The 54,873-nt window shown below is 72.1% G+C and carries 54 protein-coding genes and 1 pseudogene (1 of these 55 only partly in view); 23 read left to right on the plus strand and 32 right to left on the minus strand.

Annotation, left to right across the window (positions count from 1 at the left end; genetic code table 11):
* Positions 1-373: 373 nt before the first annotated feature.
* On the minus strand, positions 374-1,522 hold the full coding sequence (locus tag A5481_RS00865) for an epoxide hydrolase family protein (protein ID WP_048435783.1): 1,149 nt from the start codon (positions 1,520-1,522) through the stop codon (positions 374-376).
* Between the two features lie 116 nt (positions 1,523-1,638).
* Between A5481_RS00865 and A5481_RS00870 the strand changes: the two genes are divergently transcribed.
* The 3 genes from A5481_RS00870 (at position 1,639) to A5481_RS00880 (ending at position 4,407) form a co-directional block, all read left to right on the plus strand.
* Positions 1,639-2,724, plus strand: a complete 1,086-nt coding sequence (locus A5481_RS00870) for an isocitrate/isopropylmalate dehydrogenase family protein (RefSeq protein ID WP_048435784.1) — start codon at positions 1,639-1,641, stop codon at positions 2,722-2,724.
* 27 nt (positions 2,725-2,751) lie between these two features.
* A complete protein-coding gene (locus A5481_RS00875) occupies positions 2,752-3,636 on the plus strand; it encodes an NAD(P)-dependent oxidoreductase (RefSeq protein ID WP_048435785.1) in 885 nt (294 codons plus the stop codon).
* 66 nt (positions 3,637-3,702) lie between these two features.
* A complete protein-coding gene (locus tag A5481_RS00880; protein ID WP_048435786.1) occupies positions 3,703-4,407 on the plus strand; it encodes a glutathione S-transferase N-terminal domain-containing protein in 705 nt (234 codons plus the stop codon).
* 34 nt (positions 4,408-4,441) lie between these two features.
* Here the strand turns inward: A5481_RS00880 and A5481_RS00885 are convergent, their stop codons facing one another.
* Both A5481_RS00885 and argC read right to left on the minus strand, forming a co-directional pair.
* Positions 4,442-4,912, minus strand: coding sequence for a nuclear transport factor 2 family protein (locus A5481_RS00885; protein ID WP_048435787.1), 471 nt, complete (start codon positions 4,910-4,912; stop codon positions 4,442-4,444).
* A 51-nt stretch (positions 4,913-4,963) separates the two neighbouring features.
* A complete protein-coding gene (argC, locus tag A5481_RS00890) occupies positions 4,964-5,905 on the minus strand; it encodes an N-acetyl-gamma-glutamyl-phosphate reductase (RefSeq protein WP_048435788.1) in 942 nt (313 codons plus the stop codon).
* A 245-nt stretch (positions 5,906-6,150) separates the two neighbouring features.
* On the opposite strand from argC, the gene A5481_RS00895 reads away from it, so the two are divergent.
* Entirely contained in the window at positions 6,151-6,675 is a 525-nt protein-coding gene (locus A5481_RS00895; protein ID WP_048435789.1) for a DUF5872 domain-containing protein, read from the plus strand.
* A gap of 76 nt (positions 6,676-6,751) precedes the next feature.
* On the opposite strand, the gene rpsI is transcribed toward A5481_RS00895, so the two are convergent.
* The 3 genes from rpsI to A5481_RS00910 form a co-directional block, all read right to left on the minus strand.
* Complete coding sequence (gene rpsI / locus A5481_RS00900) at positions 6,752-7,240, minus strand: 30S ribosomal protein S9 (RefSeq protein WP_048435790.1); 489 nt, start codon at positions 7,238-7,240, stop codon at positions 6,752-6,754.
* Position 7,241: 1 nt separating this feature from the next.
* Positions 7,242-7,703 carry a 50S ribosomal protein L13 gene (gene rplM, locus A5481_RS00905; RefSeq protein WP_048435791.1) on the minus strand — a complete coding sequence of 154 codons (462 nt, stop codon included), beginning with the start codon at positions 7,701-7,703 and terminating at the stop codon, positions 7,242-7,244.
* A gap of 185 nt (positions 7,704-7,888) precedes the next feature.
* A complete protein-coding gene (locus tag A5481_RS00910) occupies positions 7,889-8,320 on the minus strand; it encodes a PaaI family thioesterase (protein ID WP_048435792.1) in 432 nt (143 codons plus the stop codon).
* A gap of 110 nt (positions 8,321-8,430) precedes the next feature.
* Here A5481_RS00910 and A5481_RS00915 point away from each other — a divergent pair, with 110 nt between their 5' ends.
* Positions 8,431-9,213 carry an enoyl-CoA hydratase gene (locus A5481_RS00915; protein WP_048435793.1) on the plus strand — a complete coding sequence of 261 codons (783 nt, stop codon included), beginning with the start codon at positions 8,431-8,433 and terminating at the stop codon, positions 9,211-9,213.
* A complete protein-coding gene (locus tag A5481_RS00920) occupies positions 9,210-9,737 on the plus strand; it encodes a CoA-binding protein (protein ID WP_048435794.1) in 528 nt (175 codons plus the stop codon). The genes A5481_RS00915 and A5481_RS00920 overlap by 4 nt, the downstream gene beginning before the upstream one ends.
* 127 nt (positions 9,738-9,864) lie before the next feature.
* On the opposite strand, the gene mgtE is transcribed toward A5481_RS00920, so the two are convergent.
* Entirely contained in the window at positions 9,865-11,232 is a 1,368-nt protein-coding gene (gene mgtE, locus A5481_RS00925) for a magnesium transporter (RefSeq protein ID WP_048435795.1), read from the minus strand.
* A 329-nt stretch (positions 11,233-11,561) separates the two neighbouring features.
* Here mgtE and A5481_RS00930 point away from each other — a divergent pair, with 329 nt between their 5' ends.
* Positions 11,562-12,008, plus strand: a complete 447-nt coding sequence (locus A5481_RS00930) for a low affinity iron permease family protein (protein WP_048435796.1) — start codon at positions 11,562-11,564, stop codon at positions 12,006-12,008.
* A gap of 4 nt (positions 12,009-12,012) precedes the next feature.
* Here A5481_RS00930 and A5481_RS00935 read toward each other — a convergent pair whose 3' ends face one another.
* A complete protein-coding gene (locus A5481_RS00935; protein ID WP_425350148.1) occupies positions 12,013-12,471 on the minus strand; it encodes a response regulator in 459 nt (152 codons plus the stop codon).
* A 376-nt stretch (positions 12,472-12,847) separates the two neighbouring features.
* Between A5481_RS00935 and pal the strand changes: the two genes are divergently transcribed.
* The 10 genes from pal to A5481_RS00985 all read left to right on the plus strand — a co-directional run bounded on the left by pal (position 12,848) and on the right by A5481_RS00985 (position 25,279).
* Complete coding sequence (gene pal / locus A5481_RS00940; RefSeq protein WP_064503716.1) at positions 12,848-13,390, plus strand: peptidoglycan-associated lipoprotein Pal; 543 nt, start codon at positions 12,848-12,850, stop codon at positions 13,388-13,390.
* Positions 13,391-13,573: 183 nt separating this feature from the next.
* Positions 13,574-14,575: a tol-pal system protein YbgF gene (gene ybgF, locus A5481_RS00945; protein WP_048433740.1), complete on the plus strand. Its 1,002-nt coding sequence runs from the start codon at positions 13,574-13,576 to the stop codon at positions 14,573-14,575.
* A gap of 37 nt (positions 14,576-14,612) precedes the next feature.
* Positions 14,613-15,689, plus strand: coding sequence for a tRNA lysidine(34) synthetase TilS (gene tilS / locus A5481_RS00950; RefSeq protein WP_064503717.1), 1,077 nt, complete (start codon positions 14,613-14,615; stop codon positions 15,687-15,689).
* Between the two features lie 148 nt (positions 15,690-15,837).
* Complete coding sequence (ftsH, locus tag A5481_RS00955) at positions 15,838-17,760, plus strand: ATP-dependent zinc metalloprotease FtsH (protein ID WP_048437402.1); 1,923 nt, start codon at positions 15,838-15,840, stop codon at positions 17,758-17,760.
* 222 nt (positions 17,761-17,982) lie between these two features.
* The gene (gene glmM / locus A5481_RS00960) at positions 17,983-19,326 is read left to right on the plus strand and encodes a phosphoglucosamine mutase (protein WP_048437404.1); all 1,344 of its coding nucleotides are present in this window, start codon (positions 17,983-17,985) and stop codon (positions 19,324-19,326) included.
* Positions 19,327-19,600: 274 nt separating this feature from the next.
* Positions 19,601-20,533, plus strand: coding sequence for an outer membrane protein (locus A5481_RS00965; RefSeq protein WP_048437403.1), 933 nt, complete (start codon positions 19,601-19,603; stop codon positions 20,531-20,533).
* A 170-nt stretch (positions 20,534-20,703) separates the two neighbouring features.
* On the plus strand, positions 20,704-21,543 hold the full coding sequence (locus A5481_RS00970) for an outer membrane protein (RefSeq protein ID WP_064503718.1): 840 nt from the start codon (positions 20,704-20,706) through the stop codon (positions 21,541-21,543).
* Between the two features lie 173 nt (positions 21,544-21,716).
* Positions 21,717-22,634, plus strand: a complete 918-nt coding sequence (locus A5481_RS00975) for an outer membrane protein (protein WP_048437264.1) — start codon at positions 21,717-21,719, stop codon at positions 22,632-22,634.
* An 88-nt stretch (positions 22,635-22,722) separates the two neighbouring features.
* Positions 22,723-23,493: a glucose 1-dehydrogenase gene (locus tag A5481_RS00980; RefSeq protein WP_048437263.1), complete on the plus strand. Its 771-nt coding sequence runs from the start codon at positions 22,723-22,725 to the stop codon at positions 23,491-23,493.
* Positions 23,494-23,602: 109 nt separating this feature from the next.
* Positions 23,603-25,279 (plus strand): acyl-CoA dehydrogenase family protein, encoded by a 1,677-nt coding sequence (locus tag A5481_RS00985; protein ID WP_064503719.1) that lies wholly within the window; start codon positions 23,603-23,605, stop codon positions 25,277-25,279.
* Positions 25,280-25,352: 73 nt separating this feature from the next.
* Here A5481_RS00985 and A5481_RS00990 read toward each other — a convergent pair whose 3' ends face one another.
* Positions 25,353-25,544: a hypothetical protein gene (locus A5481_RS00990; RefSeq protein ID WP_064503720.1), complete on the minus strand. Its 192-nt coding sequence runs from the start codon at positions 25,542-25,544 to the stop codon at positions 25,353-25,355.
* Between the two features lie 148 nt (positions 25,545-25,692).
* Here A5481_RS00990 and A5481_RS00995 point away from each other — a divergent pair, with 148 nt between their 5' ends.
* Together A5481_RS00995 and A5481_RS01000 are read left to right on the plus strand one after the other, a co-directional pair.
* Entirely contained in the window at positions 25,693-26,949 is a 1,257-nt protein-coding gene (locus A5481_RS00995) for a glycosyltransferase family 4 protein (protein WP_064503721.1), read from the plus strand.
* A gap of 44 nt (positions 26,950-26,993) precedes the next feature.
* Positions 26,994-28,463 (plus strand): DegQ family serine endoprotease, encoded by a 1,470-nt coding sequence (locus tag A5481_RS01000; RefSeq protein WP_064503730.1) that lies wholly within the window; start codon positions 26,994-26,996, stop codon positions 28,461-28,463.
* A 232-nt stretch (positions 28,464-28,695) separates the two neighbouring features.
* On the opposite strand, the gene A5481_RS01005 is transcribed toward A5481_RS01000, so the two are convergent.
* The 17 genes and pseudogenes from A5481_RS01005 to A5481_RS01085 all read right to left on the minus strand — a co-directional run bounded on the left by A5481_RS01005 (position 28,696) and on the right by A5481_RS01085 (position 43,442).
* A complete protein-coding gene (locus A5481_RS01005; RefSeq protein ID WP_064503722.1) occupies positions 28,696-29,145 on the minus strand; it encodes a hypothetical protein in 450 nt (149 codons plus the stop codon).
* Positions 29,146-29,157: 12 nt separating this feature from the next.
* Positions 29,158-29,490 carry a hypothetical protein gene (locus A5481_RS01010; protein WP_064503723.1) on the minus strand — a complete coding sequence of 111 codons (333 nt, stop codon included), beginning with the start codon at positions 29,488-29,490 and terminating at the stop codon, positions 29,158-29,160.
* A gap of 5 nt (positions 29,491-29,495) precedes the next feature.
* The gene (locus tag A5481_RS01015; RefSeq protein ID WP_064503724.1) at positions 29,496-29,978 is read right to left on the minus strand and encodes a rod-binding protein; all 483 of its coding nucleotides are present in this window, start codon (positions 29,976-29,978) and stop codon (positions 29,496-29,498) included.
* Positions 29,979-30,026: 48 nt separating this feature from the next.
* Positions 30,027-30,443: a hypothetical protein gene (locus A5481_RS01020; RefSeq protein ID WP_048437055.1), complete on the minus strand. Its 417-nt coding sequence runs from the start codon at positions 30,441-30,443 to the stop codon at positions 30,027-30,029.
* Positions 30,443-31,198 carry a flagellar biosynthesis protein FliR gene (gene fliR, locus A5481_RS01025; protein WP_048437056.1) on the minus strand — a complete coding sequence of 252 codons (756 nt, stop codon included), beginning with the start codon at positions 31,196-31,198 and terminating at the stop codon, positions 30,443-30,445. Before fliR ends, A5481_RS01020 begins: the two co-directional genes overlap by 1 nt.
* Positions 31,195-33,282 (minus strand): flagellar biosynthesis protein FlhA, encoded by a 2,088-nt coding sequence (gene flhA, locus A5481_RS01030; protein WP_048437057.1) that lies wholly within the window; start codon positions 33,280-33,282, stop codon positions 31,195-31,197. Before flhA ends, fliR begins: the two co-directional genes overlap by 4 nt.
* A 268-nt stretch (positions 33,283-33,550) precedes the next feature.
* Positions 33,551-33,817, minus strand: a complete 267-nt coding sequence (locus tag A5481_RS01035) for a flagellar biosynthetic protein FliQ (protein ID WP_048437058.1) — start codon at positions 33,815-33,817, stop codon at positions 33,551-33,553.
* 23 nt (positions 33,818-33,840) lie between these two features.
* On the minus strand, positions 33,841-34,269 hold the full coding sequence (gene flgD / locus A5481_RS01040; protein WP_048437059.1) for a flagellar hook assembly protein FlgD: 429 nt from the start codon (positions 34,267-34,269) through the stop codon (positions 33,841-33,843).
* A gap of 159 nt (positions 34,270-34,428) precedes the next feature.
* Positions 34,429-34,824 (minus strand): annotated as a pseudogene (flbT, locus tag A5481_RS01045) (flagellar biosynthesis repressor FlbT); the annotation flags it as partial.
* Between the two features lie 8 nt (positions 34,825-34,832).
* Positions 34,833-35,180 carry a flagellar biosynthesis regulator FlaF gene (gene flaF, locus A5481_RS01050; RefSeq protein WP_048437060.1) on the minus strand — a complete coding sequence of 116 codons (348 nt, stop codon included), beginning with the start codon at positions 35,178-35,180 and terminating at the stop codon, positions 34,833-34,835.
* Between the two features lie 137 nt (positions 35,181-35,317).
* Positions 35,318-36,358 carry a flagellar hook-associated family protein gene (locus tag A5481_RS01055; protein ID WP_197514118.1) on the minus strand — a complete coding sequence of 347 codons (1,041 nt, stop codon included), beginning with the start codon at positions 36,356-36,358 and terminating at the stop codon, positions 35,318-35,320.
* A gap of 40 nt (positions 36,359-36,398) precedes the next feature.
* Positions 36,399-37,862, minus strand: coding sequence for a flagellar hook-associated protein FlgK (flgK, locus tag A5481_RS01060; RefSeq protein WP_048437061.1), 1,464 nt, complete (start codon positions 37,860-37,862; stop codon positions 36,399-36,401).
* 93 nt (positions 37,863-37,955) lie between these two features.
* Positions 37,956-39,233: a flagellar hook protein FlgE gene (locus tag A5481_RS01065; protein WP_064503725.1), complete on the minus strand. Its 1,278-nt coding sequence runs from the start codon at positions 39,231-39,233 to the stop codon at positions 37,956-37,958.
* 163 nt (positions 39,234-39,396) lie between these two features.
* Entirely contained in the window at positions 39,397-40,725 is a 1,329-nt protein-coding gene (gene fliI / locus A5481_RS01070) for a flagellar protein export ATPase FliI (RefSeq protein WP_064503726.1), read from the minus strand.
* A 3-nt stretch (positions 40,726-40,728) separates the two neighbouring features.
* Positions 40,729-41,457, minus strand: a complete 729-nt coding sequence (gene flgF / locus A5481_RS01075; RefSeq protein ID WP_048437636.1) for a flagellar basal-body rod protein FlgF — start codon at positions 41,455-41,457, stop codon at positions 40,729-40,731.
* Positions 41,458-41,464: 7 nt separating this feature from the next.
* On the minus strand, positions 41,465-42,688 hold the full coding sequence (locus A5481_RS01080; protein ID WP_048437637.1) for a DUF1217 domain-containing protein: 1,224 nt from the start codon (positions 42,686-42,688) through the stop codon (positions 41,465-41,467).
* 154 nt (positions 42,689-42,842) lie between these two features.
* A complete protein-coding gene (locus tag A5481_RS01085) occupies positions 42,843-43,442 on the minus strand; it encodes a hypothetical protein (RefSeq protein WP_245298611.1) in 600 nt (199 codons plus the stop codon).
* A 208-nt stretch (positions 43,443-43,650) separates the two neighbouring features.
* On the opposite strand from A5481_RS01085, the gene A5481_RS01090 reads away from it, so the two are divergent.
* Positions 43,651-43,986, plus strand: coding sequence for a PilZ domain-containing protein (locus tag A5481_RS01090; protein ID WP_156655604.1), 336 nt, complete (start codon positions 43,651-43,653; stop codon positions 43,984-43,986).
* Between the two features lie 82 nt (positions 43,987-44,068).
* On the opposite strand, the gene A5481_RS01095 is transcribed toward A5481_RS01090, so the two are convergent.
* From A5481_RS01095 to A5481_RS01105, 3 genes are all read right to left on the minus strand, one after another.
* Positions 44,069-45,238, minus strand: a complete 1,170-nt coding sequence (locus A5481_RS01095) for a M20 aminoacylase family protein (protein WP_064503727.1) — start codon at positions 45,236-45,238, stop codon at positions 44,069-44,071.
* 169 nt (positions 45,239-45,407) lie between these two features.
* Positions 45,408-46,769, minus strand: coding sequence for a serine hydrolase domain-containing protein (locus A5481_RS01100; protein WP_053082414.1), 1,362 nt, complete (start codon positions 46,767-46,769; stop codon positions 45,408-45,410).
* A gap of 84 nt (positions 46,770-46,853) precedes the next feature.
* Positions 46,854-48,074, minus strand: a complete 1,221-nt coding sequence (locus A5481_RS01105; RefSeq protein WP_048434860.1) for a GNAT family N-acetyltransferase — start codon at positions 48,072-48,074, stop codon at positions 46,854-46,856.
* Positions 48,075-48,318: 244 nt separating this feature from the next.
* Here A5481_RS01105 and A5481_RS01110 point away from each other — a divergent pair, with 244 nt between their 5' ends.
* A complete protein-coding gene (locus A5481_RS01110) occupies positions 48,319-48,654 on the plus strand; it encodes a hypothetical protein (RefSeq protein WP_048434869.1) in 336 nt (111 codons plus the stop codon).
* Positions 48,655-48,660: 6 nt separating this feature from the next.
* On the opposite strand, the gene A5481_RS01115 is transcribed toward A5481_RS01110, so the two are convergent.
* Positions 48,661-50,067, minus strand: coding sequence for a polysaccharide biosynthesis/export family protein (locus A5481_RS01115; RefSeq protein ID WP_053082415.1), 1,407 nt, complete (start codon positions 50,065-50,067; stop codon positions 48,661-48,663).
* 305 nt (positions 50,068-50,372) lie between these two features.
* On the opposite strand from A5481_RS01115, the gene A5481_RS01120 reads away from it, so the two are divergent.
* A complete protein-coding gene (locus A5481_RS01120; RefSeq protein ID WP_245238917.1) occupies positions 50,373-51,251 on the plus strand; it encodes an exopolysaccharide biosynthesis polyprenyl glycosylphosphotransferase in 879 nt (292 codons plus the stop codon).
* 108 nt (positions 51,252-51,359) lie between these two features.
* On the plus strand, positions 51,360-52,580 hold the full coding sequence (locus A5481_RS01125; protein WP_048434861.1) for a glycosyltransferase family 2 protein: 1,221 nt from the start codon (positions 51,360-51,362) through the stop codon (positions 52,578-52,580).
* Between the two features lie 426 nt (positions 52,581-53,006).
* Here the strand turns inward: A5481_RS01125 and A5481_RS01130 are convergent, their stop codons facing one another.
* Positions 53,007-54,152, minus strand: coding sequence for an enolase C-terminal domain-like protein (locus A5481_RS01130; protein ID WP_048434862.1), 1,146 nt, complete (start codon positions 54,150-54,152; stop codon positions 53,007-53,009).
* A protein-coding gene (locus A5481_RS01135; RefSeq protein WP_048434863.1) for an SDR family NAD(P)-dependent oxidoreductase crosses the window boundary here: on the minus strand, positions 54,149-54,873 show its 3' portion. 37 nt of this gene lie beyond the right edge of the window; the window shows 725 of its 762 coding nt (coding positions 38-762); the start codon falls outside the window, past its right edge — the gene reads right to left on this strand; the stop codon is at positions 54,149-54,151. The genes A5481_RS01130 and A5481_RS01135 overlap by 4 nt, the downstream gene beginning before the upstream one ends.

Below are 54,873 nucleotides of genomic sequence, written 5' to 3' on the forward strand. Positions count from 1 at the left end.
GGACCAGCATCATCCTACTCACGATCCAGGCCGAAACCCGGATCCGCAGGGACGACGCCGTCCACGCTTCTCTTTCTCAGATGAACTTGTCAAAGAGCAGATCGACCGGGAGCCGATCTCGACCTCCGGAGAACGAAAAGCCGAACCAAGTCGCCCAGGCCCTTGCTTGCTCATCTCTGGAGAAGTCCGTCGCGGCGGCCAGTTCGTCGGCCCCCCGTCGGTGAGCGGCTGTCTAAGGGTAGCCGGCTCGCCTGTCAACACGCCCGAATCAGCGTGAGCGGGGCAATGCGGAGCGGCCCGACTCCGACGATCGACCGAGAAGCTAGGTCCGCCCGCAGCACCTTCAAGGACCGGCGGGACGCGACGGTCCCGCCTAGCGCGGCACCGTGCGTGCGAAGGCGCGGACGTCCTCCGCCAGGAGATCGGGTTGCTCGAGGGCGGCGAAGTGGCCGCCGTGCGGCATCTCGGTCCAGCGGCGCAGGTCGGCGAACATCGTCGCCTCGGCGAGCGAGCGGGGAGGGCGGACCATCTCCTTCGGAAACGCCGCGTAGGCCGTCGGTACCCTCACCTTCTCGCCGTTCGGGACCGGCCAGGGGCGGTGCATGCGGGAATGGTAGGGATGGAAGGACGAGCCGATCGCGCCGGTGAACCAGTAGAGCGAGATGCTGGCGAGCATCCGGTCACGGGGGATCGCGGTCTCGATCGTGCCGTCGCAATCCGACCAGGACCGGAACTTCTCCGCGATCCAGGCGGCGAGGCCGGCCGGCGAGTCGGTCAGCGCGAAGGCGAGGGTCTGGGGCTTGGTGCCCTGGATCCACTGGTAGCCCGTCTCTTCCTTCAGCCAGGCGCCGACGCGCTCGTAATGCGCGGCCTCCTCCGGGGTCGCGTCGCGGCCCGACAGGTCCCGGCGCACCGGCAGCATGTTGAGGTGCAGCCCCTCGACGCGCTCGGGGTAGCGCCAGGCGAGCCGCGTGGTGATGAAGGCGCCCCAATCGCCGCCCTGGGTCATGAAGCGGTCGTAGCCGAGGCGCCCCATCAGCTCCGCGAAGCGATCGGCAATCTCCTCGACGCCGAGGCGGGGCTGGCCCGGGCGGAACGACAGGCCGTAGCCGGGCAGCGAAGGGGCCACCACCGTGAAGGCGTCGGCCGGATCGCCGCCGAAGCGGGCCGGATCGGTCAGGCGAGGGATCAGGTCGAGGAACTCGAACACCGAGCCGGGCCAGCCGTGGCAGAGCAGGAGCGGCCGCGGGCTCGGTCCGCGGCCCGGCACGTGCAGGCAGTGGATGTCGATCTCGCCGACGCGCACGACCTCCTGCGGGAAGGCGTTGAGCGCAGCTTCCTCGGCGCGCCAGTCGAACCGGTCGCGCCAATACGCGACGAGGTCGGCGAGGTAGGTCACGTCGGTGCCGTAGGTCCAGGGCGCCTCCGGCGCCTGGTCGGGCAGGCGGGTGCGGGCGAGGCGTTCGCGCAGGTCGGCGAGCGCAGCATCCGGCACGTGGTAGGTGAACGGCGATCCCGTCATCGGCCTCTCCTCCCATGGGTCATGCGTCGGGCGCGATGTCGCGGCCCGCGGCGCCGTGCTAGGCGCGCCATCAAAGGTTCCGCACGACGCGCGGATCTCAAGGGAGGAGGGCGAAAATGGCACGATATCGCATCGCCACCATCGAGGGCGACGGCATCGGTCCCGAGGTGACGCAAGCCGCGATGGCGGTGCTGGCGGAGGCCTGCGGCGCCAGCACGCTCGCCTTCGAGATGCTGGAGGGCGGGGCCGGGCACTACGTGAAGAGCGGCGCGGTGCTGCCGGAGGACACCTTCGCGGGCTGCCGCGACGCCGATGCGATCCTGCACGGGGCGGCCGGCCTGCCGGGCGTGGTCTATCCGGACGGCACCGAGGTCGGCAACGACCTGCACCTGCGCCTGCGCTTCCGCCTCGACCTCTACGCCAACGTGCGCCCGATCAAGCTGCTGCCCGGCGTGCTCTCGCCGTTGCGCGCCTTCGAGGGCGGCGGCATCGACTACGTCGTCGTGCGCGAGAACACCGAGGGGCTCTATGCCAGCCGCGGCGCCGGGGTGGTCCTGCGCGACGAGATCGCCTCGGACAGCCTGGTGGTGACGCGCAAGGGCACCGAGCGGGTGGCGCGCTTCGCCTTCGATCTCGCGGCCAGGCGCAGCGGCGCGCCGCGGGACGGCCGGCGGCGGGTGACCGTCTGCGACAAGGCCAACATCCTGCGCTCCTACGCCTTCTTCCGCCGGATCTGCGACGAGGTCCATGCCGGCTACCCGGACATCGCGATCGACTACGCCTATGCCGACGCGATCACCGTGCACATGCTCAAGCGGCCGGACTTCTACGACGTGATCGTGGCGGAGAACATGTTCGGCGACATCATCTCGGATCTCGGCGCCGCCACGGTCGGCGGCATGGGCATCTCGCCCTCGGGCGAGATCGGCGACGGCCACGCCCTGTTCCAGGGCGCCCATGGCTCGGCGCCGGACATCGCCGGGCAGAATGCCGCGAGCCCGGTCGCCACCATCCTGTCGGGGGCGATGATGCTGCGCTGGCTCGGCGATCGGAAGGGCGATGCCAGCTTGGGCGCGGCGGCCGACCGGGTCGAGGCGGCGGTCGCCACGACCCTGCGCGAGGGGCGGGCGGTGCCGCGCGACCTCGGCGGACGAGCGAGCTGCACCGAGGTGACCGAGGCGGTGCGCCGGGCGCTCGCCTGACCTTTTCTTCCCGAGGAGACACACACCATGACCAAGCAGAAGGTGGGCATCGTCGGCGTCGGCCTGATGGGCCACGGCATCGCCCTCAACATCGCCCGCAAGGGCTGGCCGCTCGGCTATCTCGACCATCCCGGCAACCAGCCGACCGACGACCTCGACGCCCTGGGAGCGACGCGCCACGCCGACCGGGCGTCGTTGGCCGGCGCGAGCGAGGTGATCGTCCTGTGCGTCACCGGCACGCCGCAGGTCGAGGACGTGCTCCTCGGCGACGGGGGCCTGCTCGCGTCGCTGAAGCCCGGCACCGTGGTGATCGACTGCTCGACGGCGATCCCGGCCTCGACGGCGGCGGTCGCCGCGGCGGTGACGCGGGCCGGTGGCCGCTTCCTCGACGCGCCGATGACCCGCACCCCCAAGGAGGCGGCGGAGGGGCGGCTCAACCTGCTGGTCGGGGCCGAGCCGGCGCTGTTCGCCGCGGTGCAGCCGCTGCTCTCCGCCTTCGCCGAGAACATCTTCCATGCCGGGCCCGAGGCCGGTGCGGGCCACACCCTGAAGCTCCTGCACAACTTCGTCTCGCTCGGCTCCGTCGCCCTCATCGCCGAGGCCGCCGCCGCCGCCGGCCGGGCGGGCATCGCGCCCGAGATCCTCGTCGACGTGCTGCGCAAGGGCGGCGGCCACGGGGCGGCGCTCGACCGGCTCTCGCCCTACCTGCTGTCGGGCGATTCCTCGCCGATGCGATTCTCGATCGCCAATGCCCGCAAGGACCTGAGCTACTACGTGGCGATGGCCGAGGGCCTGGGCGCGGAGCGGGCCGTCGCCGAGGGAGTCTTTTCCGACCTCGACCGGCTCGTCGCGGCCGGCCATGGCGGCGACCACCTGCCGCTCCTCGTCAAGCACTTCGCGGCGGAGGGCTGATACCCGGCTTGCCCGGCCGGGGAGGCCGGGTATCGTCGCGGCCCCGCACCAGGGAGCCTCATCGCGATGCCAGACCTCTCCGCCTTCCCGATCACCGCGCGCTGGCCGGCCCGGCACCCGGACCGGATCCAGCTCTATTCCTTCCCGACGCCGAACGGCGTGAAGGTGTCGATCGCGCTCGAGGAGCTCGGCCTTCCTTACGAGGCGCATACGGTCCAGATCGGCAGGAACGAGACCTGGACGCCGGACTTCCTGTCGCTCAACCCCAACGGCAAGATCCCGGCGATCATCGATCCGGACGGGCCGGGCGGACGGCCGCTCGCCCTGTTCGAGTCGGGGGCGATCCTGCTCTACCTCGCCGAGAAGACCGGGCGGCTGATCCCGTCCGATCCGGCCGGCCGGTACGAGACCGCGCAGTGGCTGTTCTTCCAGATGGCCGCGGTCGGGCCGATGTTCGGCCAGCTCGGCTACTTCCACAAGTTCGCCGGCCGCGAGATCGAGGACAAGCGGCCGCTCCACCGCTACCGCGACGAGTCGAAGCGCCTGCTCGGGGTGCTGGAGGCCCGGTTGACCGGCCGCGACTGGATCATGGGATCCGATTACACCATCGCCGACATCTCGCTCGTCGGCTGGGTGCGCAACCTGATCGGCTTCTACGAAGCGCGGGAGCTGGTGGAGTACGACGCGCTCGAGGCCGTCCCGGCCTGGCTGGAGCGGGCCCTCGCCCGGCCGGCGGTGCAGCGCGGCCTGGAGATCCCGCCGCGGGGGTGAGACGCCCGCGCGATGCGGCTTCGCCGCATCGCCCCTACAGGCCGAGGTCGCTCAGGCCCGGATGGTCGTCCGGCCGCCGGCCGAGGGACCAGTGGAACTTGCGGTCGGAGGCCGGAATCGGCACGTCGTTGATCGAGGCCTCGCGGCGGCGCATCAGGCCCGCCGCGTCGAACTCCCACTGCTCGTTGCCGTGCGAGCGGAACCAGTGGCCGGAATCGTCGCGCCACTCGTAGGCGAAGCGCACCGCGATGCGGTTCTCGTGGTGGGCCCAGACCTCCTTGATCAGGCGGTACTCGAGCTCGCGGTCCCACTTGCGGGTGAGGAAGGCCACGATGGCCTCGCGCCCGGCGAAGAACTCGGCCCGGTTCCGCCAGCGGCTGTCCGGCGTGTAGGCCAGCGACACCCGGACCGGGTCGCGGCTGTTCCAGGCATCCTCGGCGGCGCGGGCCTTGGCGGCGGCGCTCGACGCGGTGAAGGGCGGCAGCGGCGGGCGGGTCTCGGTCATCGCGTCACCTCCCGCGAGCACGGAGGGCCTCGCGGCCCTCCGGGTCGAGGCTTAATCGAGGTCGAGCATCAGGCGCAGGTTCTGCACCGCGGCGCCCGAGGCGCCCTTGCCGAGGTTGTCGAGCCGCGCGACCAGCACCGCGTGGTGGTGCGTGTCGGAGCCGAACACCCGTAATTCGAGCCGGTCGGTGTCGTTCAGCGCCTCGGGCTCGATGCGCTCGCGGTGTGCGCCGTCCTCGGCCCCGGTCACCACCTTGACGAGCGTGGCGCCGGCGTAGCGGGCGACGAGCGCCGCCTCGAGGTCGCCGGGGGTCGGCTTGCCGGGCAGGAGGTCGAGGTGGAGCGGGATCGACACCAGCATGCCCTGGCGGAAGTTGCCGACCGACGGCACGAAGATCGGGCGGCGGGTGAGGCCGCTGTACTTCTGCGTCTCGGGCAGATGCTTGTGGCCGAAGCCGAGGCCGTAGAGCTGGAAGGCCGGGGCCTTGCCGGCCTCGTAGTCCTCGATCATCTTGCGGCCGCCGCCGCTGTAGCCCGAGACCGCATTGATGCTGACCGGATGATCGGCCGGGACCAGGCCGGCATCGATCAGCGGGCGCAGGAGCGCGATGGCACCGGTCGGGTAGCAGCCCGGGTTCGAGACGCGGCGCGACGCCCGGATGGCGCCTTCCTGCTCCGGCGCCAGCTCGGCGAAGCCGTAGGTCCAGGCCGGGTCGACCCGGTAGGCGGTGCTGGCATCGAGCAGCCGCGGGCCGCCGCCGGGCAGCGAATCGGCGAGCGCCGCCGTCTCGCGCGAGGCGTCGTCGGGCAGGCAGAGCACCACGAGGTCGACCTCGGACAGGAGGGCGCGCTTCGCCTCCGGGTCCTTGCGGCTCTCGTGGGGAATCGACCGCAGGGTGATGTCGTCGAAGGCGTGCAGACGCTCGCGGATGCCGAGACCGGTCGTGCCGGCCTCGCCGTCGATGAAGACGCTCGGGCTGTGCTTGCGGGTCATGGCGAAAACTCCGTGGCGCCGGTCGGCCGATGTCGAACGACGCGCGTGGTGATTGGGGTCGGGGGCGCGTCGAGTCAATCGGCAATGCCCGCCGATCGGCGAGGACGGTGCGCAGACCATGCCGCACGATCCGCGACGGTGTCGTGTCGTCCCGCCATCCACAGGCGCGTGCGCCGCAGAGGAACCCCGCCCGCGCCGCCCCGGTTGTGCTGCCAGATCATATCGGACGAGAGCAGGACTGCATCATGGCCGGCACCGCGAAGAAGACCGATCCCAAGCTGTGGGAGTCGGTCAAGAAGGACGTTACCCGCTCGTCGAAGGGCGGCAAGCCCGGCCAGTGGTCGGCCCGCAAGGCGCAGATGGCCGTTCAGGAATACAAGGAGGAAGGAGGCGGCTACGAGGGCAAGAAGTCGTCCGACAACCACCTCAAGCAGTGGACCGACGAGGAGTGGGACACCAAGTCGGGCAAGAAGAGCGGCGAGACCGGCGAGCGCTACCTGCCGAAGAAGGCCCGCGAGGAACTCTCGGACGAGGAGTACAAGCGCTCCACCGCCAAGAAGCGCGCCGACAGCGCCAAGGGCCGCCAGCATTCGAAGCAGCCGAAGGACGTGGCGAAGAAGGCCGCCGCCGCGCGCAAGGCGTCGCACAAGACCGGCAGCCGCGACGGCGGCCCGACCAAGGCCGAGCTGATGCGGAAGGCGCGGGCGAAGAACATCCCGGGCCGGTCCACCATGTCGAAGGGCGAGCTGGAGAAGGCATTGAGCGCCTGACGCGCATCGCCTGAAACGGGAAAGGGCGGGCCCTCGCGGGCCCGCCCTGTTTTTTGCAATGACCGAAAGGGTCGCTCTAGCGCTTCGAGAACTGGAAGCTGCGGCGAGCCTTCTTGCGGCCGTACTTCTTGCGCTCGACCACGCGCGGGTCGCGGGTCAGGAAGCCCTCGCGCTTCAGCGGCGAGCGCAGCTCGGGCTCGAAGTAGGTCAGGGCCTTGGAGAGGCCGTGGCGCACCGCACCGGCCTGGCCGGAGAGGCCGCCGCCGGCCACCGTGACGACGATGTCGTACTGGTCGACGCGGTCGGCCACCTGGAGCGGCTGCTGCAGGATCATGCGCAGCACCGGGCGGGCGAAGTAGGTGTCGACCGGGCGGTCGTTCACCGTGATCTTGCCGGCGCCGGGCTTGATCCAGACGCGGGCGATCGCGTCCTTGCGCTTGCCGGTGGCGTAGGCGCGGCCGAGGGAGTCCAGCTTCTGGACGTGGACCGGGGCCTCGTTCTCGCCCTGCGAGAGAGAAGCCTTGTTGGCCTGGCCGAGGTCGGCGAGAGACTGAAGGGTCGCCATCTTACGCGCTCACGTTCTTGCGGTTGAGAGCGGCGACGTCGAGCGTCTCCGGCTGCTGGGCGGTGTGGGGATGCTCGTTGCCCTTGTAGACCCGGAGGTTGCCCAGGATCTGCCGGAACAGCGGGCCGCGCGGCAGCATGCGCTCCACGGCCTTCTCGACGACGCGCTCGGGGAAGCGGCCCTCGAGGATGAACTTGGCCGACCGCTCCTTGATGCCGCCGGCGTAGCCAGTGTGGTGGTAGTACACCTTCTGGTTATACTTGCGGCCGGTGAACTTCACCTTCTCCGCGTTGATGACGATGACGTTATCGCCGCAATCGACGTGGGGCGTGTACTGGGGCTTGTGCTTGCCCCGCAGACGCATCGCGACGATCGACGCCAGGCGGCCGACCACGAGGCCCTCCGCGTCGATGATCACCCACTTCTTGTCGACGTCGGCGGGCTTCAGCGAAAAGGTCTTCATCGCGGATAGGTCCCGGAAGTCTTGACGAAAAAAACAGGACGCCGCCGCGGTCAGGACTGAGCGCGCAGCGGCGATGGCCGGCTCAGTAACGGAGGTCGGCGCCGGCGTCAAGCAGACCGAAAAACCCGAAGCGGAAAAAACGCGAGCTTTTCGAGAGACTTCGCCATAGCGGTATCATGATACCGCTATTTCGGCGGGATCGCGTAGGTGCCGGTGGCGTGGCAGACGAGGTCGTCCCGGCCGAGGCTGCGGATCAGCACCTCGCCGACCGCCAGCGAGCGCCCGAGCTTGAACAGGCGCGCCTCGGCCAGGAGATCTCCTTGCGCGGGCTTCCTCATGAAGTTGAACGACAGGTTGGTGGTGACCGCGAGCGCCACCGGGCCGATCTGGCCCAGGATCGCGACGTAGAGCGCCACGTCGGCGAGCCCCATCATCGCCGGGCCGGAGATCGTGCCGCCGGGGCGCAGGTGGCGCTCATGGTAGGGCAGGCGCATCGTCGCCGTCATCGGGCCGACGCTCTCGACCACCGGGCCGGGCCCGCCGTGATGGATCTGCGGAAAGACCTCGTCGAGGAAGGCCGAGACCGCGTCGCGGTCCATCATCGGGGCGGCAGGCATGCGGGGAGCGTATCCGGTCATCGTCATGCACGATCTTGCAGCACGGCGCCCGGCACCGGACAATAGGCCATCCGTTCCGCTCCCTTCCGAGACCGCGAATCCGAGCCCGCATGTCCGAGACCCTCCTCCTCCGGCACGACCGCGACGGCGTCGCGACCGTGACCCTCAACCGGCCGCGGGCGCGCAACGCCCTCTCGCACGCCCTCCTCGCCGCCTTGTCGGAGGAATTCGCCCGGCTCTCGGCGGACGAGAGCGTGCGCGTCGTGGTGCTGGCCGCGGAGGGCCCCGCCTTCTGCGCCGGCCACGACCTCAAGGAGATGACCGCCTATCGGGCGGATTCCGATCGCGGCGCGGCCCGCTTCAAGGATCTGTTCGATCTCTGCTCGTCGGTGATGATGGCGATCCCCGCCCTGCCGCAGCCGGTGATCGCGGCCGTGGAGGGAATCGCGACGGCGGCCGGCTGCCAGCTCGTCGCCTCCTGCGACCTCGCGGTGGCTGGCACGGAGGCGCGCTTCGCCACCCCCGGCGTGCAGATCGGCCTGTTCTGCTCGACCCCGATGGTGGCGCTCTCGCGCAACCTGTCGCGCAAGGCCGCGATGGCGATGCTGCTCACCGCCGAGATGGCGGAGGCCGAAGAAGCGAGGGCGCTCGGCCTCGTCAACCGGGTGGTGCCCGCCGGTACGGCGCTCGGCGAGGCGCAGGCGCTCGCCGCCGGGATCGCGTCCCGCAGCGCCTACACGGTGCGGGTCGGCAAGCGCGCCTTCTACGAGCAGCTCGAGATGCCGCTCGCCGAGGCCTACGCCCATGCCGGCCGCGTGATGACCGAGAACATGCTGGCCCGCTCGGCGGAAGACGGGATCGCGGCCTTCCTCGACCGGAAGGCGGCCCGATGAGCGTTCACGACCGCTACGACGACGAGGCGCTGCGCAAGATCCTGCGGCAGGTGCGGACGATCGCGCTCGTCGGCGCCTCCGCCAACCCGGCCCGGCCGAGCTGGATCGTCACCAAGTACCTGCTGGAGCGCGGTTACGAGGTGATCCCGGTCAATCCGGGCCTCGCCGGGGGCGAGATCCTGGGCCGGCCGGTGGTGGCGCGGCTGGCCGACCTCGTCCGGCCGGTCGACATGGTCGAGATCTTTCGCAACTCCGAGGCCGCCGGTCCCCTCGTCGACGAGGCCTTGGCCCTCGACCCGCTGCCCGGGGTGATCTGGATGCAGCTCGGCGTGCGCAACGACGCGGGCGCGGCCCGGGCGGAGGCGCGGGGCGTCACCGTGGTGATGAACCGCTGCCCGAAGATCGAGTACGGGCGGCTGTCGGGCGAGATCGGCTGGACGGGGGTGAATTCCCGGATCCTCAGCGCCAAGCGGCCGAAGCTGGCGGCGAAGGGATTCCAGAAGCTGACGATCGAGGAGCGGTAGCGCCCCTCCGCTGGCTACCGTCTCCCGTGCGCATCCGCGTCATTCCGGGCTCCGCTGCGCGGCCCCGGAATGACGCGGAGACCGTGTCGACCGTCGCGCCCGAAACCGGGGCGTCCGAATTCGTATCCTACAGCAGCGTCCCCTTCAGGATCACCAGCGCCACCGTGAAGTAGATCACCAGCCCCGACACGTCGACGAGGGTCGCGACGAACGGCGCCGAGGCGGTCGCCGGATCGAAACCGACGCGCTGGAGGATGAAGGGCAGCATCGAGCCGGTGAGCGAGCCGAACAGCACGATGCCGACGAGGGCGGTGCCGACCGTGGCGGCGACCAGGAACCAGTGCTCGCCGTAATCGTAGAAGCCGAGCTTCTGCCAGATCACGATCCGCACCACGCCGATCGTGCCGAGGATCGCGCCGAGCGTCAGGCCGGCGGGAATCTCGCGGAGCGCCACCCGCCACCAGTCGGCCAGGCGGACCTGGTGCAGGGCGAGCGCCCGGATCAGCAGCGAGGTCGCCTGCGAGCCCGAATTGCCGCCCGAGCTCATGATGAGCGGGATGAACAGGGTGAGCACCAGCGCCTTCTCGAGCTCGCCCTCGAACCCCTGCATGGCGCTGGCGGTCAGCATCTCGGAGAGGAACAGCACGCAGAGCCAGCCGGCCCGCTTGCGGATCATGGTGAGGAAGCTGATCGACATGTAGGGCTCGTCGAGCGCCTCCATGCCGCCGAAGCGCTGCACGTCCTCGGTCTGCTTCTGGATCATCGCGTCGATCACGTCGTCGACGGTGACGATGCCGACGACGTGGTTCGACGCATCGACCACCGGGATCGCCAGGAGGTCGTATTTCGAGATCAGGCGCGCCGCCTCGTTGCGGCCGGCATCGGCCGAGACCACCACCGGGCGGCGGTTCGGCGCCACCGACAGGATGTTGTCGTCCGGGTTGCCGGTGATCAGGCGGCGCAGGGGCACCGCCTTGGCCAGCGCCCCGGTCCGGGGATCGAGCACGAAGATCGAGTAGACGGTCTCGCGGGTGCGCTCGACCTTGCGGATGTAGTCGAGGGTGAGGCCGACGGTCCAGGTCGTCGGCACCGAGACGAACTCGGTCGTCATGATCGAGCCGACGCTCTCCTCCGGATAGGCGATCAGCTTGTCGACGGCGCCCCGGGTCTCGACGTCGAGGCGGGTGCGCAGGTCCGAGCGGCCGGGCTCCTCGATCTCCTTGAACACGTCGGTGACCCGGTCGGCCGACATGCCCGACAGGAACGATGCGACGCGGTCGCGCGGCAGCATCTCGATGATGTCGGGGGCGCAGTCGAGCTCGGGCTGGTCCAGCACCTCGACGGCGCGGTCGTGCGGCAGGCTCAGCAGGATGGCGGCGGCCACCTCCGGCGCCTCCCGGTTCAGCGCCTCGACGATGTCCGGAGCGCTCTCCTCGGCGAGGCGCGCGGCAAGGGAAGCGGGCTCGACGGGGGCGTCGATCACGGTCTCGATCATGGCTCACCTACTCGGCGCTGAAGCGTCGGCCGGCCGTCCCCGGCCGGTCGCGGTGAGCCGCTCGGGCGGAGCGGGCGCGCGGGACCTCAGGCCGGGGACGGCAAGGGCGGTCGACTGTGACTGTCGCTCGGCATGAAGTGGAGGTTGTCCGGGAATGCTGCGGCGCGAGGGCGCCGCGGGCGGCCCGTCACTGCGCCGAGCCCGCGCCGGCGTCAAGAGGGGAACCGCGGAGGCGGGGCGGGAATTCGTAAGCGGACGCTCGTCCGCCCGGATCTCCCGGGAAACGTTACGGAAATCTTCGGCGAAACCCGGTCGCCGCGGGAGCCACGATGGTCACGACACGCATCCGCACCTTCTCGGATTTCGCCGCCGCCGTCGCCCGGGCGGCGGGCCGGCCCGGCACCTTCGCGGCGAGCCTGCTGCTGATCGTGGTCTGGGCGCTGACCGGCCCGCTGTTCCACTACTCGGACACCTGGCAGCTGATCATCAACAGCGGCACGACGATCGTGACGTTCCTGATGGTGTTCCTGATCCAGAACACCCAGAACCGCGACGGGGCGGCGATCCAGGCCAAGCTCGACGAGCTGATCCGGGCGAGCGCGGCCCAGAACGCCTATATCGGCATCGAGCACCTGACCGAGGATGAGCTCGATGTCCTGCGCGCCCGCTGCGAGGCGCGGGCGCGGGATTTCCGCCTGAGCGAGGCCGCCGACGCGGCCGAGGAGAGCGCCAACGCCAAGGCCGACGCGGCCGCCCGGGCCGCGATCGGTTCCTGACCCCTCACGCGCAGAGCTGGCGCGAGGCCTCCAGCTCGCTTCCCATCATCCGGGCGAGGCGCAGGATGTCGGCGATCACGAACGGCTTGGTGACGAAGATGCTGCCGGGCACCGCCGGATGGTTCAGGTTCGCGGTGGTCGATGAGTAGATCACCGGCCGGTGCGGCTGGATCTGCCGGTAGGCCTCCGCGACGCTCCAGCCGTCGACGAGGCCGGGCAGCCGGATGTCGGTCAGGAGCCAGTCGATCCGGGAGCCCTGCTCGCGCAGCAGGGTCAGCGCGGCCTCGCCGCTCGAGGCCGTGAGCGTCTCGACCCCGTGCTGGGCGCACAGGGTCACCAGGAGCTCCAGCAGCATGTAGCTGTCCTCGACGATCAGCACGCAAGGCTTGACGCCGGGGGGCTTGGCTCCCGGGGGCTCGGCGCCGGGCTGGGGCATCCGGGGGAAGGGGGGGAGCGCGGGCATCGCGAGGCGGTCTCGGTCGTCGATGCCTCACGGTCGGGCCAATTGGTTAACGAAGCGTCAACCGCGCCCGCGGCGGCGCCGCCGCGAGGGTGTTGCTCGGACGACACGGGCGGAGACGCAACGGTTCGCGCTCCGCCGACGCCGCAGCGTGGCCGTATTTGAACGGTGTGTGGTCGTCGGTCCCGCCATCCGGCAGGGGCTCGGCCGGAGCGATTCGCAGAGTCGCGGCGAGGGGCCGTCAAGGTTGATGGAACCTTCGCTTAACCGACCGGGACTACAGACGATCGCGTCATGTTGCGTGGCGTCGCCGGTCGGTTGTCGCGGCTCAGGTCTCGCCGACGAGCCGCCCGCCGGGGCCGCCAGAGGAGTTTGGTCGATGCCGTTGCCGCTCGCGCCGCTGCGCGCGCTCAAGATCACCGCCGCGCTCTCGCTCGCCCTCTCGATGGCGGCCTGCGCGAGCAACAACGACCTCGCCGATGCCTCGGCGGCCTACGGCGCCGGGGCCGGCGGCGCGGGCGGGTATGGCGGGCGCGGCGGACCCGCCACCCCGGGCAGCACCCAGGACTTCGTCGTCAATGTCGGCGACCGGGTGTTCTTCGAGTCCGATTCGACCGACCTGTCCTCGACCGCCACGGCGACCCTCGACAAGCAGGCGCAGTGGCTGCAGCGCTACCCGCGCTACACGTTCCTGATCGAGGGCCACGCCGACGAGCGCGGCACCCGCGAGTACAACTTCGCCCTCGGCGCCCGCCGCTCGCAGGCGGTGCGGGACTACCTCGCCTCCCGGGGCATCGCCGGGAACCGGATCCGCACCGTGTCCTACGGCAAGGAGCGCCCGGTGGCGGTCTGCAACGACATCTCGTGCTGGTCGCAGAACCGCCGCGCCGTCACGGTGCTCGACGGCGGCGCCGGCTCCTGAGCGGCCCCGGGGCGGCGTAGGCCGCCCCTGCAGCCGATCGTCGACGAGGCGGTGCGCCGCCCGTGTCGTCGATCGTGGAGGGGGGCGGCGCGCCGCCCCTTTTGCCCGGAGGCGCGGCTTCTGCTAACCCCGCGCTCCCGAGTGCGGACCCGCCGCCTGACCCGAGCCGTGATGCGCCCCGCCATGCTTCGCCGCCTGCTCCTCGCCCCCGCCCTCGCCGTGTCCGGGCTGGCCCTCGCCGCCGCATGCCCGGCGGCGGCCCAGGATGCCGCCGAGTTCGTGGTGCGCCTCAACCGGCTGGAGAACCAGTCGCGCCAGATGGCGGGCCAGATCGAGTCGCTCCAGTACGAGAACCGCCAGCTCAAGGAGCAGCTGCGCAAGTTCCAGGAGGACGTCGAGTTCCGCTTCCAGGAGTCGAAGGGCGGGCAGAAGCCGGCCGCGGCCACCCCGCAGCACAAGCCCCAGAAGCGCAGCGACGCCTTCGATCCCTCGCAGAACCCCGACGCACCGGGCGCCCCGCAGGCGCTCGGCGCCGGGCCGCAGGCGCTCGGCGCCGGGCCGCAGGCGCTTGGCTCTGGGCCGCAGGCGCTTGGCGCGACGACGCCGTCCCAGGCGGCGCGCTCGGTCGCCGCGACCCCGTCCGCCTCCGCGTCCCTCGCCCCGCCGCGCGCGGCGATCGAGGACGGCACCCCCGATTACGGCGAGCCGGTGGACCTGCGCCCGCCGTCCCGGCCGGCCGCCGCCGCCCCGGCCCCGGCGCCGCGCCCCTCGGCCAGCGTCGCGGCCACCGGGACCGGCGACGCGAAGGCCGATTACGAGTCGGCCTACGCCTACGTGCTGCAGCGCCAGTACGAGCAGGCCGAGATGAGCCTGCGCCAGTTCATCCAGTCGCATCCCCGCGACACCCTGGTACCGGACGCGACCTACTGGCTCGGCGAGAGCTACCTGCAGCGCAATCGCACCCGCGAGGCGGCCGAGCAGTTCCTGAAGGTCTCGACCGACTACGCCCGCTCGCGCAAGGCGCCCGACGCGATGCTCAAGCTCGGCGCCTCGCTCAACGCGCTCGGCGCCCGCGAGCAGGCCTGCGCCACCCTGGCCGAGCTGGAGCGGAAGTTCCCGCAGGCCTCGTCGAGCGTGAAGCAGGGCGTCGACCGGGAGCAGCGGCGCGCGCGCTGCGCCGCGTGAGCCGAGCGGCGTGAGCCGCCCGAACGATCCATGTGGCGTGAGCCGCCCGGATGAGCCGGATCCCGGCGGTCCGCTCGACGCCGACGAGGCGGCCCGCCTCCTTTCGCCCTGGATCGGGCCGGATGCGCCGTTCCGCGGCGCGGTGCTGGCGGTCTCCGGCGGGCCCGACTCGACGGCGCTGATGGGCTGCGCCGCCGCGCTCGGATCCGGGCTGCCCGTGACCGTCGCGACGGTCGATCACGGCCTGCGCCCGGATTCCGCCGCCGAGGCCCGGGCGGTGGCCGATCTCGCCGCCCGCCTCGGATTGCCGCACCGCCTTCTCGCCTGGACCGGGCCCAAGCCGTCCGCCCGGCTGCAGGAGGCGGCGCGGACGGCGCGCTACCGCCTGCTCGCCGGGCTCGCGCACGAGGCCGGTGCCGACCTCGTCCTCACCGGACACACCCTCGACGACCAGGCCGAGACCGTGCTGATGCGCCTGTGCGCCGGCTCCGGACCGGCCGGGCTCGCCGGCATGGCGCCGGCCCGCCCCCTCGCTCGCGGGCCCGACGGCCTCACCCTCGCCCGGCCGTTCCTCGGCGTGCCGAAGGCGCGCCTCGTCGCGACCTGCGAGGCCCGGGGCTGGCCGTTCTGCCGCGATCCCTCCAACGCCAACCCGCGCTTCGGCCGCGCGCGCCTGCGCCGCCTGCTGCCGCTTCTCGCCGAGGAGGGGCTCACCCCCGCCCGCCTGGCGCGGCTCGCCGGGCGCCTGCGCCGCGACGAGGCGGCCCTCGACGAGGCCGCCGCGACCGCCCTGGGCGCCCTGCGCCGGGACGGGACGGGCGGGGAGGGGCGCCTCGTCCTCGACGGGCCCGGCCTCGCGGCCCTGCCGGAGGCGGTGGCCCTGCGGGTCGCCGGGCTGGCGCTCGCCGAACTTCGCTCACCGGTGCCCGAGGCCCCGACCTACCCGCCGCGCCTGGAGCGGCTGGAGCGGGTCGTCCTCGATACCGTCCTGCCCGCCCTGCGGGACGGCCGCCCCTGCCGGCGGACCGTCGCGGGGATCCTGCTCGCGGCCGGCGGCGGCCGCCTGACCCTGTCGCCCGAGCCGCCGCGCCGCGGCCGAGCCCGGCCGGGATGACGTTTCGGCGAGCCGGGCCCCTGCGCGGTGCCGCAGGCGCGGGCGATTACTTGGCAAGCATCGGGCGGGTGCCTACATTGCGGTCCGAGTGCCGGTGCCCACCCCAGCACGCCCGCACGCGCCGCGCTCCTCAGGGATTGACTCTTCGATGAACCCCAACTTCCGCAATTTCGCCCTGTGGGTCGTCATCTTCCTGCTGGTGCTGGCCCTCGTGACCCTGTTCCAGAATCCGGGTCATCGCTCGGGCGGCGGGGAGATCGCCTACAGCCAGCTCCTAAACGACGCCGAGGCGGGCCGCATCCAGAACGTGGTCATCTCCGGCCAGGAGGTGAGCGGCACCTACACGAGCGGCGGCACCTTCACGACCTACGCGCCGAACGACCCCTCGCTGGTGTCGAAGCTCCAGGGCAAGGGCGTGACCATCACGGCCCGTCCGCCGTCGGACAACACGCCGTGGTTCATCGCGCTGCTGGTCAACTGGCTGCCGATCCTGGTGTTCATCGGGGCCTGGATCTTCCTGTCGCGCCAGATGCAGTCCGGCGCCGGCCGGGCCATGGGTTTCGGCAAGTCCAAGGCGAAGCTCCTGACCGAGGCCCACGGTCGCGTCACCTTCGAGGACGTGGCGGGCGTCGACGAGGCCAAGGAGGACCTGCAGGAGATCGTCGAGTTCCTGCGCGACCCGCAGAAGTTCCAGCGCCTCGGCGGCCGCATCCCGCGCGGCGTGCTGCTGGTCGGCCCCCCCGGTACCGGCAAGACCCTGATCGCCCGGGCGGTCGCCGGTGAGGCCAACGTGCCGTTCTTCACCATCTCCGGCTCGGACTTCGTCGAGATGTTCGTCGGCGTCGGCGCCAGCCGCGTCCGCGACATGTTCGACCAGGCGAAGAAGAACGCCCCCTGCATCATCTTCATCGACGAGATCGACGCCGTCGGTCGTCACCGCGGCGCGGGCCTGGGCGGCGGCAACGACGAGCGCGAGCAGACCCTCAACCAGCTCCTCGTCGAGATGGACGGCTTCGAAGCCAACGAGGGCATCATCATCATCGCGGCGACCAACCGCCCCGACGTGCTCGACCCGGCGCTGCTGCGCCCCGGCCGGTTCGACCGCCAGATCATCGTGCCGAACCCGGATGTGATCGGCCGCGAGCGCATCCTGCGCGTCCATGTCCGCAAGGTGCCGCTCTCGCCCGACGTCGACCTGAAGGTGATCGCCCGCGGCACCCCCGGCTTCTCGGGCGCCGACCTGATGAACCTCGTCAACGAAGCGGCCCTGCTGGCGGCTCGCCGCGGCAAGCGCATCGTCACGATGCACGAGTTCGAGGACGCCAAGGACAAGGTGATGATGGGCGCCGAGCGGCGCACCCTCGTCATGACCGAGGACGAGAAGCGGCTGACCGCGTATCACGAGGGCGGCCATGCCATCGTGGCCTTCAACGTCCCGGCGACCGATCCCGTCCACAAGGCGACGATCATCCCGCGCGGCCGGGCGCTCGGCATGGTCATGCAGCTGCCGGAGCGCGACAAGCTGTCGATGTCCTTCGAGCAGATGACCTCGCGCCTCGCCATCATGATGGGCGGCCGCGTCGCCGAGGAGATGATCTTCGGCCACGACAAGGTCACCTCCGGCGCCCAGTCGGACATCGAGCAGGCGACCCGGCTGGCCCGCATGATGGTGACCCGCTGGGGCTTCAGCCCCGAGCTCGGTACCGTCGCCTACGGTGAGAACAACGACGAGGTCTTCCTCGGCATGCAGGTCAACCGGCAGCAGAACGTGTCGGAGGCCACCGCCCAGAAGATCGACGCCGAGGTCCGCCGCCTGATCGAGGCCGGCCTGCAGGATGCCCGCCGCATCCTCAGCGAGCGCCACGCCGACCTCGAGGCTCTGGCCCGCGGCCTGCTCGAATACGAGACCCTGTCGGGCGACGAGATCCGCGATCTCATCAACGGCAAGCCCCCGGTCCGCGATGCCGGCGACTTCCCACCGAACCCGGCCCGCGGCTCGCCGGTGCCCTCCGCCGGCCGCGGCCGGCCGCGGGAGAACGACGGCGGGTACGAGCCGCAGCCGCAGGCCTGATCGAGGCGATGCGGGCCCGGGAATGGGCACGCGAAATCCACACCGGCCGATTTTCGGCTCGAGGGGCGGCGGGAGCGATCCCGCCGCCCCTTGCTTTTGTGACCATGCCTCAAAATAACCCAGGCCCTGTGTGACCCGCGTCCATCGGGACGGCACCTGCCTTGCGCAGGGCCGCCTGCCGAGGGGCAGGGTGGCCCGGATCGGGACAGGGAGATGACGACCGTGCGCAAGTATTTCGGGACCGACGGCATCCGGGGCCGGGCCAACGGCGTCATCACGCCGGAACTCGCGCTCAAGGTCGGGCAGGCCGCCGGGCTCGTCTTCCTGCGCGGCGACCACCGCCACCGCGTGGTGATCGGCAAGGACACCCGCCTGTCGGGCTACATGATCGAGACCGCGCTGGTCGCGGGTTTCACCTCGGTCGGGATGGACGTGCTGCTGCTCGGCCCGATGCCGACGCCGGCCGTCGCGATGCTGACCCGCTCGATGCGGGCCGATATCGGGGTGATGATCTCCGCCTCGCACAACCCGTTCGAGGATAACGGCATCAAGATCTTCGGCCCCGACGGGTTCAAGCTCTCCGACGAGGTCGAGCGCGAGATCGAGCGTCTGATCGATTCCAACCTGCAGACGAAGCTCGCCGGCTCCACCGATCTCGGCCGGGCCAAGCGCATCGAGAGCGTGCATGCCCGGTACATCGAGTTCGCCAAGCGTACCCTGCCGCGCAACCTGACCCTCGACGGCCTGCGGGTCGTGGTCGATTGCGCCAACGGTGCCGCCTACAGGGTGGCGCCCGAGACCCTGTGGGAGCTCGGTGCCGAGGTGATCGCGATCGGCACCGAGCCGGACGGGTTCAACATCAACCGCGACGTCGGCTCGACGGCGCCCGAGGCGCTGGTGAGCAAGGTCCGCGAGCTGCGCGCCGACATCGGCATCGCCCTCGACGGCGACGCCGACCGGGTGCTCGTGGTCGACGAGAAGGGCCAGCGGGTCGACGGCGACCAGCTGATGGCGGTGGTCGCGCGCTCCTGGCAGGAGGACCAGCGCCTGTCGAAGAACGGCATCGTCGCCACCATCATGTCGAATCTCGGCCTCGAGCGCTATCTCGGAGGCCTCGGCCTCGGCATGGTCCGCACCGCCGTCGGCGACCGCTACGTGCTCGAGCACATGCGCGAGCACGGCTACAATCTCGGCGGCGAGCAGTCGGGCCACATCATCATGTCGGACTACGCCACCACCGGCGACGGCCTGGTGGCGGCGCTCCAGCTCCTCTCCGTGGTGCAGCGCCAGCAGCGCCCGGTGAGCGAGGTCTGCCACTGCTTCGACCCGCTGCCGCAGGTGCTCAAGAACGTGCGCTACGGCGCCGGCGGCGAGCCGCTGCGCCAGGACGCGGTCGTCACCGCCATCGAGGGCGCTCGCCAGCGCCTGGGGGAGGGCGGCCGCCTCGTGATCCGCCCGTCGGGCACCGAGCCGGTGATCCGGGTGATGGCCGAGGGCGACGATCGCGACCTCGTGGTGCGGGTGGTCGACGACGTGGTCGAGGCCTTGCGCAAGGTCGCCGCCTGACCGATGCCCCGCGGCGACGGGGGTGCCCGGCACCTCCGCGTCGCGGCCGGCCACAGCCGCGGCGCGAAGATCTGACGAAACTGCCCGCACGACTTGTGCCGGGCCGGTCCGCGTCTTGAACCGTGTCTTGGCGGCGACGAACCGATCGATTGCAACGCTTTCTCAGGCCTAAGGCTTAACGTTAAGCACGGGTTTACCGAACCCGGCGACAGTCGTGACGTCTTCCGGAACGGCCGCCCGACATTTCAGCGGCTCTTCGTAACAGGGAACCGTCATGGGCCGTCGCAAGCCATTCGCGCTGGCGCGCATCTTCACGCTCGCAGCGAGCGTGGCCGCGCCGGGTCTCGTCCACGCCGCCGACCTTCTGCCGCCTCCGCCCCCGCCGCTGCCGCCTCCGCCGGTCGAGTTCGCCGGCGGCTGGTACCTGCGCGGCGATGTCGGCGCGAGCATCTACACCACGCCGAAGCTCTCGACGGTGCCGAGCCCGGACGTGGTCAACTACTACAACTCGGATCTCGGCGGCGGCGGCTTCGCCGGCATCGGCGTCGGCTACCAGTTCAATTCGTGGCTGCGCGGCGACGTGACCGGCGAGTACCGCTTCTCCAGCGGCTTCCGCACCAACGACCGGATCAAGTCGCAGTACTCGACCTACGACGAGAACGGCCTGCGCCGCGATCACGAGGACCACACCTACGAGACCACCAACGGCAACTACTCGGCCGCCGTGGTCCTGGTGAACGGCTACGCCGACCTCGGCAACTACTACGGCATCACGCCGTTCATCGGCGCCGGCGTCGGCGCGGCGTTCCACCGCTTCTCGGGCCTGTCGGAGTCGAGCCAGATCAGCGGCAGCTACACCTATCCGGATTATCCGGACCAGGGCGCGGTCGGCTACCAGAACATCTCCGGCGGCACCTACAAGAACCGCATGAAGACCAGCTTCGCCTGGGCGCTGCATGCCGGCCTGTCCTACGCGGTGACGCCGAACCTGAAGCTCGAGCTGGCCTATCGCTACCTCAACCTCGGCGAGGCGGGCACCGGCGTCCTCAACTGCTTCTGCGGCAGCACCCTGACGCCGATCAAGGTCAAGGACATCGAGGCGCACGACATCAAGCTCGGCATGCGCTGGATGTTCGGCGCGCCGGTCGTGGCCGCCGCCTACGAGCCGCCTCCGCCGCCGATGATGCCGCTGGTGCGCAAGTACTGACGGTCCTCACTCCGGCGCCCGCGGGCGCCGGAGCCCGGATCGACGGCCGGTTAGGGTTAAACGCCCGCTAACCTTCTGAGGTTACGTTGGTTTATCGGGCCCGTCGGGTCCGCACCACATCCGCGCAGCACGCCCCGGCCGAGGAGTCGACGGGCAGGAAAGGGCGCCCCATGGCACGGTTCGGTCACTGCTTCCCGGTCGCGATTCTCGGGCTCGGTCTGCTCGGCGCGCCGGCGCTCGCCGCCGACCTGCTGCCGCCCCCGCCGCCTCCGCCCCCGCCGCTCCCCGCCCCGGTGGAGGTCGGCTCGGGCTGGTACCTGCGCGGCGACTACACGGCGAGCGACTTCCGCCATCCGAAGGACGACACCCTGCCGGGCACCGACGGCGCCAAGCTGGTCGGGTTCCGCCTCGGCAACACCGACGGCTACGGCGGCGGCATCGGCTACCGCTTCAACAGCTTCCTGCGCGCCGACGTCACGGTCGACGGGCGCACCCGCAGCCGCTTCCGCGACTATTCCTCGCGCACCAACTTCGTCGAGGGCTACAACACCGAGGCCGGCAAGCTCGACGTCCTGACCGGATTGTTCAACGTCTACGTCGATCTCGGCACCTGGTGGGGCTTCACGCCCTATGTCGGCGCCGGCGTCGGCATGGCGAGCAAGCGCTTCCACGACGCCTGGACCGGCACGACCTGCTTCACCACCGCCTGCGGCAGCGGCGTCGACGGCACCTACCAGATCGGCGCGCAGGGTTTCGACGCCCGGGCCAACCACACCGCGATCGGCCTCGCCTGGGCGGCGATGGCGGGCGTCTCCTACGAGATCGGCGCCGGCGTCAGCGTGGACGCCAGCTACCGCTACCTCGAAGTCGGCAAGGCCCGCACCGGGTTCGACGCCTACAACCAGAACACCCGGATCAAGGACATCGCCGCCAACGAGTTCCGGGTCGGCCTGCGCTGGGCCTTCGGCAACGGCCTCGCCCTGCCGGGGCTCGGCGGCCTCGCCTACTGATCCCATTCGCCTGCAACCGTAAAAAACGCCCGGTGCGCCCGTCGCGCCGGGCGTTTCGCATGTCGGGAACTGAACCCTATCTCGTATCTGTAACGCAGTTTTAAGGTTACTGAGGCATTGTATTAGCTGCGGCACGGCAAATTTTGCCGATCATCGTGCCGGAGGCGGCCCAGATGCGTTTCGTGACCTTAGGAATTCTTGTCGGCTTGGGTCTGGGCGCGCCCGTGGCGGCGCAGGCCGCAGATCTCGATTTCGGCGTCCTGCGCGGCGGCGATTACGAGCCGGCCGCCGCTCCCTCCCTGGATACCTGGGAGGGCATCTATGTCGGCGGTCATGGCGGCTGGTCGAGCGCGAGCTTCGGCTTCGGCGACGTGTTCCGCGATCCCGTCGCCCAGGCCCTGCGCGCCACCGCGATCGAAGCGACCCTCGGGGCCTCCACCCTGATGCATGCGCGCGACGTGCGACGGGACGGCGCGAGCTTCGGTGCCTTCGCGGGCGTGAACTACCAGTTCGACGACACCATCGTCGGCGTCGAGCTCGACTACACCCATCTCGGCCTGACCGGACGCAGCAGCGACGCGATCGGCCGCTTCGCGACCGACAGCCGAGGCTACCTCGTGGGGGCCAATCTCACCGGCGACGCCGCGACGCAGATCCAGGACTACGCCACCATCCGGGCCCGCTTCGGCTACAGCACCGGCGGCTTCATGCCGTTCGTGACCGGTGGTTTCGCCATCGGCCGGGCGCAGATCGCCCAGACGGTGGCGGTGCAAGGTTACGAGTACGATCAGACGACCTACCGGGCCAACCAGGCGCTCGGCGATCCGTCGCAGCGGGTCTACGTCAACAATTCCGGCTACGCGACCTTCCTGCAGAACGACCCCGGCAACAGCATGCTCGCCGCGCCGGACGTCACCCGTCGCACCAAGGAGAAGATCGTCGGCGGCATCGCAGCCGGGGCGGGCATCGAGTACGCCATCACGCCGAACCTGATCCTGCGCGCCGAGTACCAGTACGTCCTGTTCAACGACTTCGACGGCCACAAGATGAACCTCAACACCGTGCGCGGCGGCGCCGCGGTGAAGTTCTAGAATCCGGCGCTTGCGGCCGGCCTCCGGCCGCGCCACCCTGGCGGACCGCCCGACGCAAAGAGGCGGAACGCACGGGAAGGACATCCGGATGCAGCGTCTGGCCGGCAAGGTCGCCCTGGTCACGGGCGGTGCGCGGGGAATCGGGCTCGCGATCGCGCGGCGCTTCGCCCGCGAGGGAGCGGCGGCGGTGATCCTCGCCGACCGCGACAACGCCGAGGCCGAGCGCGTCGCGCCGGAGAACCCGGCCTTCCATCCCTGTCCCCTCGACGTCACGCAGGACGAGGACTGGGCCAGGGCCGTCGACCGCACGGTCGCCCGCCACGGCGGCCTCGACGTGCTGGTCAACAATGCCGGCATCGCGGTGGTCGGCACGATCGAGTCGCTGACCCTCGAGGAGTGGCGCCGGGTGCAGGACGTCAACGTCGACGGCACCTTCCTGGGCTGCCGCCACGCGGTCCGGGCGATGAAGCCGCCCGCCGGCCGCGGGGGCGCGATCATCAACCTCTCGTCGGTCTCCGGCATCGTCGGCGGGCACAACCTCGCCGCCTACAACGCCTCGAAGGGTGCGGTGCGCCTGCTCACCAAGTCGGTCGCGCTCCACTGCGCCCGCCAGAGATACGGCGTGCGCTGCAACTCGATCCATCCGGGCTTCACCGAGACCGACATGCTGCGCGATCTCGCCGCCGGCAGCCGCTACACGCCCGACGAACTCTCCGAGCGCCTGCGCGCCTCGGTGCCGCTCGGGCGCAATGCCGCAGCCGAGGAGATCGCGGGGCTCGCCGCCTACCTCGCCTCCGACGAGGCCGGCTTCGTCACCGGGGCCGAGATGGTGATCGACGGCGGCGTCACAGCGCAATAGTCGCGCGCCCCCCGAAAGTCGGACCCCAGCGGCAGCGCGGGCCCTCTACAGCCCGGCGATTCGCCGCTATTTGTATGCGCCGCAGCATAGTTCACCGGAGACCTGACCGATGTCCGCCCAGGCCGCCCCCGCCCCGACCGATCTCGTCACCCTGGCGCAGGAGGCCGGCCTCGCCGCCAAGGCGCTCGCCGCGGACGCCGCCCGCCGGGTACGGGCCGGCCTGCTCGGGCCGGACGGCCGCCTCTCGCCCGAGCGCCTCGAGGCCGAGCAGCACGCCGCCCACGGCCTCGCCTGGGTGTCGACCTATGCCGAGGCGATCGCCCAGCTCGGCAACTACGCCGCCGCCCTCGCGGAAGCGGGGCGCCTGGGCGAGACCGAGACGCTGATCGTGCGCATCGGCCTCGGCGAGTACCTGGAGCAGCTCTTCGGCGGCATCCCGATGAGCCAGGGCGAGATGGTGCGCCCGACCTCGTCGCTCGGCCTCAAGGTCCAGGAGGTGGCGCGCCACCGCTCGGAGGCGGTCGAGACCCTGATCGCGGAGGGCAACACCGCCGGCAACCGCGCCGCCCTGGTGCGGCAGATCCGCGAGGGCCAGGGCAGCGCGACGATCGGCGAGACCGGCCTCGACGAGGACATGGAGGCGATCCGTGCCGAGATGCGCCGCTTCGGCCAGGCCGAGGTCGCGCCCCACGCCCACGAATGGCACCTCGAGAACGCCTACATCCCGCTCGAGGTCGTCGCCCAGATGGCCGAGCTCGGCGTGTTCGGGCTGACCATCCCGGAGGAATACGGCGGCATGGGCCTGCCGAAGATCTCGATGTGCGTGGTCTCGGAGGAATTGTCGCGCGCCTATATCGGCGTCGGCTCGCTCGGCACCCGCTCGGAGATCGCCGCCGAGCTGATCCTGTGCGGCGGCACCGAGGAGCAGAAGCAACGCTTCCTGCCGAAGATCGCCTCCGGCGAGATCCTGCCGACCGCGGTCTTCACCGAGCCGAATACCGGCTCGGACCTGGCTTCCTTACGCACCAAGGCGGTCAAGGACGGCGACACCTGGCGGATCACCGGCAACAAGACCTGGATCACCCATCCGGTCCGGGCCGACCTGATGACCGTCCTGGTGCGGACCAAGCCCGAGGAGCCGGGCCACAAGGGCCTGTCGCTCCTGCTCGGCGAGAAGCCGCGCGGCACCGACGCGGAGCCGTTCCCGGTCGCGGGCCTGTCGGGCGGCGAGATCGAGGTGCTCGGCTATCGCGGCATGAAGGAGTACGAGCTCGCCTTCGACGGCTTCGCGGTGCCGGATGCCAACCTGCTCGGCGGCGTCGAGGGCAAGGGCTTCGCCCAGCTGATGCAGACCTTCGAATCGGCCCGCATCCAGACCGCGGCGCGCGCCGTCGGCGTCGCGCAATCGGCCCTCGACGTCGGCCTGCGCTACGCCGAGGAGCGGGTGCAGTTCGGCAAGCCCCTGGTGTCGTTCCCGCGGGTCGCCGACAAGCTCGCCATGATGGCGGTCGAGATCGCCATCGCCCGCCAGCTCACCTACTTCGCCGCCCACCAGAAGGACGCCGGCAAGCGCTGCGACCTCGAGGCCGGCATGGCGAAGCTGCTGGCCGCCCGCGTCGCCTGGGCGGCGGCCGACAACGCGCTGCAGATCCACGGCGGCAACGGCTTCGCCCTCGAATACCCGGTGAGCCGCCTGCTCTGCGACGCCCGCATCCTGTCGATCTTCGAGGGCGCGGCCGAGATCCAGGCCCAGGTCATCGCCCGCCGGCTGCTCGAGGTGCAGTGAGCCGCCACGAACGACAGCGGCGCGCGGGCCTGCCCCCCGCGCGCCGCGCTTCGCCCGGCCGGCCTGCCGCCGGCTACTTCGTGATCTTGACCGAGACCGGGTCGCTCGACGGGAAGGTCTCCTCGAGGCCCTCGTCCAGGCGCTCGCTGAGCTTGCCCTGCTGGTTCTCCGGCCGCGCCTTGTCCTCCGGCGAGCCGCCGTCGCGGCGGAAACCGGGCTGGTCCTGGTTCGGGGTCTTGGTGTCGCCCATCTTGGTGTCGGCCACGGCGCTCTCTCCTCTCGGGATGTCCCCTTGGTCCGGGGACGGTCTGCCCGGCTAACGCGCGGGGCCCGAGCCTGTTGCGTCCGCCCCGGCGTTTAACCGGGCGGTGGGGCCTTCCCGGCTAGGCTGGCGTCACGCGAGGGGCCGAGCCATGCACGCCGCCATCCTGACGAACTTCGCCACGCCGAAGGGGGGCGCCGAGAAGGTCGCGATCGAGTCCGCCCGCGGGCTGGCCGAGAGCGGGGTCGCCGTCACGCTGATCCACGGCATCGACGGGCCGGCCGATCCGCTGCTCGACCATCCCGGCATCCGCCGGGTGGCCCTGGGCCTCACCGACGTGTGGGAGCGCCCGGCCTGGCGCGGCGCGGTCGAGGGGATCTGGAACCGCGAGGCGGCGCGGCGCCTGCGCGCGGCGCTCGCCGGCCTGCCGGTCGCGCCGGACGTGCTGCACCTGCACCAATGGACCCGCTCGCTCTCGCCGGCGGTCTTCCCGGTGCTCGCGCGCAGCGGCCTGCCGGTCGCCGTGACCCTGCACGACTACTTCCTCGCCTGCCCGAACGGCGTCTATTACCGCTTCGACGCGGCCGAGCCCTGCACCCTACGCCCGCTCTCGGCCGGCTGCCTCGCGGCCCCTTGCGACCCGCAATCCCGGGCCCACAAGGCGGTGCGGCTCGCCCGCTCGGCCGTGCAATCGGTGGCGCTGAACCGGGGCTTCGCCCGCCGCCCGCTCGACCTCGTCCACGTCTCCGATGCCAGCCGGGCGCGGCTCGCGCCGATGCTGGACGGCCCGTCCTTCCGCCATCACCGGGTCGACAATCCGGTCCGGGTCGCGCGGACCGCCCCGGCCGATCCGGCCGCCGGCGACGCCGTGGCCTTCGTCGGCCGCTTCACCCGCGAGAAGGGCGCGGACCTCGTCGCCCAGGCCGCCCACCGGGCGGGATTGAGATCGCTGTTCGTCGGCGACGGGCCGCTCGCCGAGGACTTGCGGGCCGTGCCGGGCGCCGAGATCGTCGGCTGGCGCGCGCCGGAGGAGGTCGAGGCGCTGCTGCGCCGCCGCGCCCGGGCGGTCGTCGCCCCGGCGCGCTGGCGCGAGACCGGCCCGCTCACGATCTACGAGGCGCTGGCCGCCGGCATCCCGGCGGTGGCCTCCGACCGGGCCGGGGCGGGCGAGTGGATCGTCCACGGCGAGACCGGCTTCCTCGGCCCGCCCGAGGTCGGGGCGCTCGCCGAACTCTTCGCCCGGCTCGCGGACGATGCCCTGGTGCGGCGCCTGGGGCTTGCCGCCCATGCCCGCTACTGGGCCGCCCCGACGACGCTGGCGACCCACGCCACCGCCCTGCGCGCCCTCTATGCGGGGATGACGGGTGCGGCCGAGGCGCCATCTTTTCAGCGCAGTGCTGTCATGTGAGAGAGAATCCCGACCGCGAACCCGATATCCGGAGCCGAATGCCGATGCGCCGCCCGCCGACCTCCCTGCTGCTCGCTGCGCTCCTTCTCGGGGTCGCCCAACCGGCGACCGCGCAGGCCGAGTCGGTGCCGCCCAACCGCGCCTTCCAGGACAATCGCCAGGACAACCGGGCGGTGCCCGACTCGAAGGCGCAGGTGCAGCTCTCCTTCGCGCCGCTGGTCAAGCGCGCGGCGCCATCCGTCGTCAACGTCTACGGCACCCATGTCGAGAAGCGCGCCGCCAATCGCGGCGCGATGGACGAGTTCCTGCGCCGCTTCTTCGGCGATGCCGGGCCGAACCTGCCGCAGGAGCGGGCGCAGCGCTCGCTGGGCTCGGGCGTCATCGTCGACGCCTCGGGGCTGATCGTCACCAACAACCACGTCATCGAGAACATGAACGAGGTGAAGGTGGCGCTGAACGACCGGCGCGAGTTCGAGGCGCAGATCCTGCTGCGCGACCCCCGCACCGACCTCGCCATCCTGAAGATCAAGAGCCCGAGCGGCGGCCTGACGCCGATGGAGATCGGCGACTCCGAGAACCTCCAGGTCGGCGATTTCGTGATCGCGATCGGCAACCCGTTCGGTGTCGGCCAGACGGTGACGCAGGGCATCGTCTCGGCGCTCGCCCGCACCCAGGTCGGCTCGGCCGACTACCAGTTCTTCATCCAGACCGACGCGGCGATCAACCCGGGCAATTCCGGCGGCGCCCTCGTCGACCTCAACGGCGGCCTCGTCGGCATCAACACGGCGATCTACTCGCAGTCCGGCGGCAGCCACGGCATCGGCTTCGCCATCCCGGCCAGCATGGTCAAGGCGGTGGTGGAGACGGCCAAGGGCGGCGCCCGCACGGTGCGCCGGCCCTGGCTCGGGGCGCGGCTCCAGCACGTGACGCCGGACATCGCCGAGAGCGTCGGCCTCGACCACCCGACCGGGGTGCTGGTGGCCTCGATGCAGCCCAAGAGCCCGGCCGAGGAGGCGGGCCTGAAGCGCGGCGACGTGGTGCTGGCGGTGGACGGCCAGACCGTCGACGACCCCGAGGCCTTCGGCTACCGCTTCGCGCTCAAGGGCATCAAGGGCGAGACCAAGCTCACGGTCCTGCGCGGCGCCACCCGTACCACGGTGCCGGTGCGCCTCGGCCCGGCGCCGGAGACGCGCCCGCGCGACACCCTGAAGGTGAAGACCCGCTCGCCCTTCCTCGGGGCGACCGCGGTCAACCTGTCGCCGGCGGTGGCGGAGGAGATGCAGCTCGACGTGTCGGCGCAGGGGCAGGGCGACGGCGTCATCATCGCCGAGGTCGAGACCGGCACCGTCGCCAACCGGGTCGGCCTGCAGAAGGGCGACATCGTGGTGGCGGTGAACGGCACCCCGGTCGCCTCGACCAAGGACCTCGAGCGCATGACCCGTACCACGGCGTCGATGTGGGAGGTGACGATCAACCGGGGCGGGCAGCAGCTGACGTCGGTGTTCGGGGGGTAGGGGATTTTACCCTTCCACCTTTCCTGCACGCTCTCCTTTCCCGGACGACTGTAGGGTCAGCGGAAGGAGATCCGGGATCCAGCACGAGAAGTCGCGAAGCGTCCTTGTGTCTGCAACGGTGCAGCATTCGGAGCCGCTTCGCGGCACTTCTCTCCCGGATCCCGGATCTCCTTCCGCTCTCGCTTCAGTCGTCCGGGAAAGGGCGACGGTGGTTTTGACAAGAATAGTGGGCCTACGACCGCACTTCCCGCTTCGCCACGAAGTTGATCTCGTCGACCAGCACGTCCTTGACGACGTCGCCGCCGAGCCGTTCGTTCACCTTCGCCCGCACCTCGGCCAGCCGCTTGGTGATGTCGTATTTCGCCAGGCGGCGGAAATCGAGGGCCTGGTCGGCGTAGATCTGCCGGAAGGCCTCGTCGACCACGAAGGCGTTGGGCGGCACCGGCAGGGTGTGCATCAGCTTGGCGTCGGCGGTGAAGACCAGCACCGCGATGACGTAGCCCTGCACCTTGCCGTCGGCGATCATCGGGATGTTGATCGGTGCGAGCTTCTGGTACTGCAGGCCTTCCAGATACGGCTCGGTCTTCTTGCCCGAGAACAGGCCGCCGCCGAAGGTCACCGCGCCGTAGCACGACGCGATGGTGACGGCGCAGATCCACAGGCCGGTGATCAGGATCTTCATGACAGGATCTTCTTAAGAGCGGAGCGCCCGCGCCGTGTAGGTGCCGTCCGACTCGGCGGCGAGCGCCGCCTGGGCCAGGGTGTCGTCGATCTCCTCGAGCGCCCGCAGGTGCAGCGCGACGACCTGCTGGTTGCGGGCGAGCTTGTCGCGCAGGCGCGCGAGGTGGATCGCCACCGTGGCGTCGAGCGCCGCGACGTCGAGGCCGCGGGTGAGGCGGGTGAGCTCGAGGAGCCCCTGGCTCTTGCGGCGGTTGAGGTCGCCGAGATCGGCGGGCGCCCGGGTCTCCAGCGCCTCGGTCTCCTCCTCGATCACGGCTTCGAGCCGCTTGACGCAGGCGAGCAGCATGGCGATCAGACCTTCGCCGTCGGGTTGGCCTGGTCCGCCGGGGCGGCGGGGGCGGCGGGGGCGGCGGCCGGATGGGCGGCGTTCAGCATTCTGGCGATGCCGATGCCGCCGGCCTTGGCGATCTGGGTGCCGATCTGCTCGGCGAGCATCGACTTCCAGATGCCGCCGGCATTGCCCTTGCCGTACACGGTCTCGGACTTCTCCGGCATCATCGCCTCGACGAATTGCTGGAGAACCAGCCCTTCGAACTTCTTGTAGGGGTCGCTGCCGGCGCCCGAGAGGCTGGTCTGGTTCTGCAGGCCGGTGAGGGCGCCGCGGGCATCGAGCGGCATGTGGGTCGAGAGGCCGACGTCGCGGGCCGCATCGGCGAAGGCGGTGGCGCCGGCGCTGCCGGGCTGCGACAGCTTGGCGGCGGCCTCCTGAAAGCGCGCCGGATCGGCGGCCCGGGCGACGTCGAGCACGATGTCGGAGGGCGGGGTGATGCTCATCGGCGGATCCGGAGGTCTGATGGTGACCGAAGCCTTAAGCCCGCTGGCTTACGGGAGGCTTGCGCCGCGACGCCCGAGCCGGGCCGCGAGGCCGTCGAGCCGCTCAAGGTCGTCGCGCTTCTCCGCCTCGCGGCGGTGATCGTCGGCCCGGCGCTCGGACAGGGCCTCGGCCCGCTTCTGGGCGAGGCCCCGCTCGCGCACGGTTCCCGCCTGGGCGGCGGCCTCGGCCTCGAGCGCGGTCGCCTGGGCGGCGAGCCCGCGCAGGCGCCGGGCGGTCGCCTCCAGCAGCATCGGGCCGTGGTCGGAGGTGGCGAGCGCCGCGAGCAGCCGCGCCCGGTCGGCCTCGACCGCCGCCGCGCGCTCGCGCAGGCCCGCGAGCTCGACCTCGGCGGCGCGCCGCATCTGCTCCTGCACGACGACGAGGCGCTGCGCGCGCCGGAGGCGGTCGCCGGTCCCGGTCGCCATCAGCCGCGCTGCAGCCAGGTCGCGTAGCCGAGGAGGAACTGGGTCATGAACTCGCCCGCGAGATAGTAGAGCATCAGGAGTCCGCCGAACATCACGAACGGGGTCGCGACGAAGTAGACCGGAATCGTCGGCGTGAGCTTGTTGACGAAGCCCGCCGCGAGGTTGACCAGGATCGCGTAGATGATGAACGGCGCGGTGATGCGCAGGCCGAGCATGAAGGCGGTGGCGACCTGGTCGACGATCCGGGTCAGCATCACCTGGGAGCCGACGCCCTCGCCGGGCGGGATGCGGGCATAGGATTCGACGAGGCCGCGAAACAGCTCCCAGTGCAGGTCGGCGGCGAACAGGATCGCGGTCGCGGTGAGCAGGATCAGCCCCTCGACCGCCGGCACCGGGTCGGTGCCCTCGACCGGCGAGCCCGGCATGCCGCCGAATCCGACCATCGTCGAGGTGGCGTTCATCACCGTCTCCAGCACCAGGATGAAGATCCGGCCGAGGAAGCCGATCATCAGCCCGGTCAGGGTCTCGCTGACGATCCAGGCCAGGGTCTGCATCGGAACCTGGCCGGCCAGCCGCGGCTCGAACAGCGGCGCGATCAGGGGCGCGATGGCGAGGGAGACGGCGCCGGCGATCAGCAGGCGCACCTGCTGCGGTACCCGCGGGCTGGAGAAGCCCGGCAGCACGAGCAGGCAGCCGCCGACCCGGCAGAAGATCAGGAAGACGGCGAGGAAGCTGTCCGGCCCGATCTTCGTCACGAGACCGTGCCCAGCGACTTGATCTCGACGCCGCGGGCGATCTCCAGGTGCGACAGCACCGGCAGGGTCGGGAAGATCCGCTCGATGATCATCCGCACGTAGGGCCGGGCGTCGGGCGCGGTGACGAGCGCGAAGCCGTGCGCCTCCTTCATCCGCGAGCGGATCGCGTCCGAGGCCTCGGAGCCGAACTGCTCGACGAGGCGCGGATCGATGTCGAACTCCACCACCTCGCCCTTGGCGTCGCGCTTCAGGCTCTGGTGGAACGACAGGTCCCAGCTGGCGCCCAAGCGAAGCACGTTGAGCACGCCGTTCTCGGCGAGGTCGCCGCAGATCTGCTGCGCCATGCGCATCCGCACGTGCTCGGCGATCTGCTCGGCCCGGCGCGCGTGCGGGGTGATCTCGGCCACCGCCTCCAGGATCAGGTGCAGGTTGCGGATCGAGACCCGCTCGGCGAGCAGCAGCTTCAGCACCGCCTGCAGGCCCGAATAAGAGATCTGCGACGGGCAGATCTCGTCGAGCAGGCGCTTGTATTCGGGGTCGAGGCGGTCGAGCAGGCCGCGCATGTCCTTGTAGGACAGGAACTGCGGCAGGTTGTTGCGGATCACCTCGGAGAGGTGGGTCAGCAGCACCGAGGCGCCGTCGATCGGCTCGAAACCGCCGCGGCGGACCTCGCCGGCGTAGGAATCCATCACCCAGAGCGCCTTCAGGCCGAAGGCGGGCTCGCGCACCTCGTCGCTCGGCACGTCGGGCCTCGGCCCGTCGCCGACCACCACCAGCATCTCGCCGGGGCGGATCTCCTGGGCGGCCGCCACGGTACCGTGGATCAGGATCTGGTAGCTCTTCGGCGGCAGCGCGAGGTTGTCCGAGACCTTGATGTCGGGCACCACGAAGCCGTACTGGCGGGCGAACTTGCGCCGCATCTTGGCGACGCGGTGGGCGAGCTCGCCTTGCGAGGCCTGGATCTGCGAGGCGGCCTGGCGGCCGAGGCAGAGCTCGATCTCCGGGGTCTTGAGCGACTCCTTGACCGAATCCTTCTCCTTGGCCTCGGCTTGGCGGACCGACTCCTCGGCCGTGGCCTTGGCGGTCGCCGCCTCGGCCTGGGCCCGGAGCCGGCGCGGGATCGTGCGGGCGATGAAGAACAGCAGCCCGCTGAGTGCCATGAAGGGCAGGAAGGGCAGGCCCGGCACCAGGGCGAACACGCCCATCATCGCGGCCGCCACCAGGAGCGCGCGCGGATAGGCGCCGAGCTGGCCGATCACCGCCTGCTCGGCGGTGCCCCGGGTGCCGCCCTTCGAGACCAGCAGGCCGGCGGCGAGCGAGACGATCAGCGCCGGGATCTGCGAGACCAGGCCGTCGCCGACGGAGAGCTTGGTGAAGATGTCGGCGGCGGTGCCGAGCGGCAGGCCGTGCCGCGTCGTGCCGATGATGATGCCGCCGAAGACGTTGACCGCGATGATGATGAGCGAGGCCACCGCCTCGCCGCGGACGAACTTCGAGGCGCCGTCCATCGAGCCGAAGAAGGCGCTCTCCTCCTCCAGCTCCCGGCGCCGGCGCTGCGCCTCCTTGTCGTCGATCAGCCCGGCATTGAGATCGGCGTCGATCGCCATCTGCTTGCCGGGGATCGCATCGAGGGTGAAGCGGGCGCCCACTTCCGCGATGCGGGTCGCGCCCTTGGTGATGACGAGGAAGTTGACGGTGATCAGGATCAGGAACACCACGATCCCGATCACGAAGTCGCCGCTCATCACGAACTGCGAGAAGCCCTGGATGACGTGGCCGGCGGCGTCCACGCCCTTCTGGCCGTTGGCCAGGATCAGCCGCGTCGTCGCGATGCCGAGCGCCAGCCGCAGGAGCGTGGCGATCAGCAGCACGGTCGGGAAGGCCGAGAATTCGAGCGGCTTCTGGATCCAGAGCGCCACCATCAGGATCAGCACCGACAGGGCGATCGAGAAGGCGAGCCCGACGTCGATGAGCAGCGCCGGGACCGGCAGGAACAGCACCGCCAGGATCGCCACGATGCCGGCCGCGAAGCCGAAATCCCGCCGCGACTTGCGCTCGATTGCCGGCGCCGCGCCCACCGCCATGATCCCACCATCCTCCGCGAAGGCTTTCGCGGAGGGGTGTGCCACCGCTAGCTTGCGCGGGGGTTGGGGAGCGCGCGCCATCCCGTCCCGCGGGGGCCGGGCCCGCGCCGGGTCGAACAGCGAGCCGTCAGGTCCTGACAAGCTCCGCTTTCCCGGACGAGCGAGGCGTCGGCGGAAGGAGATCCCGGATCGCCTTCCGCTTCGCTCCAGTCGTCCGGGACAGGGACGCGGCTCGTCATGGCCGGCTGGCGGCACGTCCGCCGAACGGTCAGAACCCGGTCGCGATCCGCCCGTAGGCGGCCTCGGCGAAGGCATGGATCTGCCCGCCGATGAAGGTGCCGGTGACGAGGAGGACGAGCAGGATCACCACGATCTTCGGCACGAAGGTCAGGGTGACCTCCTGGATCTGGGTCAGCGCCTGCAGGAGCGCCACCGCGATGCCGACAAGCATCGCGGCGCCGACCGCCGGGCCCGCCGCGACGATCACCGTCCAGATCGCCGCGCGGACGAGTTCGAGGGCGTCGACCTCGTTCATGGTCCTCTCCTGCCGCTGTCCTTCTACTGGATGACGACGCCGGAGGTCAGCAGCACGTCGGTGCCGCTGGTCAGGCGCGCCAGCGCGCCGTCGCTCGTCACCCGCACCGACTGGACGGTACCGGTCACCGTGCCGTCGGCCGAGGTGAGGGTGCGGCCGATCACCGTGTCGGCCTGGTCGAGGAAGCTCGACGAGAGCAGCGAATCGAGCTTCTGGTTGGTCTTCGTCGCCTGCTCGACCTGCGAGAAGGTGGCGAGCTCGCCGACATACTGCGTCGAGTCCATCGGCTTGGTCGGATCCTGGTTCTTGAGCTGCGCCATCAGCAGCGTCAGGAAGGTGTCCGAATTCATCGAGGCGGCGACGGAGCTGCTCGCCTTGGCGGCGGCCGCGGCGGTGGAGGTCGCCGCGGAGGATGCGCCCGCGGTGGCGCTGGAGGTGCTGTCGACGGTCATTCAGGCCTCCTGGTCGAGGGCGGACAGGGACGGGGCGGGAAGGGACGGGGCGGTGGATGGCGGGACGGCGCGGCGCGGCGGCGCCGGAGGACGCCCGGCCGCCCGCTCCCGCGGCCGCTCGCTGCGGCGGGCGGCGGGTGAGACGAGGACCGGCGCGGGGACGGGCGGCACGGCGCCGTCCGCCATCAGGACGGCTTCGAGGGGATAGAGGCCGCGGATCAGCTTCAGGGCCTCGAACAGCCGGCCGCCCTCGATCAGGGCGTGCGCCGCCTCGAGCCCGTCGCGCAGGACCGTCTCGCGCGTCGCCGCCAGCAGGCCGGCCCGGAGGTCGTCGTAGACCGCCCGGGCCGCGGCGGCGCGGGCGGGCTCGATCAGCATGGTCTGGGCGGCGAAGTAGAGCTGGCGCAGCGGCGTCGTCGCCTCCTCCGCCTGCAGCACGTGGCTCTCGAGCAGGAAGGTCGCGTCGTTCAGGAGCTCGATCGCCACCTTGCGGTCGACGCGCAGGACGGCGCCGTTGATGTAGATCCGCTCTCCGGCGCGCAGCGACAGGCGCATGGTGCGGCTCACCGGAGCCCGTCGCGGATCGAGGTGTTCACCTCGATCAGGGCCGCGAGGCTGCGCCCGGGCGAGCGCAGCACCTCGCCGGCCTCCTGCATGGTCCAGGCGCCGATCGACATCAGGTCGTCGCGCAGGGCCGCCGGCAGCGCGTTCTCGGGCGCCAGGAGGTCGGCGATCAGGATGTTCCAGAGGTCCTGCATGAAGCCGATCGCGGTCGTGCGCTCCTTGCCGGCGAGGCCGCGGGCCTCGACGTCGCGCAGGAGGTCGAGCGCCCGGTCGAAGGCGGCGCGCTCGCGCTCGCGGCCGACCTCGGGAGCGTCCTCGAGGATCTCGGAATAGGAAAAGCGGTACATCGGGCCGATGCCTCGTCGGTCTGGTGTCGTGCGCGGTGGGCGTCGTCCCGCGCGGCGCGTCGCGTCGCGCGGGAGGGCTCGGGGATCCGGCATGGCGCGGGGTCGCGGAACCGGTACCCGGTCCCGCGACGGCCCGCTCAGCCGAGATACTTGACGAGCGACAGGTTCTGGAGCTGGGCGGTCAGCGCGTAGGACATCTGGAGCTGGGTCGTCGCGGCATCGAGCCGGGTCTTGGCCTCCGCCGGGTCGACCGCTTCGAGGCGCGAGATCTCCTTGGCGACGAGGGTCGACTGGGCGTCGAGCCGCGTATTGGCGTCGGCGATCCGGGCCTGGCTGCGGCCGAGATCGGCCTGGGCGGAGACCAGCCCGGCGCTGCCCTTGCTGAGAAGCCCCGTCACCCGGCCGGAGACGACGGCCTGGGCGTCGGCCGAGAGGCCGGAGAGGCCGAGGCTCGCCACCACGGCGGCCTGGGCGAGCTGGCGGAACGGGGTCGCGTCGGCGCTGACCGAGGTGGTCACGGTCTCGCTCAGCGAGATCCGGCTGCTGAGGGTGCCCGTCGAGGCCTGAGACCAGGTGGTGCCCCAGTTCGGATCGGCGAACTGCGCCGCCACGGTGCCTTCCAGGAAGTTCTGGACCTGCGCCGCGGTCAGGCCGGCGGCACGGGGATCGCTCGGGGAGAAGCCGAAGGCGGTCTGGAACGCCGACAGGGCCGCGTTCTTGGCCGCCGCGGCGGCCCCGTCCCGGATCGGGCCCTGGGCGGTGTTGGTGCCGCCGAACAGCGCCTGCCCGTTCGACGTCGTGTTGAGGAGGCCGGTGAGCGCCGTCAGCGTGTCGTCGGCCGACGCCGCCATCGCGGCGACGCGCTTGTCCGCCGACAGCCCGGTCAGGGCGGCGAACTGGGCGTCCGCCGTCTTCTGCATCTGCTGCAGGGCGCCCTGGCTCGCGCTCAGGCGCGAGGAGGCGAGGCCGTTGCCGTCCTTGAGGGCGGCGATCTCCGCCGCGCTCTGGCGCAGGAAGAGGCTGCGGCCGACCTGGCCGCCGAGGGCGAGGCCGACATCGGCGTAGCGCCCCTCGGCGATCTCCTGCGTGGTCCTCGCGATCTCGGCCTGGAGCCGGCCCGACGCGCTGCGCGGGGCGTTCAGGAGGCTGAGGCTGGAGATGTAGTTCGTGGTCATCATGGCTGGCAGGGCTCTGTCTTCGGGATCGCCGCGGGCGCGCTCACCGGATCGCGTTCAGGAGAGTGGTCAGCATGTCGTCCACCATGGTCAGCAGCTTGGCCGAGGCGGTGTAGGAGCGCTCGAGCTGGAGGGTCAGGGCGGTCTCGTCGTCGCCGTTGACGCCGACGGCGTTCGACAGGGCGTCGGTGGCCCGGCCGAGCAGCGTCTTCTGGTAGTCGGCGCCGCTCGAGGCGGCCTTGCGGGTCGATTCGAGCCAGCCGGCGGAATCGGCGGCGAAGCCCGCGAGCGTCGCGGTCTCGTTCAGCGGCTGTCCCGAGGTGAAGCTGCGCGCCGTCGCGAGCTTCCCGGCCAGCTCGCGCAGGCGCCCCGCATAGGCCGCATCCGTCCCCGGATTGGCCCGGTAGGCGCTCCCGTTCATGCCGCCGTCGCGCAGGGAGGCGACGACGCCGCCCGCCTGCGGGTCGACCGCGGCGTTGAGGGCGATGCGGCCGGCGAGCCCGGTCACCCAGCCCGGCAGGGTCGCGCTCGCGCCCGCCGTGAACAGCCCGGCCTTCGGCCCGGCATAGGCCGGATCGGCGGGGCTGCGGGTATCGGCCTCCTGGAAGGTGTCGACGAGCGCCCCGGCGATCGCGTCGAGCTGGTTCTCGTAGGCCACCGCGGTCTCGTCGCGCAGGGTCGCGAGGCCGGACAGCCGCCCGCTCGACAGCCGCATCGGCGAGCCGCTGCCGGTTACCGGCACGCCGTCGACGGTCACGGCGGCCCCTTGCGTTCCCGCCGAGAAGGCGCCCGTCGGCGTGAAGGCCACGGTCCGGGCGCCCCGGTCGTAGAGGACGACGCCGCTGTCGGTGGCGATCGTCATGTCGCCGCCGGGACGGTCGCTGACGCTGATGCCGATCTCGGCCGAGAGCTGGGTCAGGATGCGGTCGCGGTCGTCGAGGGCGTCCGAGACGTCCTGGCCCGAGGCGGTGCCCCGCATCACCGCCCGGTTGGCGCGGTCGAACTGGCCGAGCAGGTCGTTGATCGTCGCGACCGAGTCCGCCATTCCCTGGTCGGCCCGGGCGCGGGCGTCGTGGACCGCCGTCGCCGCGCCGTTGAGGCTGGTGGCGAGGTCGCGGGCGCTCTCGACCGCGGCGCGGGCGAGGCCCGCATCATCCGGGCTGTTGGCGGCGGCCTGGAGCGCCGCGTTCAGGGCGCCGAGGCGCGCTGCCGGAGAGCCCGCGTCGCCGGTGTCGCCGACCGTCCGCGACAGGGCGGTGACGCCGTCGAGCAGGGCCTGGGCCTCCGCCGAGGCGGAGGAGGCCGAGAGCTTGCGGCCGAACAGGGCCGCGTCGCTCGCGCGGGTGACCAGAACCGTCGCGCCGCCCGCGCCGCTCACCAGCGACACGATCTTGCGCGAGTAGCCGGGGTCGTTCGCCCCCGCGGTGTTACGCGCGGAGGCGCCGATCTGGCTCGACGTCGCCAGGAGTGCCGAGCGTGCCGTGTTGAGCGCGAGCGAGAGGCCCATCTGTCAGTTCCCGGGAGAGCCGGAGCGGGACGTGGCGGGACGCGGGGAGCGCGTCCCGCCACGTCCCGCGGCAGGTCGAGGAGAGCGGGCGCCTTAGCGCTTGAGGCTCATCAGGGTGTCGAGCATCTCGTTGCCGGTCGTGAACACCTTCGAGTTGGCGGTGTAGACCGACTGCGACTCGATCATCGCGGTCAGCTCGGTGCTGACGTCGACGTTCGACTGCTCGAGGGCGCCCGACTTGATCGTGCCGCGGCCGCCCTGGCTGGCGAAGCCGACCTGGATGTCGCCGGACTCGACGGTCGGCCGGTAGACGTTGCCCGAGCGCGGCTCGAGGTTGTCGGCGCTCGGCACGGTGGCCAGCGGCACCCGGAACGCCGCCAGGCGCGAGCCGTCGTCGAAGGTGGCGTAGACCGTGCCGTCGGCGGCGAAGGACGTGCCGGTCACCGCCGCCGGCGCCTTGCCGTTGGCCGCGCCTTCCACGCCGTAGTCCCCGGCGAGCTGGGTCAGGCTGGAGAGGTCGACGGCGACCGAGCCGCCGCTCGCCCCCGGAATGGTCAGGCTCAGCGATTTCGGGCCCGTATAGGTCACCGGCGTGCCGGCGACCTGGGTGCCGGTGACCTTGCCCTGGGCGTTGAACCCGACCGTCGCGGTGCCGAGCGGCGTGCCGCCGGGCAGGGCCGGGGTGCTGCCCGACGGGGTCGGGTTGGCGGCGGCGTCGTAGAGCGACGCCGTCCAGGAGCTGTCTGCGTTCTTCGCCAGGTAGACGTCGACGGTCCGCGCCTTGCCGAGCTGGTCGTAGGCCACGAGCGAGTACTTCTTCGAGTACTGGCCGGCCGCGGCCGCGGGGGCGTCGGCCGGCAGGTTGCCGCTCAGGCTGGCCTCGGTCGTCGGCGTCGCCCGGGCGCTGACCGAGGCGAGGCTGATCGGCACCATGTCGGCGACGCTGTTGAGCGTCGTGGTCGGCTCGCCGCCGTCGAGCAGGCTGTAGCCCATCAGGGTCATGCCGGCGGCGTTGGTGAAGTTGTTGGAGCTGGCGTCGATCTTGAAGTTGCCGGCCCGGGTCAGGAGCGGCGCGCCCGACGGGTCCTGGACCACGAAGAAGCCGTTGCCGTCGATCGCGAGGTCGGACTTCGAGGTCGTGGCGTTGATGGTGCCGCCCTCGGTCACCGCCCGCCGCACCGTGGTCTCGACCGAGCCCGAATTGTAGTTGCTGCCCGCCGTGTCGGCGATCAGCAGCGAGGAGAACTCGGTCGAGGAGCGCTTGTAGCCCGTCGTGCCGGAATTCTGGATGTTCTCCGCCACCGTCGAGATGCGGTTCGACTGGGCGTTCATGCCCGAGACACCGGTGCGGAGCACGCCGATGAGACTCATTGCGGGACCTCGTTCGTCAGGATGCGGCGTTGCGGGCGCAGGCCGGGCGGGGCCTGCGGGGGCAGGGCTCGGGGCGGAATAGACCCGGCCAGGCTTGCGCGGGGCTTGGTCGCGCGGGCCCTGGTCGAACCGGGTGTCGGGGGGCGCGGCGGGATCACGGTGTTCACCCCCGCAGGCTCTGGGCGAGCTCGAGGAACGCATCCTGGCTCGGCGGCTGGCCCGGATCCTGGCGCAGGGCGTCGTAGATCCGCGGCACCAGGGCGATGGCCTGGTCGAGCTCGGCGTCGGTCCCGGCCCGGTAGCCGCCCATCAGGCGCAGGTCCCGGGTCTCCTCGAAGCGGGCCATCATCGCCCTGAGCTTGCGGATCAGGTCGCGCTGCTCGGGCGTCCAGACCTCGGTGGCGAGCCGCGAGATCGAGCCCAGGAGGTCGACCGCCGGGTAGCGGCCCTGCTCGGCGATGGCACGGTCGAGGACGACGTGGCCGTCGAGGGTGCCGCGGATGCTGTCGGCGACGGGATCGTTGTGGTCGTCGCCGTCGACGAGGACCGAGAACACGCCCGTGATGGTGCCGGTCCCCTCGAGCCCGGGGCCGGCCCGCTCGAGCAGGCGCGGCAGGTCGGAGAAGACGCTCGGCGGGTAGCCGCGGGCCACCGCCGGCTCGCCCGCCGCCAGCGCCACGTCGCGGGCGGCGTGGGCGTAGCGGGTCACCGAATCGACGATCAGGAGCACCGATTCGCCGCGATCGCGGAACGCCTCGGCCACCGCGAGGGCGGCCCGCGGCGCCTGGCGGCGCATCATCGGGCTCTCGTCGCCGGTCGAGACCACCACTACGGCGCGGGCCCGGCTCGGCGCGAGCGGGCCTTCGAGGAACTCGCGCACCTCGCGCCCGCGCTCGCCCACCAGGGCGACGACGACGCTGTCGAACCCCTCCGCGCCCGCCAGCATGGCGAGCAGGGTCGACTTGCCGACGCCGGAGCCGGCGAAGATGCCGATGCGCTGGCCGGCGCAGAGCGGGGTGAAGAGGTCGAGGGCCCGCACGCCGGTGCGCAGGGGGGCGCGCACCCGGGCGCGCCCGAGCGCCGCCGGCGGGTCGGCGTCGAGGGGGGCGGCGCGCTCGCCGGCGCCGAGGGGTCCGGCGCCGTCCACCGGGCGCCCGAGGGCGTCGATGACCCGGCCCTTCCAGCTCGGGTCCGGCCGCAGCTCCGCCGGGCCGAGCCGGTGGGCGATCGTGCCGATCCCGGCCTCGATGCGGCTCTCGTAGGCCTTGAGCGTCGCGCCCTCGGCGTCGACGCGGACGATCTCGCCGACCTGGGTCCGGCCCTGGGCCGAGAAGCTCATCCGGTCGCCGAGGCGCACGAAGGGGGCGACCCCGCCGATCCGGCAGGCGCTCGCCGTCACCTCGCGGATCGGCCCGCCGACCCGCACCAGGGCGCCGTCCCGGCCGGCGGCCGCCATCGCCTCGGCGAGGCGCGCGATCGGATCGGCGCCCATGCGTCAGCTCCCCTGCGGCGAGAGCGACTTCACGGCGCTCTGGAGCGAGGATTCGGCCTCGGCGCTCGCCGTCGCGGCGCTCTCGAAGGCGCGCTGGATGGTGATGAGCTTCGTCATCTCCATGATCGGGTTGACGTTCGATCCCTCGACGAAGCCCTGGACGACGCCGATCCCGGAGAAGTCCTGCACCGGCTTGGCTGCCACGCTCGGGGTCACGGCGTTGCCCGGCGCCCGGGTCAGCGTCGCCGCCTTGTCGATCGTGAACAGGCCGAGGGCCCCGACCTGGTTGGTGCCCTGGTAGATGCTGCCGTCGCGCCCGATCGTCGGCGGGCCCTGTTGCGGATCGAGGAGGAGGGGCGCGCCGCCCGGATCGAGCACCGGCTGGCCGGTGAGGTTGCGCAGCTGCCCGGTCGCATCCATCGTCAGGCGGCCGTCGCGGGTATAGGCCGGGCCGGACTTGCCCCCGATCGACAGCCAGGCATCGCCCTGCACGGCGACGTCGAGGGGCGAATCGGTCTTGGTGATCGGGCCGGAGGCCCGCGACAGGTAGGTGTCGCCCGAGCTCACGAAGGCCACCGCCCCCTTGGTCGCCTGGGCGAGCAGGGCGGAGAACTTCGTCTCCTCGGCGCGGAAGCCCGCGGTCGCCATGTTGGCGACGTTGTTGGCGGTGGTGGTCAGGCGCTTGTCGAGGGCGACCTGGGCCGAGAGGTTGACGTAGAGGCTGTTCTGCATCGCCGCCTCACGCCTGGCCGTTGCTGAACAGCGCCAGGATCGGATCCGTGGCGGTGTTGTTCTGCGCGTCCCAGATCGCCGCGAAGCGCCGGGCGAAGGCCTCGACCTTGGCCGGGTCCTGGAAGCTCGCGAAGTCGACCTTGCTGCCGATCAGGGCCACGCGCTGGGTCAGGGCGTCGCTGGTCGTGGCGCTGCTCGTCGCCGGCAGGCCGATCACCGTGTTGACGACCTGGGTCAGGGCGGCATCGCCCAGGATGTCGTAGCCGCTCGAGAGCGTCGGCGCCTTGCGGGCGAAGTAGAGGGCGAGGCGCACGCCGGTATCCTCGGCGCCGGCATCCGCCTCCAGGCTCTGCTGCAGGTAGGCGTCGACCACGCTCTTGACGTTGACGTCGGGGGCGAGGTCGGTGCCGTTGCCGATATCGACCGGGCTCTGCCCGGGCCCGGACAGGACGGCGTTGCTCACCGTCAGGGTACGGGCCTTGCCGCCGGCGAGGTAGACCGTGTCGGCGTTCACGCCGTCGCCCCCCGGCGCGCCGTCGAAGCCGAGATCGGTGTAGCCGGTGGTCTCGAAGAACAGGCTGCCGTCGACGCCGATGCCGACCTGCACCTTGCCCATCAGCCCGTCGGCGCCCGACGCCGCGATCTGCGCGTTGATCGCCGTGCCGATCTCGATCGGGGTGACGTTGGCGAGGTCCGCGACCTTGCCGGCGAGGCTCGCCTTGTTGAGGACGATGGTGGCGCTCTTCGTCGTGCTCGCGTCGACCTGCGACGAGAGCGTGAAGCTCGCCTCGCCGGTGCCGGAGAAGTCGTAGGAATCGGCGAGCGCGACCGGGAGCGAGAGCCGCGCGGCGCCGGCCGCGACCTGGCTCGATTCCGTCAATACCGGATCGGTGCCGGTCGCGGTGGCCTCCTGCGTGAAGTCGAAGGCCTTGGCGAAGGCGACGTAGCGGTCGTCGGCGAGCCGGTTGGCGAAGGCGCTCGAATCGGTCGTGCCCTCGGTCAGGACCTTGCGCATGAACGCCTTGGCGTAGCCCATGTCCTCGAGGCCGAAGGCCTTGACGGCGTAGTTGTAGAGCCGCTGGTCGGCCATCAGGTCGTCGACCGACTTCACCTTGCCGATATTGGCCTGGTAATACGCGGTCTCGCGGGCCACGGTCGGCTCGGCGGCCTTGCGCTGCAGCGAGGTCGCGAGATTCCGCGACAGGAGCACGTAGCTCGTCAGGGTGGTCACGGCGTCAGGTCTCCGGCCCGTCGGTCCGATGCGTCCTGCCGCAGCGGCGCGAGGCCCCGAATGGTCCCCCGCTCTAGGCGGCCACCCTTGCTCCAGGCTTGCCGCGGCCTGCTCCAGGCTTGCAGCGGCCCGCTCCGGGCTTGCAGCGGCGCGCTCACAGCGGGGTCGGCCCGATGATGGTCTCGGTGGTGATGACGATCCAGCCGGCGCCGGTGCTGCGGATCGACAGCACCCGGCCGGCCCCCGGCAGGGCGGAGCCGACGCCGACCTGATGCAGGCCGTCGCGGCCCTCGACCACGGCCTGGCCGGCGGAGGCGCGCCGCAGGGCGTAGCCGGAGAGCGGCGGGCCCGCGGGCGCGGGCCGGGCCTCGACCGCGGACGGCGCTGCCTCGCCGGCCGCCTGGAGCCCGGCGGCATCGGACGCGGCGGGGCGGACGGGGGCGGGCGCGTCCGGCAGCGAGCCGGTCACCAGCGGGTCGAGGTCGACCTCCGGGGCGCGCCCGTCCGCGACGCTCCGCTGCCAGGCGAAGGGTCCGAACGAGGCCGGCAGCACCGCCCGCACGTCGTAGGGCCGGGTGGGCTGCGACAGGGTGTACCCGGCAAAGCCCGTGGCGGTGAGCGCCAGCAGGATGGCGGCGCCGAACACGCCTCGCTCGGCCGCCGCCTCGCGGGCCCGGCGGCGGGCGATCAGGCCGGCGATCGGGCTCTCCGGGGGGAGGGCGGGGCGCTTCGGTTTGGCCGGGGCAGCGGGCATGGCCGGGATCGGTCGCGTGGTTGATATGGCTAACGAGACATGAAGGAACAGCCTTGACGGAAGGTTAATGCGGCCGGCCGGTCTCATGACGCCGCGCCTTCGGACGGGCGCGTTCGACGGCGCGAGCGCATGACGTCCGGGTTTTCCCCTCGGCGGGAAATGCCGTAAGCGTTGCCGCACGGGCGCGGGGGCCCGCGGCGGGGAGCCCATGATCGATCGTCCGGAGACCGACCTGCCGCGGGAGGCCGGCGGCACGGCGGAGGGCGGCCCGGAAGGGCGGCCGATCCCGCGCGCGGGCCGGCGCCGCCGCGTGTTCCAGCAGGGGCGGATCGTGATCGGCGCCGATCGCCTGGTCGCCTGCGAGGTCACCGACGTCTCGGCCGCGGGCGCACGCCTGCGCGTTCCCGCGCGGATCGTCCTGCCGGAGAGCTTCTCCCTCGTCATCGCCGCCCACGACCTGCGCACGGTCGCGGCGCGCCTGCGCTGGCGCCGGGGCGACTTCGCCGGGGTGACGTTCGAGGGGCCGGCCCCGCTCCTCGGCTGAGCGCCGGGGTCGCGGCGCCCGGCGGATCACGCCGCCGGACGCCGCCGGTCCACGCCGCGAGGCGGAGCCGACCCGGCTCCGGTCAGCCGGCCGCCGCGGCCGAGCGGCGCTCGACCAGCCGGGCGAAATACGCCGCGCCGAGCGGGATGATCGCGTCGTCGAAGTCGAAGGCCGCGTTGTGCAGGTTCGCGCCGGCCTTGCCGCCGAGCCAGGCATAGGCGCCCGGCACCGCGTGCAGCATGTCGGCGAAATCCTCGCTGCCCATCTTGGGCTCCGGCGCGGTATCGACCTTGGCCGTACCGAACAGCTCGGTGGCGATCTCGGCGGCGGCCCGGCTCTGCGCCTCGCTGTTGCGCAGGACCGAGAAGATGTCGCGGATCTCGACCGTGATCTCGGCCCCGAAGGTCGTCGCGACGCCGGCGCAGATCTCGCGCATGCGCTTGCCGACGAGGGCCCGGATGTCGTCGTCGAAGGTGCGGATCGTGCCGGCGAGGTGGGCCTCCTCCGGGATCACGTTGTAGGCCGCGCCCGCATGGACCTGGGTGATCGACAGCACCGCCGATTGCAGCGGGTCGGCGTTGCGGCTGACGATGGTCTGGAGCGCCTGGACCAGGGCGGATTGGATCACCACCGGGTCGATGCCGCGGTTCGGCTGCGCCCCGTGGGCGCCGCGCCCGACGATGCGGATGTCGAAGAAGTCGGCCGCCGCCATCGCCGCGCCGGCCCGCACCGAGAGCTCGCCGGTCCGCCCGCTCGGGTTGTTGTGCAGGCCGTAGACCTCGTCGCAGGGGAAGCGCGCGAACAGCCCGTCGGCCAGCATCGCGCGGGCGCCGCCCAGGCCTTCCTCCGCGGGCTGGAAGATGAACACCGCCGTGCCGTCGAAGTCGCGGGTCTCGGCGAGGTACTTGGCGGCGCCCAGCAGCATCGTGGTGTGGCCGTCATGGCCGCAGGCGTGCATCTTGCCCGGCACCGTCGAGCGATAGGGCAGGTTCGTCGCCTCCTCGATCGGCAGGGCGTCCATGTCGGCCCGCAGGCCGATGCGCCGCTCGCTGGTGCCGCGGCCCTTCAGGATGCCGACGACGCCGGTGCGGCCGACCTCGCGATGCACCTCGATCCCCCAGGAGGCGAGCTTGTCCGCCACGATGCCGGAGGTGCGCACCTCCTCGAAGCCGAGCTCGGGGTGGGCGTGCAGGTCGCGCCGGATGGCGGTGAGCGCGTCGAGGTCGGCGGAGATGCGGTCGATCGGGGACATGCGGCGGGGACGCTCCGGACGGGGGCCAGGGGGATGGGGGCCAAGGGCGCGCGCGCTCCGGGCCGGACGGAGGGCATCCTCCGGTGCCGCTCCGCCCGTGTCCAGGGGCGCGGATGCATGGCCTCCCGCGCCCCCGGGCGCTCAATGCCTCTCCCGCGCCCCCGGGCGCTCAATCGGCGATGGCGCCGTAGACGAGCTGCTTGATCTCGCGCCGGTAGAAGGCCCGGCTCGGGCCCGGCGCCTGGGTCATCATCACCACCGCCAGATCCTCCTTGGGATCGACCCAGAAGAACGTGCCGGCATAGCCCGCCCACATGAACTCGCCCCGGGAGCCCGGCACGCCGGCGATGCCGGCCTCCTTGCGCACCATGAAGCCGAGACCGAAGGTATAGCCGGGCACGCCCATCAGCAGCTCGCCGGGGCTGACCGCCGGCTTGATCCGGTCGCCGAGATGGTCGGCGGTCATCAGCTCGACGCTGGTGCGGCTCAGCACCCGGGCGCCGTCGAGGCTGCCGCCGTCGAGCATGGCCTGCGCGAAGCGCAGGTAATCGGCGGCGGTGCCGTAGCCGCCGGCGCCGCCGGAATCGTTCTTCGGCGCCGCGCCGTCGATCAGCCGGTTCGGCGCGCCGGTGGCGGGATCGGTCGGCAGGGCCTGGGCGATCCGCCCGGCCTTGTCGGCCGGGACCGAGAAGCCGGTCTCGCCCATCTTGAGCGGCCGCAGGACCCGGTCCGAGAGGTAGTCGCCGAGGCGCCGGCCGGACGCCTTCTCGACGACGCGGCCGAGCACGTCGACGGCGAGGCTGTACTGCCAGACCGTTCCGGGCTGGTAGGCGAGCGGCGCGGCCGCGATCCGGGCCGTGAACTCCTCCGGGGTGAGGTCGGTGGTGTTGTAGTCGAAATCGAGCTTGAACAGGCCGGCCTTGGCGTAGGCCGCCTTCACCGCCGGGTTCGTGGTGATCTCGCCGTAGGCGAGCCCGGCGGTGTGGCGCAGGAGGTCCTGCACCGTCGGCGCGCGCTCGGCCGGCACGAGGTCCGATGCCGCCTCGCCGAGCGCGTTGGGCCGGCTTTGCGCCACCTTCAGGTCCTTGAACTCCGGCAGGTACTTCGACACCGGATCGGTGAGCTGGAGGCGGCCCTCCTCCATCAGCGCCATCGCGGCGACGGAGGTCAGCGGCTTCGTCATCGAGTAGATGCGGAAGATCGCGTCCGTCTGAAGCGGCGCGTCCGCGCCCTTGTCGCGGAAGCCGACGCTCTCCGCGTAGGCGAGGCGGCCGTGCCGGGCGATCATCACCACGGCGCCGGGCAGGCGCCCGGCCGCCACCTCCTCCTCCATGACCCGTTTGATGCGGCCGAGCCGCTCGGAGGACAATCCGACCTCCTCGGGCCGGGCCGGCGCCAGGGCCTCGCCCCCGCGCGGCCGCAGGGCCTGATCGGCGTATCCCGGGGTGGCGAGGCCCGCGAAGGCGAGCCCGACGCAACCCAGCAGGAACCGGCGGGACGCGCGCCCGCGCCCTCCCTCACTCGTCCGCATGACGTTTCGCTCCCGAACCGGGGTCTCTTGCCGGGCCCCGTGGGACGAGCGTAGCGGCCTGGGCGCCGGGGCGCTACGGCGCCGTCAGTCCTCGCCCTTCCGGAACGGCGTCGCCTCGTCGAGGGCGTCCGCCGCCGCCTCGACGTGGCGGGCCTCGCGGGCGAGGTAATCGGCGATCGCCGCGCGCAAGGACGGATCGGCGATGTCGTGGACCGAGTGGGTGATGACCGGGCGGTAGCCGCGGGCGAGCTTGTGCTCGCCTTGCGCGCCGGCCTCGACCCGGGCGAGGCCGTGCCGGATCGCGAAGTCGATCGCCTGGTAGTAGCAGACCTCGAAATGCAGGAACGGATGGTCCTCGATGCAGCCCCAGTTGCGGCCGTAGAGGGCGCGGTCGCCGATCAGGTTGATGGCGCCCGCCACGTACTGCCCCTCGCGCCGGGCCATCACCAGCAGGATGCGCTCGGGCATCCGCCCGCCGATCAGCGAGAAGAAGCGCCGGTTGAGGTAGGGCCGGCCCCACTTGCGCGAGCCGGTATCCATGTAGAAGCGGTAGAAGGCGTCCCAGTGCGCCTCCGTCAGGTCCGAGCCGGTGACCCACTCGATGGTGAGCCCGGCGGCGAGGGCGTCGCGCCGCTCGCGCTTGATCGCCTTGCGCTTGCGCGAGGCCAGCGCCGCGAGGAAGTCGTCGAAGGTGGCGTAGCCGGCGTTGTCCCAGTGGAACTGCTGGTCGACCCGCCGCAGGAAGCCGAGTTCGCCCGCCCGCTCGGCCTCGGTCTCGGGCAGGAAGGTCGCGTGGATCGAGGAGGCCTCGACCTGCTTGCGCAGGGCCCGCAGGCCCGCGACGAGGGCGGCGGTCGCCTCCTCGGGATCCTCGCCCGGGGCGATCAGGAAGCGCGGACCCGTGACCGGGGTGAACGGCACGCTGACCTGGAGCTTCGGGTAGTAGCGGCCGCCGGCGCGCTCGAAGGCGTCGGCCCAGCCGTGGTCGAACACGTACTCGCCCTGCGAATGGGATTTCAGGTAGCAGGGCGCGTAGCCGATCACCCGGCCGTCGCGCTCGGCGGCGACGTGCAGCGGCAGCCAGCCGGTGCGGCCGCCGACGCAGCCGGCCTCCTCGAGCGCCGACAGGAAGGCATGGCTGACGAAGGGGTTGTGGCTCTCGCCAGCCCCCGCCAGCGATTCGGCCGAGAGGGCGCAGCGGTCCCAGTCGGCCGCCGCGATCTCGGAGAGGCGCTGGACGACGCGGACCTGCAAGGTGCCCGCCGCCGGGGTGGCGCCGCACCCTGCTTCGCCGGTCTGTTCCATGGCTCCGGGAGTTAGGTCGCGGGCCCGGCCTCGGCAATGCGGCGCGGCCTCGCAGGGGGCGAGGCCTGATGGCGGCGCGGCCTCGCAGGGGCGAAGCCTGGTGGCGGCGCGGCCTCGCGGGGGCGAGGCCTGGTGGCGGCGCGGTCTCGCCGGCGCCGGCGCCCGGGAACCGTCGAGGCGCTTTGCCGCTTTGTTTCTCGCCATGATCGACGACAGCACGACGCGCCCGCGCGTCCCCACCGCGATGCCTTCTCATCCGAACGGGACTCCGAACCCGCTGGCGCAGGCCTGGGACGCCCGGATCGCCCGGCTGCTCGAACTTCTGCCCCGGCGGGTGGGCGACGCCATCGCTTGGCTGCGGGCGCCCTCCCGCCGCTGGGTGCGGATCCCGGCGGCCCTGCTGCTGATCCTCGGCGGCTTCCTGGCGGTCCTGCCGGTCTTCGGCCTGTGGATGCTGCCGCTCGGCCTCGCGCTCCTCAGCGAGGACCTGCCCGGCATGAAGCCGTCGCTGGAGCGCGCGGCCCGCTGGCTCGAGGACAAGTGGCACCGGGCGGTCGCGTGGTGGCGCCGCCGCGGGTGAGGTCCGTCAGTTCAGCGAGGTCATCGCCCCGGTCCGCGGCGCGCTCGGCCACGACACCGCCGGCAGGTCGGCGTTGGGCAGCTCGATGCTGACCGCGTCGCCCGGCATCAGGGGGGTGTTCTCCTCGCCGCCGATCTCCTGCGCGCTCGCGCCGATCTGGCGGGTGATGCGGTAGGTCGGCCTGGCGCGCCGGGCCTGGGTGCGCTCGGTGAGGTAGCGCGGGGCGGAGACCTCGGCCTCGATGATCAGCCGCTCGGCCACCTCCATCCGGGGCTTCAGCTGCTCGAGCTGGCGCTGGGTGTCGCGCATCTCGCCCGTGACCTCGGTGGCGCGCCGGCTGCGCATCTCGATGATCGACAGGTCGGCGCGCGAGATCGCCTCGCGGGCGCGCAGCAGGTCGGTCGTGGTGCGCAGCTTCTCGCTCTCCATCTGGGCCATCGAGCGGCCGGCCGCGACGGTGCGCTGCTGGGTGGCGAGGCCGCGCTCGGCGAGCTGCTCGTTGCTGCGGATCTCGGTGGCGATCAGCTTGATCTGGGTGTCGATGGTGGCGAGCTGGCCGTTGAGCGCGTCGATCTGCTGGCGCAGGAAGCGCTTGAGGTCCTCGATCGCGTCGACCTGGGTCGCCAGCGCCTTGCGGCGGACCTCGAAGATCGAGACCTCGCGCTCGATCAGCGCCTGGAGGCCGGGATCCGGGCGCGCGGCGAGGTCCTTCGGGAACTCGACCTTCGGCTTGTCGTCGCGCTCGGCGGCGAAGCGCACGAGGCGGATCGTGAGCTGGTCGCGATCCTTCTGCAGGCTGGCGAGCTCGCCCCGCGCGGTGATCGCGTCGCGCTCCAGGCGCAGCAGGCCGCCGTCGGTCACCCGCGGCGGTCCGCCCGCCAGCGCCACCGCCTTGCCGACGGTGAGCCCCGGCCGGAAGGCGTACTCCCCCGGCTTGTCGACCGCGCCGCTGATGTAGAACGGCCGGTAGGCCGCGATCTCGACCGCGGTGTCGGGAGCGTCGGCCAGCTCCATGCGGTCGCGCAGGCGCCGGCCCACCAGCCGGCCGACCTCCCGGGTCGGCAGCCCGGCGACCGGAATGTCGCCGATGATCGGCAGCGACAGGGTGCCGTCCGCCCCGATGGTGAACTCGTCGTTGAGCGCCGTCCAGGCGAAGACCTCGTCGCGGCTCGCGCGCCACTCGAACACCCGGAGCCGGATGCGGTCGAGCGGCCCGAGGGCGTAGCCGGCCGGGCCCGCGGCGACGGACGATGCGGGCGCGGACGAGGAGGCGGCAGCGGGAACGGCGGCGGACGGGGCCGGGGGCGCACCGGCCGCGGCGGCCGGCAGGCCCATCGCGCCCGCCGACAGGCAGCCGGCGCCGACGAGGAGCCCGCGCCGGAGGGAGGCGGGGAGACTTTGTGCTGCTCGCATGCGGGTCTGAAGCCTTCTCGTCCCGGAGGAGAGCGCCAGCCTCGGCCGTCGGCCGGCGCGGCGCAGCCTCCCAATAAGCGGTAGCCGCCACACCGCCGCCCGCGCCTTGCTCCTCCGATCCGGCATCACGTTCGTCGATCCGGGTGAAATGCTCTGTGATCGAAGGGGGTAGATCAAATGTAAGCGGCGTATATCTCGGTGATATTGTGGTGAAATTGACCTCGGGGCTGTGGCTCTGCCTATCGTTAACCGCTCGTTAACGGTGGAGACGGCGAATGGCTCGTGGAGCACGACCGCAATCCCGCGTGGGTGGCGGCCCCTCCCGCTTGGGTGGCGGGCTCGGCGGCGATGAGGACCGGGAAGGTGCCCTCGGTGCCGCCCTGTCCGGCTCGGGTCTCGCCGGTGCAAGTCTCGCTGGTGCAAGTCTCGCCGGCGCAAGTCTCGCCGGGGCCGGCCTCGCGGGCGCGAGCCTCGCCGGCGCGGCTCCTGCCGGCGGCGGCGGCCTCGCCGTTCTGCTCGCTCCGGGGCTGGTGTCCGAGGCGGGCGCGGCACCTGTCGCCCGGGCCCGGCCGGCGCTCGCGCCCCGGAGCGGGGCCGGGCCGGCGCTCAAGCGCACCGTCGATCTCGTCGGCGCCGGCCTCGGCCTCCTCGTGCTGCTGCCGCTGATCCTCGCCATCGCGGTGCTGATCAAGTGGGATTCGCCCGGCCCGGTGCTGTTCCGCCAGAACCGCATCGGGCTCGGCAACCGGCCGTTCCGGGTCTGGAAGTTCCGCACCATGACCTGCTGCGAGAACGGCGCGGTGGTCCGGCAGGCGCAGCGCGACGACCCGCGGGTGACCCGCCTCGGCCGGATCCTGCGCCGCACCAGCCTCGACGAGCTGCCCCAGCTGGTGAACGTGCTCCTCGGCTCGATGTCGCTCGTCGGGCCGCGCCCGCACGCGGTTGCGCACGACGCGCAGTTCGCCGGATCGGTCGCCCGCTACGCCGAGCGGCACGCGGTGCGCCCGGGCATCACCGGCTGGGCCCAGGTGCGGGGCTGCCGCGGCGAGACGCCGAACGCCGCCTCGATGCAGCGTCGGGTCGATCTCGACCTCGCCTATATCGAGCACTGGTCGCTCGCGCTCGACCTCCTCATCCTGGTCCTGACCCTGCGCGAGGTCTTCCGCTCGCAGGCCGCCTACTGAGCGTCGTCCCGCCCCGGCCGCGCGGCCGGGGGCGGTCCTCCTTGCCCGCCGAGCCTTTGCCCGCCGAGCCTTTGCCCGCGGATCCCGCCGCCGAGGATTCCTCCCCCGATGGTCTTGCTCACTCTGCTGCTCTGCGCCTTGGCGCTCGCCGGCGCGGTCCCGGTCCTCGTCCTCGCCGCCCAGGTGCTGGCGTCGCTTCCGCCCTTGCGCCCGACCCCCGTCACCGGCCGCCGCCCGTCGCTCGCGATCCTGGTCCCGGCCCACGACGAGGCCGCCCTGATCGCCGGCACGGTCGCGACCTTGCGCGCCGGCCTCGCACCGGGCGACCGGCTGCTGGTGGTGGCCGACAATTGCGGCGATGCCACCGCCGCCGCCGCCCGGGCCGCCGGGGCGGAGGTGGTGGAGCGCCACGATCCCGCCCGGCGCGGCAAGGGCTACGCCCTCGATTTCGGCTACCGGCACCTCGCCGCGACCGGCCTGCCCGAGACCCTCGTGGTGATCGACGCCGATTGCGCCGTGGCGCCGGCCGACCTCGACCGCCTCGTGCGCCGCAGCGCCGCCCTCGACGGGCCGGTCCAGGCGGCCTACCGCCTCGATCCGCCGCCGCAGGCCTCGTCCTCCACCTTGCGCCTCGCGACCTTCGCGACGCTGCTCAAGCAGATCGGCCGGCCCCTCGGCGCGCATCGGCTCGGCTGGCCCTGCAACATCTCCGGCACCGGCTTCGCGATGCCGGCGCGGCTCCTCGGCCCGGCCGAGCAGGCGAACGGGCCGTCCCTGGCGAGCGGGCATCTGGCCGAGGATCTCAAGCTCGGCCTCGACCTCGCGCTCGCCGGCCATCCGACCCGCTTCTGCCCGGAAGCCCTGGTGGTGAGCGTGCTGCCCGTCGGTGCGGCGGCGCGGCAGTCGCAGCAGACCCGCTGGGAGCACGGCCACCTCTCGCTGATCCTGCCCTATGCCGGCGCGCTCGCCCGGGCGGCCCTGCGCCGGGGCGACCTGCGGCTTCTGGCGATCGCCCTCGACCTCTGCGTGCTGCCCCTGGTGACGCTCGGACTCGTCGAGATCGCGCTCCTGGCGCTCGGCCTCGCGGGATGGGGCCTCGGCGCCGGGCCCTGGCCGCTCGCGATCGCCGGCACCGGTGTGGCCGTCCTCGGCCTCGCCTTCGGCCTCGCGGCATCGCGCTGGGGCGGCGGCCTCCTGCGCTGGCAGGACCTGTGGGCCCTGCCGCGCCTCGTCCTCGGTAAGGCCGGGATCCTCGCCCGCTTCGCCGGGCGGCGCCAGACCGAGTGGGTCCGGACCGAGCGCGCCGGGGAGGAGCCCTCGGCCGGGTAGGGCGGGGCCCGCGGCGAGCGGGCCCGGGGCAGGAGGAGGCGGGGCGGCCGTTCAGCGCGCCGCCTCTTCCGACGACGTCTCCTCCGGCATCGGAAGGCCGAGGATCCGCCTCCACACCGTCTGCGAGGCGCCGCCGGCCTCGGACCGGCTCGGCACGGATTACGACGCCGCCGGCCGCATCACGCCCGAACGGCTCGTCGCCCACACCCCGGCGGCGGAGGCGACCTACCGTCTCTGCGGCCCCAAGCTCTGCGGCCCCGAGCTCTGCTGACCTAAACCGTTCCTCGCCAGCCTCGTCCCCGGCCTCGCCCGCTCCGGCGTACCGCAGGCCCGGATCCGGTACGAGTTCTTCGGGCCGGCGGACGAGCGGGAGGAGGAGCGCCGGGCGGCGTGAGGGCGATCCCCGCGCGGTGACGGGGGCGCCCCTCACGCCTCCGCCAGCACCCGCGCGTTCTCCCGGATCGCCGCCTCGCTCACCGCGATCCCGAGCCCCGGCCCCTGCGGCACCACGACCGCGCCGGCCTCGACCGGGACGCGCGCCTCCAGCACGTCCTCGGTCAGGACGTGGTGGGGCATGTAGAACTCGCAGCCGAGGGAGATGCCGGGGGTCGCGGCGATGAGCTGGGTGCCGGCGGCGAGCGCGATGCCGCCCTCCCACAGGGTGCCGCCGTAGCCCGGCAGCCCGGCGGTCTCGGCGATCGCCATCAGGGCCTGCGCCTTCAGCATCCCGCCGCACTTCATCAGCTTGACCGAGACCGCGTCGGCGGCCCGGCGCCGCACCACCTCGAGGGCGTCGGCGGCGTCGAAGCAGCTCTCGTCGGCGAGGATCGGGGTGTCGAGGGCGGCGGTGAGCGCCGTCATCGCGTCGAGGTGGCGGCGGGCCACCGGCTGCTCGATGAAGGTCGGCCGGAAGGCCTCGACGTCGCGCAGGGTGCGCAGCGCCCCGAACGGCGCGAGCGCCTGGTTGTAATCGACCCTGAGGTCGATGCCCTCGCCGAAGGCCGCCCGCATGGCCTCGAGATGGCGCAAGTCCTCGGCGTGGCTCTTCACCCCGGTCTTCACCTTGAACAGGCGGTGGCCTTCAGCCGTCATGGCGTGCATGCGGGCGAGGTCGGCCTCGAAATCCGGGTCGGCGATCGAGAACGAGAGCGGGATCGTGTCCCGCACCCGGCCGCCGAGCAGCTCGGCCACCGGGAGGCCCGCGGCGCGGCCGAGGATGTCGAACAGCGCCATCTCGACCGCCGCCTTGGCGTCGGTATGTCCCGTCAGCGCCCGGTCGAGATCGGCGGCGAGCGCCCGCACGCCCTTCGCCGACCGGCCGAGGATCAGCGGGCGCAGGTAGATGTCCAGCGCCGCGAAGGCGCCCTCGGCGGTGCCGGTGAACACCTCCCAGGGGGCGGCCTCGCCCCAGCCGACGAGGCCCTCGCGGGTGGTGAGGCGCAGGAGCACCCGCTTCACCGTGCCCTTGACGTCGCCGACGCCCTGGCGGCGGGCCATCCGGATCGGGCTCTCGATCAGGACGACGCGCAGATGCTCGACGACGAGCGGATCGGTGATCGCATGCCGGCTCATGTGAGCCCTCCATCGACGTGGACGACCTGGCCGGTGACGTAGGAGGCGGCCGGCGAGGCCAGGAAGGCGACGACGCCCGCGACCTCCGCCGGATCAGCCCGGCGCCCGAGGGGAATGGCGGCTTCGAGCGTCGCGATCGCGTCGTCCGAAAGCGCGCCGCCGCGGCCCGGATCCTTCCGGGTCAGGCCCGGCGCCACGGCGTTGACCGTGACGCCGTCCGGGGCGAACTCGCGGGCGAGGCTGCGTACCAGCGCTTCCAGCGCAGCCCGGCCGGCGGCCGAGGCCGCGAACAGCCCGAGATCGGCCCGGTAGAGATGGGCGACGTAGGACGACACCGCGACGAGGCGGGGCGCGTCGCCCGCCCGCAGCAGCGGCGAGGCGGCCTGCGCGAGGCGCAGGAACGACTCGGCCGAGACGGAGAGCGCGCCCGCGAGGTCGGCCGGATCGAGCGCGAGGGCGCCCCCGCGCAGGGCCTTGCCGGCGGCGGCCACCACCGCGTCGAGGCGCCAGAAGGTGTCGGCGGCGAGCCGCACGCCGCGCGGGCCGGTCTCCGGGTCGGCGAGGTCGCCGAGAAAGGTCGCGACCGCGGCACCCCGCCCGCGGGCCTCGTCCGCCACCGCGTCGAGGCCCACGGCGTTGCGGCCGCTATGGAGCACGAGGCCGTGGCCGGGCCCGGCGAGGGCGAGCGCCGTGGCCCGGCCGATGCCGCTGCCCGCCCCCG

Source organism: Methylobacterium platani, from assembly GCF_001653715.1.
Taxonomy (GTDB): Bacteria; Pseudomonadota; Alphaproteobacteria; order Rhizobiales; family Beijerinckiaceae; genus Methylobacterium; species Methylobacterium platani.

Bases quoted from the DNA above. Each gene is read 5' to 3' on its own strand.
- A5481_RS00865 (WP_048435783.1), bottom strand. From the start codon at position 1,522: ATGACGGGATCGCCGTTCACCTACCACGTGCCGGATGCTGCGCTCGCC.
- A5481_RS00870 (WP_048435784.1), top strand. From the start codon at position 1,639: ATGGCACGATATCGCATCGCCACCATCGAGGGCGACGGCATCGGTCCC.
- A5481_RS00875 (WP_048435785.1), top strand. From the start codon at position 2,752: ATGACCAAGCAGAAGGTGGGCATCGTCGGCGTCGGCCTGATGGGCCAC.
- A5481_RS00880 (WP_048435786.1), top strand. From the start codon at position 3,703: ATGCCAGACCTCTCCGCCTTCCCGATCACCGCGCGCTGGCCGGCCCGG.
- A5481_RS00885 (WP_048435787.1), bottom strand. From the start codon at position 4,912: ATGACCGAGACCCGCCCGCCGCTGCCGCCCTTCACCGCGTCGAGCGCC.
- argC (WP_048435788.1), bottom strand. From the start codon at position 5,905: ATGACCCGCAAGCACAGCCCGAGCGTCTTCATCGACGGCGAGGCCGGC.
- A5481_RS00895 (WP_048435789.1), top strand. From the start codon at position 6,151: ATGGCCGGCACCGCGAAGAAGACCGATCCCAAGCTGTGGGAGTCGGTC.
- rpsI (WP_048435790.1), bottom strand. From the start codon at position 7,240: ATGGCGACCCTTCAGTCTCTCGCCGACCTCGGCCAGGCCAACAAGGCT.
- rplM (WP_048435791.1), bottom strand. From the start codon at position 7,703: ATGAAGACCTTTTCGCTGAAGCCCGCCGACGTCGACAAGAAGTGGGTG.
- A5481_RS00910 (WP_048435792.1), bottom strand. From the start codon at position 8,320: ATGCCTGCCGCCCCGATGATGGACCGCGACGCGGTCTCGGCCTTCCTC.
- A5481_RS00915 (WP_048435793.1), top strand. From the start codon at position 8,431: ATGTCCGAGACCCTCCTCCTCCGGCACGACCGCGACGGCGTCGCGACC.
- A5481_RS00920 (WP_048435794.1), top strand. From the start codon at position 9,210: ATGAGCGTTCACGACCGCTACGACGACGAGGCGCTGCGCAAGATCCTG.
- mgtE (WP_048435795.1), bottom strand. From the start codon at position 11,232: ATGATCGAGACCGTGATCGACGCCCCCGTCGAGCCCGCTTCCCTTGCC.
- A5481_RS00930 (WP_048435796.1), top strand. From the start codon at position 11,562: ATGGTCACGACACGCATCCGCACCTTCTCGGATTTCGCCGCCGCCGTC.
- A5481_RS00935 (WP_425350148.1), bottom strand. From the start codon at position 12,471: ATGCCCGCGCTCCCCCCCTTCCCCCGGATGCCCCAGCCCGGCGCCGAG.
- pal (WP_064503716.1), top strand. From the start codon at position 12,848: ATGCCGTTGCCGCTCGCGCCGCTGCGCGCGCTCAAGATCACCGCCGCG.
- ybgF (WP_048433740.1), top strand. From the start codon at position 13,574: ATGCTTCGCCGCCTGCTCCTCGCCCCCGCCCTCGCCGTGTCCGGGCTG.
- ftsH (WP_048437402.1), top strand. From the start codon at position 15,838: ATGAACCCCAACTTCCGCAATTTCGCCCTGTGGGTCGTCATCTTCCTG.
- A5481_RS00965 (WP_048437403.1), top strand. From the start codon at position 19,601: ATGGGCCGTCGCAAGCCATTCGCGCTGGCGCGCATCTTCACGCTCGCA.
- A5481_RS00970 (WP_064503718.1), top strand. From the start codon at position 20,704: ATGGCACGGTTCGGTCACTGCTTCCCGGTCGCGATTCTCGGGCTCGGT.
- A5481_RS00975 (WP_048437264.1), top strand. From the start codon at position 21,717: ATGCGTTTCGTGACCTTAGGAATTCTTGTCGGCTTGGGTCTGGGCGCG.
- A5481_RS00980 (WP_048437263.1), top strand. From the start codon at position 22,723: ATGCAGCGTCTGGCCGGCAAGGTCGCCCTGGTCACGGGCGGTGCGCGG.
- A5481_RS00985 (WP_064503719.1), top strand. From the start codon at position 23,603: ATGTCCGCCCAGGCCGCCCCCGCCCCGACCGATCTCGTCACCCTGGCG.
- A5481_RS00995 (WP_064503721.1), top strand. From the start codon at position 25,693: ATGCACGCCGCCATCCTGACGAACTTCGCCACGCCGAAGGGGGGCGCC.
- A5481_RS01000 (WP_064503730.1), top strand. From the start codon at position 26,994: ATGCGCCGCCCGCCGACCTCCCTGCTGCTCGCTGCGCTCCTTCTCGGG.
- A5481_RS01005 (WP_064503722.1), bottom strand. From the start codon at position 29,145: ATGAAGATCCTGATCACCGGCCTGTGGATCTGCGCCGTCACCATCGCG.
- A5481_RS01010 (WP_064503723.1), bottom strand. From the start codon at position 29,490: ATGCTGCTCGCCTGCGTCAAGCGGCTCGAAGCCGTGATCGAGGAGGAG.
- A5481_RS01015 (WP_064503724.1), bottom strand. From the start codon at position 29,978: ATGAGCATCACCCCGCCCTCCGACATCGTGCTCGACGTCGCCCGGGCC.
- A5481_RS01020 (WP_048437055.1), bottom strand. From the start codon at position 30,443: ATGGCGACCGGGACCGGCGACCGCCTCCGGCGCGCGCAGCGCCTCGTC.
- flhA (WP_048437057.1), bottom strand. From the start codon at position 33,282: ATGGCGGTGGGCGCGGCGCCGGCAATCGAGCGCAAGTCGCGGCGGGAT.
- A5481_RS01035 (WP_048437058.1), bottom strand. From the start codon at position 33,817: ATGAACGAGGTCGACGCCCTCGAACTCGTCCGCGCGGCGATCTGGACG.
- flgD (WP_048437059.1), bottom strand. From the start codon at position 34,269: ATGACCGTCGACAGCACCTCCAGCGCCACCGCGGGCGCATCCTCCGCG.
- flaF (WP_048437060.1), bottom strand. From the start codon at position 35,180: ATGTACCGCTTTTCCTATTCCGAGATCCTCGAGGACGCTCCCGAGGTC.
- A5481_RS01055 (WP_197514118.1), bottom strand. From the start codon at position 36,358: ATGATGACCACGAACTACATCTCCAGCCTCAGCCTCCTGAACGCCCCG.
- flgK (WP_048437061.1), bottom strand. From the start codon at position 37,862: ATGGGCCTCTCGCTCGCGCTCAACACGGCACGCTCGGCACTCCTGGCG.
- A5481_RS01065 (WP_064503725.1), bottom strand. From the start codon at position 39,233: ATGAGTCTCATCGGCGTGCTCCGCACCGGTGTCTCGGGCATGAACGCC.
- fliI (WP_064503726.1), bottom strand. From the start codon at position 40,725: ATGGGCGCCGATCCGATCGCGCGCCTCGCCGAGGCGATGGCGGCCGCC.
- flgF (WP_048437636.1), bottom strand. From the start codon at position 41,457: ATGCAGAACAGCCTCTACGTCAACCTCTCGGCCCAGGTCGCCCTCGAC.
- A5481_RS01085 (WP_245298611.1), bottom strand. From the start codon at position 43,442: ATGCCCGCTGCCCCGGCCAAACCGAAGCGCCCCGCCCTCCCCCCGGAG.
- A5481_RS01090 (WP_156655604.1), top strand. From the start codon at position 43,651: ATGATCGATCGTCCGGAGACCGACCTGCCGCGGGAGGCCGGCGGCACG.
- A5481_RS01095 (WP_064503727.1), bottom strand. From the start codon at position 45,238: ATGTCCCCGATCGACCGCATCTCCGCCGACCTCGACGCGCTCACCGCC.
- A5481_RS01100 (WP_053082414.1), bottom strand. From the start codon at position 46,769: ATGCGGACGAGTGAGGGAGGGCGCGGGCGCGCGTCCCGCCGGTTCCTG.
- A5481_RS01105 (WP_048434860.1), bottom strand. From the start codon at position 48,074: ATGGAACAGACCGGCGAAGCAGGGTGCGGCGCCACCCCGGCGGCGGGC.
- A5481_RS01110 (WP_048434869.1), top strand. From the start codon at position 48,319: ATGCCTTCTCATCCGAACGGGACTCCGAACCCGCTGGCGCAGGCCTGG.
- A5481_RS01115 (WP_053082415.1), bottom strand. From the start codon at position 50,067: ATGCGAGCAGCACAAAGTCTCCCCGCCTCCCTCCGGCGCGGGCTCCTC.
- A5481_RS01125 (WP_048434861.1), top strand. From the start codon at position 51,360: ATGGTCTTGCTCACTCTGCTGCTCTGCGCCTTGGCGCTCGCCGGCGCG.
- A5481_RS01130 (WP_048434862.1), bottom strand. From the start codon at position 54,152: ATGAGCCGGCATGCGATCACCGATCCGCTCGTCGTCGAGCATCTGCGC.